This window comes from Caballeronia eucalypticola (assembly GCF_047608185.1).
In the GTDB taxonomy this organism is placed as follows: Bacteria; Pseudomonadota; Gammaproteobacteria; order Burkholderiales; family Burkholderiaceae; genus Caballeronia.
The window spans coordinates 114,590-171,477 of record NZ_JBLKRU010000003.1; the positions used below are offsets into that span (position 1 = coordinate 114,590).

Genomic DNA, 56,888 nt, shown 5'->3' on the forward strand with positions numbered 1-56,888 from the left:
GCAGTAAATTCGCGCGGTAATCCTTACAAGCATCGAAAGTGGTTCTGCGGGTGTGGTCGAACCGCTTTCGATTGCGCTTTCACCTTCCGCTGATGCTTCCGGCGTCGGCTAAGACACTGCCCACTTCAGGGCGACCATCCTCCCAGTCAAGCGTCGCTTGGCGCGCCGCTATTCCCGTCCATACCGTCTTCCAATCCCACCCCCTGATTTTTGGCGGGGTTTAATCCAGAGTCGCGTGATACCGGCACAGGCGCGAATGCGGCATTTGTCCGCCGAGTGCGGCATGTCCGCCACATTCGCCCCCAAACAGGTCATTTTGATAAACAATAATGGCACCGCACGAACTCGTGAGCCTCGAAACCAACGCCGCTGATGCCCGATCACCGTTTGCTAGCCATTACTCCCGAAACCCACCGCGTCGCGATCGACCTGGTCTACGCAACCGATCGCAACCTGACGGGCAAGCCGATCTACAAGACGGCACATTGCTTGCTCCTCGCTCCCGCCGAAGCCGCCCTGAGAAAAGCCGTTGAGCTGGCAGGCAACATTGGCATGACGCTGAAAATATTCGATGCGTATCGTCCGCCGCAAGCCCAGCAGGTGCTCTGGGACTTCCTTCCCGACCCGACCTACATAGCAGACCTTCAGCGTGGCTCGAACCATAGCCGCGGCACGGCGGTCGACTTGACACTGGTCGACGCGCAAGGCCAGGACCTCGATATGGGCACCGGTTTCGACGAGATGTCGATCGCCTCTGAACATTTCCATCCGGGATTGCCGGAGCATGTGCAACGCAACCGCACGTTGCTACTTGGCGTGATGCACGGTGCTGGTTTCACCCATATTCCCAGCGAGTGGTGGCATTACGAATTGCCGGGCTCGCGCGAACTCCCAGTGATCGACAACGCCGAGAGCGGTCCCTTACGCCTCATGTAGCCGAAGCAAACCGTCGCACGCAACATGCAGAACATCTCATCAACACCTCTCACGGAGCGAGTATGAAACGGGTATTGTGCAACGCGCTGGCAGCCATCGCGGCGGCGTCTACTCTGATGCTTGCCGGCACGCGAATCGCTGAAGCGGCCACGCCAAAGGACATGCTGGTCATGGCCACTTTACTCGACGAATTCACCACGCTCGACCCGGGCGAGATCTACGAACTGGTGCCGCAGGAATACGTCGCAAACACTTACGACCGCCTGATCCGCGTCGATCTGAAAGATCCAGCCCGCTTCAATGGCGACGTTGCTCAATCCTGGGCCGTGAGCCAGGACGGGCTCACGTTCACCTTCAAGATTCGCCCGGGCCTCAAGTTCCACTCGGGTAATCCGCTGACCGCCGACGACGTCTCCTGGTCGATCCAGCGCACCGCATTACTCGACAAAGGCGCGGCTGCTGTGCTGGCAGGTATTGGATTGACGAAGGAAAACGCGCTGCAGAACGTGAAGAAAATCGACGACAGTACAGTGTCGATCACCACCGACCAGAAGTACGCGCCCACGTTCGTGCTGAATGTGCTGGGCTCGTGGCCGGCATCGGTACTCGACAGAAAGCTACTTGAATCGCACGCGAAGGGCAACGATTTCGGCAACGAGTGGCTGAAGACAAACGAGGCGGGATCGGGTGCCTACAAACTGGTGAAGTGGACCGCGAATGACAGCATTGTGCTGCAGCGTTTCGATGGTTATCGCGTGCCGCTTGCAATGAAACGGATCGTGCTGCGGCATGTGCCGGAAGCATCGAGCCAGCGCCTGATGATCGAAAACGGCGACATAGATATCGCGCGCGACCTGAGTTCCGATGACCTCGCGACGCTGACGAAGAAGGGCACGATCCGTGTGACGTCCGTGCCGCAAGCCACGCTGATGTACCTTGGCCTGAACAACAAGAACCCGAATCTGGCGAAGCCGGATGTGCAGGAAGCCATGAAATGGCTGATCGACTACAACGGCATTCAGCAGAACATCGTGCGGACTACGTACAAGGTGCACGAGACCTTTCTGCCCGAGGGTTTTCTCGGGGCGTTGAACGTCAATCCGTACCATCAGGACGTAGCGAAGGCGAAAGCGCTGCTGGCAAAAGCGGGCGTGCCGAATGGCTTCTCGGTGAAGATGGATGTGCGCAACGACTCCCCATACGGTGAGATTGCACAGGCGGTGCAGGCGAATCTGGCGCAAGGCGGAATCAAGGTCGAGCTGATTTCAAGCGATAACAAGCAGACCCTCGGCAAGTATCGCGCGCGCCAGCATGATATTTATATTGGCGAGTGGTCGGCGGACTACATCGATCCGCATAGCAACGCGCAGGGCTTCGCGTGGAATCCGGACAACTCCGACAAATCGTCGTTCAAGATGCTCGCGTGGCGCAATGCGTGGGACATTCCGCAATTGACGAAGGAGACTCAGGCAGCACTGGAGGAATCGTCGACGGCAAAACGCGCTCAACGCTATGAGGCGATGCAGAAGGAATTTCTCGCGAACTCGCCGTTCGTGATCATGTTCCAGAAGGTCTCGCAAGTCGCGGCGCGACCGGGCGTGACGGGTCTGGAAGTTGGCCCGATCTTCGACCTCGTGTCGTATCGTGACGTGAAGAAACAGTAAGCGTGGCCGCGCAACTCACCGCGTTCCAGCGGCTGCAACTAGTGCTCACGCGCCACGCCGGCGTGCGCCGGGCTTGGTTGTTAGTACGCTGGCTGCTGATGCTCGCCGTGACCTTCATCGGGCTGCTCGGGGTGACGTTTTTCATCGGCAGGAAGATTCCGATCGATCCGTTGCTTGCGATGCTGGGCGAGCGCGCGTCGGCGCAGGCGTATGCAACGGCGCGCTTGGCGCTGGGGCTCGACAAGCCCTTGATCGTCCAGTTCCTGATCTACGTACGCGATGTTCTGCACGGCGACCTGGGCATGTCGCTGCTGACGTCGAACCCGGTCATAGACGACATCAAGCGCGTCTTCCCCGCCACGCTTGAACTCGCCACGCTCTCCACGTTCATTGGCATCGTGATTGGCGTGCCGCTGGGCGTGGCGGCTGCAGTGAGACATAACCGCTGGATCGATCACGTGGCACGTTTCGTCGGACTGGCAGGTAGCTCATTGCCGGTCTTCTGGCTCGCGCTGATGGGCTTGCTGCTGTTCTACGCCAAATTGCATTGGGTATCCGGCCCGGGCCGCATAGACCCGCTATACGACGGTCTGGTCGATACCCGCACGGGCAGCCTGCTCGTCGATTCCATTTTGGCGGGCGAATGGGACGTGTTCAAGAACGCGCTCTCTCACATTGTGTTGCCCGCGGCCATTCTCGCGTTCTATTCCATTGCTTACCTGAGCCGCATGACGCGCTCGTTCATGCTCGAACAGCTGGGTCAGGAATACATCGTGACCGCGCGAGCGATGGGCCTGAGCGAGCGCCGCGTGATCTGGCGTCATGCGTTCGGCAACATCGCTGTACCGCTACTGACGGTGATTGCACTTGCATACAGCTATCTGCTGGAAGGTTCCGTGTTGACCGAGATCGTATTCGCGTGGCCGGGCATTGGCTCCTATCTCACCGGTGCGTTACTCAACGCCGACATGAATGCGGTTTTGGGCAGTACGCTCGTGATCGGCGCCACGTTCATCACGCTCAACCTGCTGACTGACGCGCTGTATCGCGTGTTTGATCCGCGTGCCCGATGATTGCCAAAGGCTCATGACGTGCTTCCATCCACCGACAATTCCACTCACACAATGAAGCCACGGAGCAAAGAGTGGCGTGCGTGGCTTCTCACCGATACCCCCGCGTCGCGCAAGCAGGCGGCATTGGGTTTGGCGTACCGTCGCTGGCGGCGTTTCGCGAGCAACCCGCTGAGCGTATTCGGGCTGGTGATCCTGATACTGATGATCGTGTTCGCCGCGATCGGCCCGTTATTGCCGCTGCATGATCCGTTGCGGCAAGTGCTCGGCGACCGGCTGTTGCCGCCCGGTTCTCCATCGCACTGGTTCGGCACCGACCAACTCGGCCGCGACATCCTCGCGCGGCTCGTGATCGGCTCGCGTCTCACCTTGAGCATCGCAATCCTGGTCGTGGTGCTGGTCGTGCCAGTGGGTTTGCTGATCGGCACAACAGCGGGTTTCTGCGGCGGTTTCGTCGATACCGTCCTGATGCGCCTGACCGATATCGCACTCGCGTTTCCGAAGATCGTACTGGCGCTCGCGTTCGCGGCGGCGCTCGGGCCGGGCGTGATCAATGCGGTGATTGCGATCTCGATCACCGCATGGCCGCCGTATGCGCGCCTTGCGCGCGCCGAGACACTGCGGCTCGTACAGGCCGATTTCATCCACGTGGCGCGCTTGCAAGGGGCGTCGTCCATGCGGATCTTGCTGCGCTACATCGTGCCGTTGTGTTCGTCGTCGGTGATCGTGCGCGCGACGCTCGACATGGCCGGCATTATCCTGACCGTCGCGGGACTTGGTTTTCTCGGGCTCGGCGCGCAGCCGCCGAGTCCGGAGTGGGGGTTCATGGTGGCGTCCGGGCGCGGCGTGTTGCTTGACGCGTGGTGGGTGGCAACCATTCCCGGCATTGCCATCCTGCTCGTGAGCCTTGCGTTCAACCTGCTCGGCGATGGTCTGCGCGATGTATTCGATCCCCGTCAAGGAGGCTGACATGCAAGCCGATACCCTCTGTGGGATCGATAACCTGCGCATTGCATTCGAAGGCCACGACGGCACGCTGACCGAAGCGGTGCGCGGCATTTCGCTGACGCTCGCGAGGGGAGAGCGGTTGGGTATCGTGGGCGAATCCGGGTCGGGGAAATCGCTGACCGGACGCGCACTGCTCGGGTTGCTGCCCTCATCGGCACACTGGTCAGCCGACACCATGCGCCTCGATAACCACGACCTGCTCGCGATGCGCCCGAAGGAGCGGCGACGCCTTTGCGGCACGCAGATGAGCATGATCTTGCAGGACCCGAAGTATTCGCTGAACCCGGTGATGACAGTCGCGCAGCAGATGCGCGAGGCGTTCGGGCGACAGTCGCCGAAGTTCAATTCAAAGGCCATGCGCGAACGGATTGTTGCCGCGCTGGAGGCCGTGCATATTCGCGATCCTCAGCGAGTTGCCGATGCTTATCCGCACGAGTTATCGGGCGGCATGGGGCAGCGCGTGATGATTGCCATGATGGTTTCATCGGGCCCGCAGTTGCTGATCGCCGACGAACCGACCAGTGCGCTCGATGTGCTCGTTTCCATGCAGGTGTTGTCGGTGCTCGACGAGATGATCGCGAAGCACAACACCGGGTTGATCTTCATCAGCCACGACTTGCCGCTGGTGATGTCGTTTTGCGACCGCGTGCTGGTGATGGTCGGCGGACGGGTGGTCGAGACATGCGCGGCGCGCGATCTTGCCCACGCGCAGCATCCGTACACGCGTGGTTTGCTGGCGGCGAGTCCGCCACTGCGCAATCCACCAGACGAACTGCCGGTACTGCAACGCGATCCAGCATGGTTCGCCGAGGTCGCGCCATGATCGAAGTAAACGGGGTACAGGTACGCTTCAAAACGAAAACCGGTTTCGCCGATGCAGTTCGCTCAGCGACGTTTCATGTCGATGAGGGCGAGGTATTCGGGCTCGTCGGAGAATCAGGTTCCGGCAAATCCACCGTGCTGCGCGCACTGACCGGGCTCGTACCCATCGCCAATGGGTCGATGCGGATTGGCCGCCATACGCTTGGCAAACATATCGATCGCGCCTTCAGGCGCGAGGTGCAGATGGTGTTCCAGGACCCGTACGGATCACTTTATCCGCGTTTCACCGTGGACCAGACGTTGCGCGAGCCGCTTACCATCAACGGCATGGACCGCCACGATGCGCGCATTCTCGACGCATTGCGCGAAGTCGGCCTCGGCCCCGCGTTCCGGTTTCGCTATGCGCATCAATTGTCGGGCGGACAGCGCCAGCGCGTGGCGATTGCCCGGGCGTTGATCGTGGAGCCGCGCGTGCTGCTGCTCGATGAGCCAACGTCCGCGCTCGATGTATCCGTGCAGGCGGAAATCCTGAACCTGCTGCGGCGCTTGCATCGCGAACGTCATCTCACGATGATCCTCGTCAGTCACAACATGGCGGTGGTCGGATTTTTATGTCAGCGAGTCGCGGTGATGCGCGATGGCGAGATCGTTGAGCAGCTTCCTATTGAAGCCGTCCGCGAGCAGAACGTGGCGCACGAATACACACGAAGCCTGTTGCTCGCGACCGAAGGTTATCGACGCAAGGCCGTGGATCCGGCTTAAGTCCAGTTTTGTAATGTGCTCTGTCCGGCGCGAACCGTTCCCACGGCGGGCCGCCTGATAGAATAGCGACCTGGTAGTAGGCATCCCCGTAGCGCATTGCGCCGGGATCGCTCACGCGGCTTCCCACGCAGCCGGCGGCCCATTGAGTGTGAATGACGCCGCGAAGCGCAACCCTCAAAACGTGACAGTCCGGCTTGATCTCGCTGCTCGATAACGTTCTTCGTCAAACGTTCGACATGCCGGTCGCCGGCACCTAAAACGCCGATGAAACTGCTAGATGCCCTGGTTGAACAGCGAATTTCGGCCGCCGCAGCGCGCGGCGAGTTCGACAACCTGCCCGGTACGGGCGAGCCTCTCGAGTTTGACGACGACGCCCTGGTCCCCGAAGAAGTCCGCGTTGCAAACCGCATTATGAAAAATGCCGGTTTTGTGCCGCCTGCCGTCGAACATTTGCGCGCACTTCGCGATCTGCAAAGCGAAGCCTGCAGCAGCGAAGATCCGGAGACACGCCGCAAACTCCAGGCGAAAATGCTGGCGCTCGACATGGCGCTAGAATCCTTGCGTGGCAGCAGTACTGATGTGCCGCTTGAGTATCGGCGGCGTATTGCCGAGCGGTTGTCCGAGCGTCTCTCGGACAACGACAGGAGCGCCAGGTCCGAGGCGACGGAAAAGTGACTCTGCTCCCCCCAACCGATCTTGCCTTGGCAGCTGCCGCTGAACGCGACCGTCGTTTCATGGCGCTCGCGCAAGCCGCCGCGGAGCAAGCGCGTGCGCTGGGCGAAGTGCCGGTCGGCGCGGTCCTGGTGCGTGGAGAAGAGCTCATTGCAACCGGCTTCAATCATCCGATCGGCGCCCATGATCCGTCCGCGCACGCCGAAATGGCCGCGTTGCGCGCGGGGTCCCTGGCGCTCGAAAATTATCGATTGCCGGGTTGCGAACTCTACGTCACGCTCGAACCCTGCATCATGTGCGCCGGCGCGATCATGCACGCGAGGATTGCACGCGTGGTGTTCGGCGCGCACGATCCGAAGACGGGCGCGTGCGGCAGCGTTGTCGATGCCTTCGCCATCGGCAATCTGAACCACCACACAAGCGTTACCGGCGGCGTGCTCGGCGACGAATGCGCTAACGCGCTGCGCAGTTTTTTTGCCGAACGCCGGCGCGCCGTGCGTGACGCGCGCGATGCTCGCAACGCCGCGCTACCTGATTCCACCGATCCACTTTCCATTCGCTCATGATCCACCCGGCACGCACCATCGATCTCGTTGCACCTTCGGGTTATCCCGACTCTGAAGTCGCTGGGCGCGCGATAGAGCGCCTGCGCGCACAGGGGCATCGGCTGGAGAATGTGTCGGCGGCACACCGTCGTTACGAACGATTTGGCGGCACCGACGGCGAACGTGCCGCAGACCTGAACCGGCTCGCGGATCCAGCGCGGTCGTTGCCTGACATCGTGTTGGCGGTACGCGGGGGTTACGGCGCTACACGCATTCTTCATGGCCTGGATTACGAAAGTTTGCAGCGCCGCTTGCAAGACCGGCCAATCGCAATCGTCGGCCATAGCGACTTCACCGCGATCCAGATGGCGCTGTACGCGCTGGCTGGCGTGAAGACCTTCGGCGGCCCAATGCTCGCGGCTGATTTCGGCGCGGAAGAGCCAAGCGCGTTCATGCTGGAACATTTCTGGAACGCGATCACGCATGCGTCGTTCAAGGTGACGAGCCACGTGCCCCAGGTCCATTCCGTCGATGTCACCGGCATGTTGTGGGGCGGTAATCTGGCGATGATTGCGTCGCTGATCGGCACCCGGTACATGCCGCCAGTGGAGGGGGGAATTCTGTTCATCGAAGACGTGAACGAGCATCCTTATCGCGTTGAACGCATGATTTATCAATTGCATCAGGCGGGGATTCTCGCGCGCCAGCAGGCGCTGGTCCTGGGCGAATTCACGGGCGGGAAGCTCTCTGAGTACGACAACGGTTATACCTTCGAGACGATGCTCGAACACGTCAGGTCAGTGATCCGGATTCCGGTGGTGACGGGATTGCAGTTCGGGCATGTCCCCGACTTGCTGACGTTGCCGTTCGGCGCGACCGCGCACCTTGTGGCAAGGTCGCACGGTTTTGAAATGAAACTTTCCGATTATCCGTACCTTGCGTAGCGGGTTTCATGCGAAGGTTTCACGTGATTCGAACGAACGCCCGCAAGGGCGTTTTTTTCGTTCGGCGCACCGCTTTTGAGCGCGTACGCACGAATACCGTGCATTAGATTGTCAACAAAATGGCTCATCAATTTATTTATAAATGCTTAGAGAGTTCTTTTTAACCCTTATAGAACGGGTTTCTCATGATTTGACAGAGAAGGTGAGCCCATCGCGATGAAATTTTTTTTCCGAAATTGTTGACAGTTTTTATGTCCGTCATAAGATGTATCACATAGAGCGAAGACGATCATGTCCGAAACGAAACTGAAAGATTTGTCGAAGGTGAGCGTCATCGGTACTGCGGCTTCGGTCGCGGCCGCGACGGCGGAATCGATTGCGGCGAATATTCGCGACGCTATTCTCGAACACCGTCTTGCTCCGGGCGCGAAGCTGACAGAAGCACAGTTGTGCGAAGTATTCGATGTAAAGCGCGGGACCGTGCGTCTGGCGCTGGCGCAGCTTGGCGCAGAGCGCCTGGTGAATCTTGAACCGAATCGTGGCGCGTTCGTCGCAAGCCCTTCGGTGCAGGAAGTGCACGAAGTGTTCGAGATGCGGAGGATCATCGAAATGGCGGTGGTCGAGCGGATCTGCACCGGACACGGCACGCGCCGGCTCAAGTCGATCAGCGCGACGATCGGACGTGAACGCAAGGCTTATGAGAATCACGATTTCTCATCCTGGATACGGCTGTCCGGCGAGTTCCACAAGGAGCTTGCGCAGCTTACCGGCAACACTGTGCTGTGCGATTGCTTGTCGGGACTGGTGGCGCGCTCCACGCTGATATCGGCGTTGTATGAGTCGCTTGGCAAGAGCTCGTGCAGCTTTGAAGATCACGAACAGATCCTTCGCGCACTCGATGCCGGCGACGGACCGAGGGCCGCGGAACTCATGGCGCGGCACTTGCAGGAAGTCGAACTGAAGATGCTGGACCGGCCCGCACGCGGCGCGGTCGATCTGCGTGAAGTCTTTTTGAAGCCGAAGGGCAGTGAGCGCGATAAAAGCGCCTGATTATCGGGCTTGATTTATCAGTTTGATCTGCAGCAACTCCGCGCGACCATTCTCCGGGCGCGACGTAATACCCGTATCGCCAACATTATAGACATCTGAAAATCGAACGAATTTGAAGACTCCGCATTCAATTAATGCGCGGACTTTCACCATGCCTTTTCCGTGGACGCACGCGCGTTAGTGCGCGTGCTGAGTGGATGAATTGCGTCCGGTCGCGGGATTACCCGTGGCTGCCGGACGGCTTAGCCCATACCGACAAGAAAGCGCTGCGCGTTGACCACGCGACGGTGCGTATTGCTATACGCAAGCTATACGAAGTCGACTATTCGCGGCTTGATTGCCGAGCTCATTCAAGGAGAAGTCATGGTTCAGTTCAGTGCGACCCCGGGTAGTGCTGCAATACCGTCATACGGTGACGATTCAGGTAGCAATCCTGATCATCCTGCCGGATATAGTGACCGGCTCTATAACGATGACCTCGCGCCGCTCAAACATCAGACCTGGAGCGCGTACAACATCTTTGCGTTCTGGATGTCCGACGTGCATAGCGTGGGCGGTTACGTATTCGCCGGGAGCTTGTTTGCGTTGGGACTGACGAGCTGGCAGGTGCTGGTTTCATTGCTCATCGGGATCGGTATTGTGAACCTGCTGTGCAACCTTATCGCCAAGCCGAGCCAGCAGGCGGGCGTTCCGTATCCCGTTGCGTGCCGCGTGACCTTTGGTGTGTTGGGGGCGAATCTTCCGGCTGTCATCCGTGGCTTGATCGCGGTAGCTTGGTATGGAATCCAGACCTTCTTGGCATCGAGCGCGCTGGTGATCGTGGTGCTCAAATTCATGCCTCAATGGATGCCTTACGCCGATGTCCATAAATACGGTTTCGCCGGGTTGTCGGCAGTGGGCTGGGCCGGGTTCATGTTGTTGTGGGTGTTGCAGGCCGTAGTGTTCTGGCGCGGGATGGAGATGATCAAGAAGTTCATCGACTTCGCGGGTCCGGCGGTCTACGTGGTGATGTTCATCTTGGCGGGTTACATGGTGTGGCGTGCGGGCTGGCGCAACATTGGCCTGAACCTGGGCGGCGTGAAATATCACGGTCTGGAAGTCGTCCCGGTCATGATCACGGCCATCTCCCTGGTGGTCTCGTATTTCTCGGGTCCCATGTTGAATTTCGGTGACTTTTCGCGTTACTGCAAGAGTTTCAAGAGCGTAAAGCGGGGCAACTTCTGGGGCTTGCCGGTCAACTTCCTGGCGTTTTCGCTGGTCACCGTTGTGACGACCGCCGCTACGTTGCCCGTCTTTGGCCAGTTGATCACGGATCCTGTAGAAACCGTGGGGCGTATCGATCAACCGACGGCCGTGATCCTCGGTGCGTTGACGTTCACGATCGCGACCATTGGTATCAACATCGTGGCGAATTTCGTGTCGCCGGCGTTCGATTTTTCCAACGTCGCACCGCGGCTGATCAGCTGGCGGATGGGTGGGATGATGGCCGCGGTTGCATCGATCTTCATCACGCCGTGGAACCTCTTCAACAACCCTGCGGTAATCCACTATACGCTCGACGTACTCGGCAGTTTTATCGGACCGTTGTACGGCGTTCTCATCGTGGATTTCTACTTGCTGAAGCGTGGCAAGTTCAAGGTGGAGGAGTTGTATACGACGTCGGAAACCGGGCACTACTGGTATAGCAATGGTGTGAACTGGCGCGCGGTGGCGGCGTTGCTGCCCGCAGCGGCAATCGCGGTGGCTTGCGTGATGATCCCGTCGCTGGAAGGTGCCGGAAACTTCTCGTGGTTCATAGGAGCAGGGTTGGGCGCGCTGTTCTACAGGATCATCGCGGACAGGAACTCGGTATCGAATTTCGCTTAAGAAGTAATGTACGGAGACAGGCAGGCCATCGCGTCAGGCGTTCCAGGGATGCGATAGTGCCTGCGAGCAGCAATGCAAGTAAGGAATGCACGAATATTCTGTATTCCGAATGAAAATGATGCTTGCAGAAACTGAAAGAGGAATCAAATGCGCATCAAGCTGATTAACCCGAATACAACGGAACGCATGACACTGGCGATGGACCGTTGTGCCCGGGAAATAGCGTCAAAAGGGACGGAGATAATTTCCGTCAGCGCTTCGATGGGACCGCCCTCCATCGAGGGTTACTACGACGAAGCGCTCGCATCGCTAGCCTTGTTGCAGGAGATTGAGAAGGGCGAGAAAGAGGGCATGGACGGTTATGTCATAGCCTGCTTTGGTGACCCCGCGTTATATGCCGCCAGGGAATTGTCCAGAGGTCCGGTCATCGGCATAGCGGAAGCAGCGATGCATGCAGCAAGCGTCATCGCGCCGAGTTTTAGCGTAGTGACAACCTTGAAACGCACTTGCACGATGTCCTGGCACTTGGCGGAGCGATACGGCATGAAGCGTTTCTGCAAGAACGTCCGTGCAACTGACGTAGCGGTCCTGGACCTTGATATCCCCGGTTCAAGAGCGCGCTCGATCATCATCGAAGAGTGCCGAAAGGCCTTGGCGGAAGACGATGCCGAGTCGATCGTCCTGGGCTGCGCAGGCATGGCCGAGTTTTGCCACGAGATTGAAGATGCGATTGGCGCGCCGGTCATCGAAGGCGTGACAACCGCGGTGAAATGGGCGGAAGCATTGATTGCGCTTAAGCTGCGAACATCGAAACGCGGCGACTATGCCCGGCCCTTGGCGAAGCAGTATGACGGCGCGCTAGCGCCTTTTAGTCCAGGGAAACCCCAATAAAACGCCCGGACCATACACCTCGCCTGACCTGCAATATCTGCGTATGAATATGGGCGCGACGATGTGTTTTCGCTAAACTGACCCATCGTCGCGCGGGTCTTTCCTTTCTTTAACCGTGTGCGGCCCCATCGACTTCCACGCACTCATCCAGCTATGTCGAATGAATCGAAATATCCACGCGACCTGATCGGCTACGGCCGGTACCCGGTGCAACCGAATTGGCCCGGCAATGCACGCATTGCCGTGCAATTCGTGCTGAATTATGAGGAAGGCGGGGAAAACTGCGTACTTCATGGCGATCCGGCATCGGAACAGTTCCTGTCGGAGATCGTGGGCGCGGCGGCGTATCCGTCCCGTCACATGAGTATGGAATCCATCTACGAATACGGCTCGCGCGCCGGCGTCTGGCGCATCCTTCGCGAGTTCGAAAAACGGGACTTGCCGCTGACGGTATTTGGCGTCGGCATGGCGATCGAACGTCACCCGGACCTGGGCCGCGCATTCGTCGAATTAGGGCACGAGATTGCGTGTCATGGGTATCGATGGATCCATTATCAGGACATGTCGCCCGAAAAAGAAGCGGAGCATATGCGGCTTGGCATGGAGGCCATTGAACGCGTCACGGGCGTGCGGCCGCTCGGCTGGTACACAGGGCGCGACAGTCCGAACACGCACCGGCTGGTCGCGGAGCATGGCGGCTTTCTGTACGACTCGGATTATTACGGCGACGACCTGCCGTTCTGGATGGACGTGGAGGTCAGCGGTGGTGCGAAGGCGCCGCAACTCATCGTGCCTTACACCCTCGACACCAACGACATGCGTTTTGCGACGCCGCAAGGTTTCAATACGGCGGAGCAGTTTTTCGTCTATTTGCGCGACGCCTTCGACGTGCTCTACGAAGAAGGCAGCGAAGCGCCGAAAATGTTGTCCATCGGCATGCATTGCCGGTTGCTGGGCCGCCCGGGACGCTTCCGTGCGTTGCAGCGTTTCCTGGATCACATTGAACAATTTGATCGTGTGTGGGTCACGCGGCGAGTTGATATTGCGCGGCATTGGCGCGAGCATCATCCGTATGAAGGCACGGTGGGGGCGAGCAAGTCATGAGTGTCGCGCGGATCACTTTGGCTCAACTCAATGGGCTGCCTGCTGGCGCTTTTATCAGCACGCTTTCCGGTATTTTTGAACACTCTTCGTGGGTGCCGGAAGCAGCGCTTTCGAAGCGGCCATTCACGAGCATCGACCAGCTTCACGACGTCATGACGACGATCGTCGACCAGGCGGGCGAAACGCGTCAACTTGCCTTAATTAACGCTCACCCTGAGCTTGCGGGCAAGGCGGCGGTGCGGGGGGAGCTCACGGACGAATCCACGCGTGAGCAAAGCGGCGCCGGTCTCAATCTGTGCACGCAGGAAGAATTCGACAGATTGCAGACGCTTAACGCCGCGTATCGCGAGAAGTTCGGATTTCCTTTTATCTTGGCTGTACGCGGGTTTGACCGCCACGGCATTATCGCGAATTTCGAGGCCCGTTTGCATCACGGTCGCGACATCGAGTTACGCGAAAGTCTTCAACAGATTTACCGGATAGCGCGCTTCAGGCTCGACGATTTGCTTGGTTAATCGATGTTCATCAATCCACGTTGATCAAGCTTGAATATCCTGATTCCTGAACGCAGCGCATCACCTTCAAAATCCTATAAGGAAACATCATGGCCGCTCCTACACTCGATCCCAACGCGCCCGAATTCACTCGCCGTTACGTGAACCTCGCGGACCCGCGGTTGGGCGCGCAGGCGCTCGATGCCAGCGACGAATTTTTCGCACCGAAAGAGCGGATGCTTAATCCAGAGCCGGCTGTGTTTATCGTGGGCAAATACGACGATAACGGCAAGTGGATGGACGGTTGGGAAACACGACGCAAGCGGGTGAGCGGGTCCGACTGGTGTGTGGTCAAGCTGGCGCGTCCGGGTGTGATCAAAGGTTTCGATATCGATACGAGCCACTTCACGGGCAATTTTCCGCCGGCGGCGTCTATCGAGGGCGCGCACGTGGTGAATGGCGCGCCCACTCTAGCGACGCAATGGACGGAAGTCGTGCCGTCCATGACGTTGCAGGGGAACACGCATCACTACGTTGACGTTACTAGCGAACAGCCCTTCACGCATTTGCGCGTGAACATTTACCCGGATGGCGGCATTGCACGCTTGCGTGTGTATGGACAGCCGCAGCTTGACTGGAGCAGCGCTAGCCGCACTGAGCTATTCGATCTCGCCGCCATGGAAAATGGCGCGTATGTTGTTGGCGCGAACAACCAGCATTTCGGGCCGGCGTCGACTTTGCTGATGCCGGGACGCGGCGCAAATATGGGTGATGGCTGGGAGACGCGTCGCCGTCGTGAGCCGGGGAACGACTGGTGCATCGTGGCGCTTGCGCAGCCGGGCGTGATCAAGAAGATCGAAGTGGATACGGCGCATTTCAAGGGCAATTACCCGGACCGGTGCTCATTGCAGGCTGCGTATGTGAAGGGTGGCACGGACAGTTCGCTTGTCACGCAGGCGATGTTCTGGCCGGTGTTGCTGGGCGAGCAGAAGTTGCAGATGGACAAGCAGCATGTGTTCGAGTCGGAGTTGGCCGCGTTGGGTCCCGTCACGCATGTTCGATTCAACATTTATCCGGACGGCGGTGTATCGCGGTTGCGGTTGTTTGGCACGCTTGTTTGATGCGCTCGCATGACATGGGTTTTACGATGAAAAAACTGGCGATTGAACCGTTGACCCGGGCGGCCTTTGAGCCGTTCGGCGATGTCATTGAGCTTGAGGGTGCGAAGCAGATTCCGATCAACCTTGGGACGACGATTCGTTTCCACGATCTTGCCCGAATTGATGTGGAAGATGAGGGCGGCAGGGCACTTGTGAATTTGTTTCGCGGGCAACCGCGGGTGTTGCCGTTTGAGGTTTCGATGCTCGAACGGCATCCGTTGGGGAGTCAGGCGTTTTTGCCGCTTAACGACCGGCCGTATCTGGTTGTTGTGGCGCCGGCGGGGGAGCTTGATGAAGGGGCAATTCGTGGGTTTGTTACTAGCGGATGGCAAGGGGTGAATTATGCCAAGGGCGTCTGGCATCATCCGTTGATCGCACTTGGCGAAGTGAGCGACTTTATTGTTGTGGATCGTGGGGGGGATGGTTGTAATCTTAACGAGCTTCAGCTTCGTGAGTCGGTTTGGTTGATGGGTTGAGTTTTTGCTCGCGCTTGCGGATTGGTTCTGGGTGTTGGTTGGGTGCTGGATTTTTAAGGTTAGTGGTTGGGATCAGTGCCGGGTCGCACCGGTTCTGCGTTAGCGGTCGGGGTCAATGCCAGGTTGCTGCTTTCCAGGTCTTCGCGGGTTCAGTATTAGCTGATTTCTTTTGCGCTATTAGCCACTGCGCGTGGCGGCGCGTCATTTCTTGGTCCTTAGCGACAAAAAAACGAAGCAAAGAAAGCGCTTTCACCTCTCTAAAAATTAAGTGTCCACAGCGTGCAGTTCCAATTCATTGGTACCCCAAAAGCACGGTGCTCGCCAGAGCCACGGATGTGTGAACCCCCCTCTCTCCGAACACGGATACCCCACGCTTCGCCACCAGTGATTGAACCTGCCCAAGGGGCACCCCGCGCTATCCGCCTAGAACCTACCACTGAATTTGGACGTACGTCGAATCACGTCGCCAACCCACCAAGAAACGAATTCACCAAAATGTGTCAGGCCGCGACCAACGAAAATGACCGTCGGTCGCATAGCCAATTCACCAGAAACTGAAACGGTGAATACGCATCCGGCTGTGATCCGCGAATATGCCGCGCGGACCAGGCAATTAGCCCCCGAATACCGAAACAGTAAATGTGCGTGAAGTCGCACACGTCCTCGGCAAATCATGCTTACCCGAGAGCGCGGGCGGTGACGCGACTTCGTATGGGAGCGTGAGCGGAAAAGCGCGTGAGGCCGTGCCGGTTCGTGGGGCAAGGGTGCTTGCCCGAGAGCGTACGGGGCGAAGCGTGTTAATGTCAGGATTCGCGAGAAAGAGGGTTTCACACATCCGTGGCTCTTGCGAGCACCGTGCTTTTGGGGCACCCATGAATAGAAACTGCACGCTGTGGACACTTAGGGTAGAGCGGTGAAAGCGTTTTCTTTGCTTCGTTTCTTTTTCGCTTTGGAAAAAGAAATGACGCGCCGCCACGCGCAGTGGCTAATAGTGATAAAGAGAACACCTAACTGAAGCAGACCAATACCCTAAAAAGCAGCAACCCGGCATAGACCCAAAACCGCTAACCCAGAACCCTGGCATAAACCCACTTGCCAACCATTCGCACCGCCCAAAACCCAACCGCGCCAGCAGACCTCCTCGTCCACTGACGCGAGCGAAAACCTACTTCAAAGCTCCACCCTGAAACCACGCAGCAATCTTCGACCGTTCGCCATCGGTCATCTGCGTGACATTCCCCAGCGGCATCGCCTTCAACACCACGGCCTGCTGATAAACCCGCTGTGCATTTAACGAAATCGACTCCGGCGTATCCAGCAAAACACCCGCCGGCGCAGCTCCCATCATCGTGGGATGAGCTGCATGACACGTCGCGCACCGCTGCGTCAGGATCGGCTCAATATCGGCCACACGAATCGCAGGCGCCCCGGCCACCGGCGCGACCGTCGGCACCCCCTTCGGCATGGTCCACGCAAAAGCACCAAACATCAGCAACACGCCAATCACCGGCAAATACCACAACACCTGCCCACGATGACGCATCACAAAGAATTGTCGAATCAGCGCACCCGCCAACATGATGATCAGCAACACAGCCCAGTTATAAGGATGCGTATAAGTCATCGCGTAGTGATTCGACAACATCACGAACACCACCGGCAACGTGAAATACGTGTTGTGCACTGAACGCTGCTTGCCACGCTTGCCATAAATGGCATTGGGCACCTCGCCTTTGAGCATGGCAGCGACCATCTTGCGTTGACCAGGAATGATCACGAAAAATACGTTCGCCGACATGATCGTCGCCAACGTCGCGCCCGTAATCAAATACGCAGCACGCCCGGCAAACACATGGCATGCAAGCCACGCCGCGATGATCACGTAAGCGCCCACGCAAATCCCGAGCAAACCGTCGCGATTGCCCAGGAATCGGCACAGCGAGTCATACACAATCCAGCCCGCCAGCAGGAAACCCAGCGCCGATGAAACCGCAACGACAGGTCCCATATCGAGCACGTTCTTATCGATAAGATAAGTGCTCGGCGAGAACAGGTACAACACCATGAACAGGCCAAAGCCGGACATCCACGTGGTGTACGAAGGCCACTTCGACCAGTGCAGATCGTCGGGCATGTTCGGCGGCGCAACCGTGTACTTCTGCATGTTGTAAAAACCGCCGCCATGGACGTGCCACAACTCGCCAAACACACCGCGTTTGGTCGCCGCGGGATCCTTCGGCGGCTTCAGGCTGTTGTCGAGCGCCACGAAATAAAACGACTCGCCAATCCACGCAATTGCCACCACCACGTGCAGCCAGCGCAAAGCAAGATTCAGCCAGTCAACAATAAAGCCTTGCATGAAACATCTCCACTACAAATTTTGTTATCGATTCATCTGACCGACGCGAGAGGAACACGCGTCAGCCAACACACTGAGCATCGGATAAAGGATAAAACCTCAGCTACCGCGATACGTGCTGTATGCCCAAGGCGATACAAGCAGCGGCACGTGATAGTGCGATGTCGCGTCGGCAATACCAAAGCGCAACACCACCCGGTCCACGAAGCGCGGCGCAGGAAGGTCCACGCCGCACGCCGCGAAATAATCGCCGGCGTGAAACACGAGTTCGTATTCGCCGGCGACAAACGCGTCGTCTTGCAGCAACGGCGCATCGCAACGGCCATCGGAGTTGGTGTGCGTGGTGAGCAGCGCGCGCCGGGCGTCGCCGGTCAGCACGAAAAGTTCGACCTTGATACCGTCGCCGGGGCGGCCGTGCGCAGTATCAAGTACGTGGGTTGTGAGCTTGCCCATTCGCGTTGTCCTTATAGTGTGCGAGGAGCGGCTGCGCATCGAACCGTCTGAGTTCTCGTCTATGTTTCGACAATCAGCGGCGGATCGAGGCTCCACAAGCGTGGCTACATACCCGTCGGCGTGAGAGGATGCGCGCCGTGTACAGTATTGTAAAAAGTTGCGGTGATCATAACGTGCGCGATAGGCAAGATAAACGCCAGCACATATCGCCTGCCCGCTTATTGCGCTTTCGTAAAGAAAACGTCAGGGTTTCAGCCCGGGTCTCAGTCCTTTTTCACCGCTTCCCGGCGATGCTACCCGAGCCAAAATTCGCGATCATATCGAGTCTGTGAAGACAACTATGGCAGTGTCAGCATTGTCAGAGGCTTTTTGGCTACGGACAGTAGCGTCTTGCACAGCGGCCACGGCGGCCTTACACAGCGCGGGTCGCTGGGCATTCCGAAGACGGCGATCGACGCTGGGTAACCGGGTAACAGGCGCGGATTCAAGCGGTGCTTCTATGCTTTTGCGCCCTCGGTAAAACAGTGAAATAGCGGAGATCGGCATGCAACAAACACCCCGGACATTGCTGGTGAAGAACGCGCGTGTGCTCGTCACCATGGATGAGACGCGACGCGAGATTCTCAACGGCGGTTTGTTTATAGAAGGCAACCGGATCACACAGGTAGGCGCAACCAGCGACTTGCCGCAAGAAGCGGACGAGGTGCTGGACCTGTCAGGCCACTTGGTGATTCCCGGCCTGGTCAACACACATCACCACATGTACCAGAGCCTCACGCGGGCTGTTCCGGCCGCGCAGAACGCGGAGTTGTTCGGCTGGCTGACCAGCCTGTACAAAATCTGGGCGAACCTGACGCCCGAGATGATCGAGGTGTCGACGCTAACGGCCATGGCCGAATTGCTGCTCTCGGGCTGCACGACGTCGAGTGACCATCTCTACATTTATCCGAACGGCGCGCGCCTGGACGACAGCATTGCGTCGGCGCAGCAGGTCGGCATGCGTTTTCATGCGGCGCGCGGCAGCATGAGTGTCGGGCAGAAAGACGGCGGATTGCCGCCCGATTCAGTGGTCGAGAAAGAAGACGCCATCCTGAAGGACACGCAGCGCCTGATCGAAACGTATAACGACGAAGGCCGTTACGCGATGCTGCGTGTCGTCGTGGCGCCGTGCTCGCCGTTCTCGGTCAGCCGTGAACTGATGCGCGATTCAGCGCTGCTGGCGCGGGAATACGGGGTATCGATGCATACGCATCTCGCCGAGAACGTGAACGATGTCACGTACAGCCGCGAGAAGTTCGGCATGTCGCCAGCTGAGTATGCGGAGGATTTAGGCTGGGTCGGACCGGATGTCTGGCACGCGCATTGTGTGCAGCTGGACCGCGCGGGTATCGAGTTATTTGGGCGCACGGGGACAGGCGTCGCGCATTGCCCGTGTTCGAACATGCGGCTGGCGTCGGGCATTGCGCCCATCCGGGCGATGCGCGACGCGGGCGTGACGGTTGGCATTGGTGTAGACGGATCGGCATCGAACGACGGCGCGCAGATGGTGGCGGAAGTGCGGCAAGCGTTGTTGTTGCAGCGCGTGGGTTTCGGTCCCGATGCCATGAGCGCACGCGAAGCGCTCGAAATCGCGACGCTGGGAGGCGCGAAGGTGCTGGGCCGGGACGATATCGGCGCGTTGGCGCCCGGCATGGCGGCAGATTTCGTTTCCTTCGATCTAAGTCAGCACGGTTTTGCCGGCGCGCTGCACGATCCCGTCGCGGCGCTGGTGTTCTGCGCGCCATCGCAGGTATCGACGAGTGTTATCGACGGGAAGGTCGTCGTGCGCCACGGTCAGTTGACGACGGTCGATCTTGGACCGATCGTCGAACGGCACAACCGGCTGGCGGGTCAGTTGATCGCGATGGCCAACTAATTAACCAAGGCTAGGGCGTTTCGATCAGCGAGCGGGTGGCGTCGGCGACGAGGTGGCGGAGCCACCTCACTTCATCGGAGTAATGGCAGCGCTCGTGCCACAACTGGTAGTACTGCATCGGCGGGAAATCGAGCGGGGCCGGCACCACGGTCAGCGGCAAGAATTTGGCGTAGTGATCGGCGAACAAACGGGTCGTGGTGAACACGAGATCCGACTTGATCAGCACGTACGGCGCGAGATTGAAGTAGGGCAGCGTAACGACGACATGTCGCTTGAGGCGTTCGCGCGCCAGATGCACATCGATCGCGCCGCGCTGGCCCACGGAATAGGGCGTAGGCGCGAGGTGCGGCGCGTTGAGATATTGATCGAGCGTAAGCGCGCCGCGGCGGGCAAACGGGTGATTCGAACTGACGAGACAAACAATCTTGTCGACAAAAAGATTCGAGAGATGCAGTTGTTCAGGCGGCTCGGGCCAGTTGCCCACCACGATATCGAGCTTGCCTTCTTCCAGCGCGAGTTCGTAATCGAAAGCGGGGCCGAGCGAATGGAATTCGAGCGTGGCATTGGGCGCGGCTATCCGAAAGCGCTCCACCACGGTCGGCACGAACAGCACGTTCAGATAATCCGGGCAGCCAATGCGATAACACCGCACGGACGTCGAGGGCTCGAAGTTGTGCTGCTGAACCTTGATGCGTTCGATTTCGCGCAGCGCGTTTTGCGTGGGTTCGAGCAGGCGGAGGCCGTATTCGGTCGGCACCATGCCTGCTTTGCCGCGCACGAGCAGCGGATCGCCGGTGATGTCGCGCAGGCGCCTGAGCGCTGCGCTGATTGCAGGTTGTGACTGATTGAGCTTGACGGCCGCGCGCGTGACGCTGCGCTCCATCAAGAGGGTATGAAGGACGCGTAACAGGTAAGTGTCGATCGCTTCGCGTTGCTGACTCATCTTCTCTCCAATATACGGTCAGGCTGATCGACCAAGGTGCAGAACATATTGTTTTTAATATGACACATTGTTTCCGTCAAGCTGGGCATACCCGCAAGCACATTCGTTGCACGCTGTGCAACACCGTGCTGTTGCTAATTGCGCGCACTATTTTGAGCAATCGACGGCTCGCACTGTTTTGGGTATCTTTTACTCGCAGATTGCATGTTTCCGTTGCTGCCATGCCGGGCATCCCGGTTTTGCGCAATTTCCGCACTTTCTGAGTCCATATGGGCGACGCCATTTCCTCATCCATTCAGCCGGGCGGTGCGCGACCATCGCGCCTCGCGCTTCACGGCATCAGCAAGCAATATCCCGCCGTCAAGGCCAATGACGACGTGACGCTTATCGTCGAACCGGGTGAAATCCACGCGGTGCTCGGCGAGAACGGCGCGGGCAAGTCGACGCTGATGAAGATCATCTACGGCGCGGTGCGTCCGGACGAAGGCGAGATCCAGTGGAACGGCGAGACGGTCGAGATTGGCAGTCCGGCAGCGGCGCGAAAGCTGGGTATCGGCATGGTGTTCCAGCACTTTTCGCTCTTCGATACGCTGACGGTAGGCGAGAACATCGCGCTCGCTCTCGACGATAAATTCGACCTGAAGACGCTCGGCAAGCGGATCCGCGAGGTCTCGGCGGATTACGGTCTCGATGTCGATCCGCAACGCCACGTACACAGTCTCGCGGTGGGCGAACGCCAGCGCGTGGAGATCGTGCGATGCCTGCTGCAGAACCCGCGCCTGCTGATCATGGACGAACCTACGTCCGTGCTTACGCCGCAAGCGGTCAAGAAGCTCTTTACGGTGCTGCGACGGCTGGCGTCGGAGGGATGCAGCATTCTCTATATCAGCCACAAGCTCGACGAAATCCAGGCGCTGTGTCAAACCGCAACCGTCATGCGCGGCGGCAAGGTGACAGGGCGCGTCGATCCGCGCAAGGAGACACACGCATCGCTCGCACAACTGATGGTCGGTCATTCGCTGCCCGACTACACCCGTCGCGAACATACGCCGGGCGACGTGAAGCTCGCGGTGAAGAACTTATCCGTTGTCAGCCCGGATCCGTTCGGTACGTCGCTGCAGGACGTGTCGTTCTCCGTGCATGCGGGAGAAATCTTCGGCATTGCGGGGGTATCGGGGAATGGGCAGGCCGAATTACTGGCCGCGCTCTCAGGCGAGATCCGCGATAAACACGTGGCCCCCGATGCCATCACGATCATCGGCCAGTCCGCCGCGCGCTATAGCGCGGGCGGACGGCGCGCGCTCGGCTTCGCCTTCGTGCCCGAGGAACGGCTCGGGCGCGGCGCGGTGCCGGCCATGTCGCTGGCGGAAAACGCCCTGCTGACGGGGCATCGCGAACACATGGTGCACGGCGGCTGGATCAGCACGAAAGCCATGCGCGCGTTCGCCGACCGCTGCATCAGCGCGTTCGATGTCCGCTGCGGCGGCAACGGCGCGCTCGCGCAAAGTTTGTCGGGCGGCAACTTGCAGAAGTTCATCGTGGGACGGGAGATCTTGCAGGAGCCGAAGGTGCTCGTGGTCGCGCAACCGACCTGGGGCGTCGATGTCGGTGCGGCGGGTTTCATCCGGCAACAACTTTTGGATCTCGCTGCGCGGGGCGTGGCGATCCTCGTGATATCGGAGGAACTGGAAGAACTCTTCGATATCTGCGACCGCATTGCCGTTCTCGCTCGCGGCAAGCTTTCGCCGGTCCGGGAGACTGGTTTGACCAACGCAGAAGAAATCGGCCTCTTCATGGCCGGTCTCTTCGATGGCAATCGTGCCGACCCCGTCGCCCTCGACACCACGGCCCCGACACAATGAATTTTCCTTATCGACTCGAAGCGCGGCCTGCGCCGTCTCGCACCATGCAGCTTGCCGTGCCGCTGATCGCCGCGGTGCTGACGTTGATTATCGGCTTCCTGATTTTTACGCTCGTGGGCCAGGACCCGGTGCGCGCGATGCACGGGTTTTTCATCGAGCCATTGTCGAACGTGAATGGCTGGTCCGAACTTGTTCTGAAGGCGTCGCCGCTGTGCCTGATCGCATTGGGGCTGGCGGTGGGATATCGGGCGAACGTTTGGAATATCGGTGCTGAAGGGCAGATGTTATTAGGCGGGATCGTGGCGGGTGGCATAGCGATTCATGTCGGCGATGCCACCGGCTGGTGGATCCTCCCGCTGATGATGATTGGCGGCGTGATAGGCGGCATGGCGTGGGCGGCAATTCCTGCGTTGCTCAAGAGCCGCTTCAACACCAACGAGATCCTGACGAGCCTGATGCTCACGTACGTCGCGACGCAGTTGCTGATCTACCTGGTCAGCGGTCCGTGGCGCGACCCCGAAGGCATGAACTTCCCGATCTCGGCGATGTTCGGCGATTCAGCGCAATTCCCGCGTCTTTACGCCGATTGGGGCTGGGCCTGGTTGAAGGGCACGCGCATCAACGCGTCCGTGTTCCTGACGGTCATCGCAATTCCGCTTGTATGGCTCTTCATGCGCAAGAGCTTCGCGGGGTATCGGATGAACGTGGGTGGCCTGGCGCCATTAGCCGCCCGCTACGCCGGCTTCTCCGATAAAAAGGCCATCTGGACCTCACTGCTCCTGAGCGGCGGTCTGGCCGGGCTGGCAGGCATGGGCGAAGTCGCCGGGCCTATCGGGCAATTGCAGGCGAGCTGGTCGCCGGGGTACGGCTTCACGGCGATCATCGTGGTGTTTGTCGGACGCTTGCATCCGGTTGGCATCGTGCTCGCCAGTCTTTTGATGGCGTTGCTGTATCTCGGCGGCGAAGCGGTGCAGACGTCGCTGCAATTGCCGCAGGCGCTCGCCGGTGTATTCCAGGGATTGCTGCTGTTTTGCCTGTTGGGGGCAGACCTGTTCGTCAACTATCGCGTGCGGCGCCGGGTATCCGCGCACGCGCATTCGTAGATAAAAACATGGACATCAATCAGGCCAGTTCGCTTGCTTCAAGCGCCGTTGTAGCCGCCATTCCGCTGATGTTCGCCGGCGCCGGGGAGCTTGTCGCCGAGAAATCGGGGGTGTTGAACCTCGGCGTGGAAGGCATGATGCTGATGGGCGCCGTCACCGGTTACGCCGTGACCGCGATCACCGGCAATCCGTGGCTGGGCATCGTGGGCGCGATTGTCGCGGGCGTGCTCATGTCGCTTGTGTTCGCGTTCCTCACGATCACCATGCTCGCGAATCAGGTTGCCACGGGGTTATCGCTGACCATATTTGGCATTGGGTTTTCGGCGTATATCGGCAAGCCTTATACGTCGGCGGCGGTGCGCGCGACCATCGATGTGCTGCCCATTCCCGGCCTTACATCCATTCCCGTGATCGGACCCGCGTTTTTCACGCTGACGCCGCTCGGTTATCTCGCGTTCATCATGTTTGGCGTGATCAGCTGGTTTTTATATCGAACGCGCGCGGGACTGGTGTTGCGCTCGGTTGGCGAGTCGCCATCGGTGGCTCACTCCGTGGGTTTTCCGGTGATCGGTGTGCGTTATGGCGCGACGCTTTTCGGCGGCGGCATGGCGGGGATTGCGGGCGGTTATTACTCGATTGTTTATCTGCATTTGTGGCAGGAACAGTTGACGTCGGGGCGCGGCTGGATCGCTCTGGCGCTGGTCGTGTTCGCGACGTGGCGCCCGGGGCGGCTGCTGATCGGCGCGTTGCTGTTCGGCGCGGTGATGGCGCTGCAGTTCTACGCGCAGGCCATTGGCGTGCCCATCCCGACGCAGTTCCTCGCGATGCTGCCGTACGTCGCGACGATCGTCGTACTGGTGCTCATCTCGCGCAATCCGAACACGATCAAGCTGAATGCGCCAGCGTCGCTCGGCAAGCCGTTTTTTGCTGCTAGCTGACAACGAACCACGGCTCGATTTTGCGATTTTGGCCAATGAAACTGCGGCACCATTTTTACAAACATTATCGAACCATCGACAGGAGAAGCACGATGAAGAAAAGCTGGCTGAACACCTTGGGCGCGGCCGGAGCCGTGGGCACGATGCTCGCGCTATCCGCCGCGATGGTCGCCGGTCCCGCCCGGGCCGCTGATGCGCCGGGCGTTGCGTTCGTGTATCTCGGCAATCCCGGCGATGCGGGCTGGACCTTTGCCCACGATGCCGGCACGAAGGTGATGGAGGCCAAGTACGGCAGCAAGATCAAGATCACGCGGGTGGAGAACGTGCCGGAGTCGGCGGACTCGGAGCGCGTGTTCCGCGATCTGGCTGCCAAGGGCAACAAGGTCATCGTGGGCACCAGTTTTGGTTACCAGGACTTCCAGTTGAAGGTGGCGCGCGACTATCCGGACATTACGTTCCTGTCCGCGACGGGTTACAAGAAGGCGAAAAACTTCGGCGTCTACGATAACCGCATGTACCAGGGCGCCTATCTCGCTGGCGTCGCTGCCGGTTACGTCACGAAGACGAACACGCTGGGCTTTGTGGCATCGGTGCCGATTCCCGAAGTGATCCGCAACATCAACGCTTACACGATGGGCGCGCGTTCGGTGAATCCGAAAATCCACACAAAAGTGATCTGGATTAATAGCTGGTTCGATCCGGGCAAGGAAAAGCAGGCGGCGGAAACGCTGATCGGGCAGGGCGCGGATGTGTTGCTGCAGAACACCGATTCGAATGCGACGCTGGCGACGGCTGCCGAGAAGAAGGTGTACGCATTTGGATGGGATTCGAACATGAAGAAGTTCGGACCGAGCGCGCACCTGGGTTCGGTGGTGCAGCATTGGGAGGTGTATTACGACTCGATGGGCCAGCAGCTTCTGGATGGCAAGGTCAAGACCGATCCGGTCTGGCTGGGTATGCCGCAAAAGGCGGTGAATCTTGAGGACGTGAATACGGCGGTGGTGCCGGCCAAGGCGATTCAGGCAGTGGACGCCAAGCGTGAAGAGCTGCAGAGCGGCAAGTGGGACGTGTTCATGGGTCCGATCAAGGACCAGTCGGGCGCGGTCAAGATTGCGGCTGGCCAGAACCTGTCGGATCCGGAATTGCAACGTATCAACTGGTATGTGGAAGGCGTTGACGGGTCGTTGCCGAAGTAACTTGGCGCGGGGCAGTTTGCGAAGTCGCTGGCAGGGCATGCGATTTCGCAAAACTTACCTGCGGTTTGTCATCGTTTCCGTCATAGGAAAAAGAAAAGGCCGCGCTTCGATGAAGTGCGGCCTTTGTTGTCTGCGTCGCGATTAATCTTAATCGTCGATTCGCAGTCCAACTTTAAGCGTGACCTGCCAGTGCGCGACCTTGCCGTCCTCGACTTGCCCGCGGGTGCCGATGACTTCAAACCAGTGCAGGTTGCGGAGGGTTTTTGAGGCTTTTTCGAGCGCGACACGAATGGCATCGTCGCTTGATTGGGTCGATGACCCGGTGAGTTCGATTTGCTTGTAGACGTGATTGGTCATTGTGGCTCCTTTGATTTTCTGCCTGGCGGCATTGCACAGTTATGTGGCGTTCGTAGGACTTAGCAAATCATGCGCCTAGGGTGGGGTGTTCGTGGGGCGTGGTGGGTTGCCTTGTTCTGGCGTCAGTGGTCTTAGTTTATGCCGGGTTGCTGCTTTCAGTGTTCGGGGTTTACTTGGGTTAGCCATTCTCTTTATCACTATTAGCCACTGTGCGTGGCGGCACGTCATTTCTTTGTCCAAAGCGACAAAGAAACGAAGCAAAGAAAGCGCTTTTAACAGCTCTACCCTAAGTGTCCACAGCGTGCAGTTTTGATTCATGGGTGCCCCAAAAGCACGGTGCTCGCAAGAGCTTAGGATGTTTGAACCCCTCCTTCTCGCGAATCCTGACAGTAAAACGCTTCGCCCCGTACGCTCTCGGGCAAGCACCCTTGCCGTAGAACCTATACGGCCTCACGCGTACGCATGGGCGCGCGCTCCTATACGAGTATGCGTCGCCGCCCGCGCTCTCGGGTAAGCATGATTTACCAAGGACGTGCGCGACTTCACGCACATTTAGTATTTAGGTATTCGTGGGCTAACTGCCTAGTCCGCGCGGCATATTCGTGGATCACAGCCTGATGCGTATTCACGGTTTCGGTTTCTAGTGAATTGGCTACGCAATCCAGAGTAATTTTCGTCGGTCACGGCCTGACACAGTTTGGTGAGTTCGTTTCTTGGTGGGTTGGCGACGTGGTTCGACGTGCGTACAAATTCGGTGGGTGGTTTACGCGGATAGCGCGGGGTGCTCCTCGGGCAGGTTCAGTCACTGGTGGCGAAGCGTGGGGTATCTGTGTTCGGAGAAAGAGGGGTTCACACATCCGTGGCTCTGGCGAGCACCGTGCTTTTGGGGCACCCATGAAATGGAACTGCACGCTGTGGACACTTAGGGTAGAGCGGTGAAAGCGTTTTCTTTGCTTCGTTTCTTTGTCGCTTTGGACAAAGAAATGACGCGCTGCCACGCGCAGTGGCTAATAGTGATAAAGAGAAAATCCGAGTCAGGCAGACCAAAAACCTGGAAAGCCCCAACCCGGCAATAACTCAGACCGCTAACGCAAGAACCTGGCATAACCCAGAACAGCAACCCCAAGACCCACCAAAACCCCGTCCACCGGTGCGAACAAACTACCTACCGTAGTGGCCTTGAAGCCGCATCCCCCGCATCCTGCCGCCGCGCGCCGCGCCTGCTCCTCGCACTCGCCGATGCTCCAAACTCGCTCAAAATCTGCGTCCGGACCCGGCTGGCAAACACCAGAAACCCGAACCCGTTGGCTTCATACCAATACCCGCCATTCTCAAGCCCATCGAGCGGCTGCTCCAGCGCGTTCGTAATACATTCGATACACCGCCGATGCAACTCCTCCACCGCTGGATACGGCGGTTGCGCGCCACGAACGCTGCAAAGAAGAACATCGAGACCGGGCAGGACATGCGCATACAACACCGGCTCATCCTGTGCGCGGGCGCGTGCAATCTTGGTATCGAGTTGGCCGAACGGCTTGAAATGCCTAAGCACGGCGAGGAAAGACTCGTCACCGTCGACCTTTGCGCGTCTACGCTTTTTCGGGAAGGACATAAAAATTCGCCTGAAAAAGAATTGCAAAAAACGCAGCGTCCTCATGCGGCCACTCCCGTCTGGCGGGCCGCTCGTTTGTCTGGACACATCGATCTTTTATAGCACATCGAAGTGGTGGCTTCACGGCGATTCAGTTTAGGACACCGCCAAGCCGGTCATGCTCAACCGGCCCTCTCGGTGGCGCACAAATCATGCCGATAATCCTGCTGCGGCTCGCATGTTTCTGTCTCAATAATAGACCTACGAAACCCCGCTGCGATGAAAATTCGCCAGAAAATTCAAACGCGTGTCATGAATGCCACCAACTCCCCGATTGCATCCAAAAAACGAAAAAACCCGCGACGACGCCGTCACGGGCTTTCCTGGAACACTGCCTGTCTTGAAGACTCAAGGCAGACGCTTGCCTCACACACACCTAGGTCAAACCCGCGGTGACGTCTTCAGCGAATCACGGATCTCACGAAGCAACAGCACGTCTTCCGGCGTCGCAGCAGGCGGCGGCGCGGGTTCTTCGGCCCGGCGCAGCTTGTTAATGAACTTGACCATCAGGAAAATGATGAACGCCAAGATGAGGAAGTTGATCAGCACGGTAATGAACGAGCCATAACCGAACACGGCGACACCCGCCGTCTGCAAGTCTTTGTACGAATCGGGATTGCCCTTGAAAGTGGGCGGAATGTCGCCGAGCTTGATGAACATGTTGGAAAAATCAAGTCCGCCCGTGACCAGCCCCACGACTGGCATGATCAGATCCTTGACGATCGAATTGACGATGGTCGAAAACGCGCCGCCGATAATCACACCGACCGCCAGATCCATCACGTTGCCCTTGAGGGCGAAGCTCTTGAACTCCTGAATCATGCTCATGCGTTGCTTTCTCCATTAAAGATCATAAGAATCGGCAGCAAAGGATGTGCCATTCGACGACGTCTGCGTTTCCTCTCGCAGGTTGCATTTCAGCCGCCGTCCCGGCATTGCGTAACTGTTCAGGCTTTCACCGTTTTTTAAACGAATGACGACAATGATAGCGAATCGGTCGCATTTGCGTCCCGGGTTTTTCGACTCATCGGCGGATTGGACAGGGTTTGGCGGATGGATGCTGCTCGCTCGTCTCCTCATTTCCCCATCGCACTGCTACGCTTTCTCTGGTGGCGCCGCTATCACCCGGCCCTGCGCAATTGCCGCGACGAACGAGGCGTGGTCGACGACCGTCTGCGCGCCGTACCCTTCCGCCCATCGTGCATAAGCTGCATCCAGACGGTCTGAGTTACCGCAATAACCGGCGATCAGGGCGGCGTCGCCGGTGCGCGCATGAGCGCGTGCGAGCAGCAAGCCGAGACACCACGCGTAGAAGTCGAAGGTCGCGCCATGCAGCCAGTCGACTGGAATCGAGCCACGCATATTCTTCATCTGCCGCACGTAAAAATCGCGGCCTGAAATAGTCGTCCAGCCGAGCAACGGGTCAGAGGAGCTTTGCAGCAAGCGCTGGCCGTGTACCACGCGCCGACCCTGGTGGCTGAACGGCTCAGAGAGCGCGGGCACGAAGGGCGCGGCGGCCGGCACGATGCCTTCCTTGACCTGCATGAAGAGCGGATCGGCATGAGCCCGCCCGAGCAGCAACAGCAAATACGCGCGTGTCCCGACACTGCCTACACCCACCACGCGATGCGCGACATCGACGACGTCGTAGCGCTCGAGCATCGTGCGCCACTCGCCTGCGATGGTCTGCAAATACCCGCGCAGCCCTTCGGTCACGTGGTTTTTCTCTGCGGCATCGAGACGGGTCAGGATTGGCGGCTCGTCGCGAAAACGCCAGCTTTTGCCGTCCGGCTCTGCGACGCGGGCCAGCATGGTCGCGTGACTTCGCTTGGTCGCGCGCTCGACAGCCTTCGCAATGGTCGCCTTCTCGGGCGAATCGAGCGTAACCGGCGCTTCGATATGCAACACGCTCGCGTACGAGCGCATCTGCCACAACTCGTACGCGGGAACTTGTGCCAGCGTGGACATCGTGGTGCGGTAGGCAGCGCAGGCGGTGCGTACAGCGCGCTCGCGGCCGGCTGCGTCGACGCTGTTTTCGCGCGCCGCCACATTAATGCTGGCGGTGAGCCGCTTCAAATCCCATTCCCACGGGGCGACCAGCGTTTCATCGAAGTCGTTCAGATCGAAAACAACGTCTTGCCGGGGCGTGCGGAACAGGCCGAAATTGTTCAGATGGGCATCGCCATCAATCATCACGTGATGCCCGATGGACGGCGTGTGCGCGAGATCCCACGCCATCACGGTTGCGGCGCCGCGCAGGAACGCAAACGGCGACGCAGCCATGCGCGACATGCGCAGAGGGATCAGCCGCTCCTGCCGGCCCGCGTTGTTGGCGAGCACGCGTGCCACGGGGTCCGGGCGGCCACGTTCCGGCTGCCAGTTTGCGTGCGCGTCGAAGGGGATCGAGTCGCGCAGCGAGCGGCCAAGAGCACGGCTTTCCTCAGCGTTGCCAGTGGCCGTGCCGGATAAGCTGACGGGTGGACTTGCGGTTTTCGTAGGCTGAGTGGGCAAGACGGGTTTCCTCGGATTGATCGATATCGTAGGGTGCGCGCGATTCTAATGACGGGGTGATGACTGCGGCGCTTCGCCCGACACGATGGCCAGAAACAAAGATCCACGAGCACAATGCGCGCCCATAGCGTTTCCGTACAGACCCGTGCGCCCAAAACGAAGGCTGGCGGTTTCTTTTTCCGCTTCGAAACGAGCAAAGCCATTCCGCGCGCAATATCAAACCTGCAGACCCACTACCAATAGCTGTCCGAAAAGGACCCTCTGCAATAGGCACGAAACCTGCTGTTCTTTCCTGCCTCTGGGCTCGGGATGACGTTGCAAGACGCACGCGGTAATCCATCCCCATCCCGGCGAAAACACGCTAATCACACACGGTGCGGCGGGTTGAACCGCTACCAGCAGCACCGATTGAAGCACCGATCACATATCGACTGAAGCATCCAACACCTGGACACACGCATACATGGCACACGATATCCGCATTGCCGAAGGCTCGCCGTTTCCCCTGGGCGCAACCTGGGACGGCGAGGGCGTCAACTTCGCCTTGTTCACCGCGCACGCCACGAAAGTCGAACTGTGCCTCTTCGACGAAACCGGCGAGAAAGAACTCGAACGCATCGAATTGCCTGAATATACCGATGAAGTTTTCCACGTCTATCTATTCGGTTTGAAACCGGGCGCGGTCTATGGGTATCGCGTGCATGGTCCTTATGAGCCCGAGAACGGGCATCGTTTCAATCCGAACAAGCTGTTGCTCGACCCGTACGCGAAGGCGCACGTGGGCGAGTTGACGTGGGACCCGGCGGTGTTCGGCTACACGCTGAATGCAGACGGCGATGACCTCACGTTCGATGAACGCGACAGCGCGCCGTTCGTGCAAAAGTGCCAGGTGGTCGACCAGAGCTTTTCGTGGGTCCACCCGACGCGCGTTCGCGTGCCTTGGGAACAGACCATCTTCTACGAAACCCATGTGCGCGGTTACACGAAACGTCACCCCGCCGTGCCCGAGAATTTGCGCGGCACATTCGAGGGATTGGGCACGAAGGAAGTGATCGAACACATCAAGAGCCTGGGGGTGACATCGGTTGAACTGCTGCCCATCCAGGCGTTCGTGAACGACAGTCATCTCACCGACAAAGGCCTCACCAACTACTGGGGCTACAACACGATTGGCTTTTTCGCCGCCGATCCGCGCTTCTTCGCGCAAGGCCCGGGGGCTGTTGCGGAACTCAAGCAGATGATCGACCGCTTCCACGAAGCGGGTCTCGAGATCATTCTCGACGTGGTGTACAACCACACCGCCGAAGGCAACGAACGGGGCCCGACGCTGTCGTTCAAGGGTATCGACAATGCTTCGTACTATCGGCTGCCTGAAGACAAGCGTTATTACATCAACGATACCGGCACGGGCAACACGCTTAACCTGTCGCATCCGCGCGTGCTGCAGATGGTCACCGACAGCTTGCGCTACTGGGTCACCGAGATGAATGTGGACGGTTTCCGTTTCGATCTCGCGACCATCCTCGGCCGCGAGACCTACGGTTTCGACGAAGGCGGCGGATTCCTCGACAGTTGCCGCCAGGACCCGATTCTCTCCAGCGTGAAGCTGATCGCCGAGCCTTGGGATTGCGGCCCGGGCGGTTATCAAGTGGGTGGTTTCCCGCCGGGCTGGGCGGAATGGAACGACAAATACCGCGATACGGTGCGTGAGTTCTGGAAGGGCGAAGAGGGCGTGGCGGCAGAGTTGGCCACGCGCATCACAGGTTCCGGCGATAAATTCAATCATCGCGGCCGCCGTCCTTGGGCGAGCGTGAACTTCATCACCGCGCACGACGGTTTCACGCTGAATGACCTCGTCTCGTATAACGAGAAGCACAACGAGGCAAACGGCGAGGACAACAACGACGGCAGCTCGGACAATCGCTCATGGAATTGCGGCGCGGAAGGCCCGACAGACGACCCTGAAATCCGCGCGCTGCGTGAACGCCAGAAACGCAACATGCTGGCAACGCTGCTGTTCTCGCAAGGCACGCCGATGATCCTTGCCGGCGACGAATTCGGCCGCACGCAACAGGGCAACAACAATGCGTATTGCCAGGACGACGACATCAGCTGGGTCAACTGGGACATCGACGACGACGGCCGCGCATTGAACGACTTCGTGCGCAAGCTGACGACCTTGCGGCACACGTTGCCGGTGCTGCGTCGTGGACGTTTCCTGACGGGCGAATTCCATGAAGACCTGCAACTTTCCGATGTCAAATGGCTGAGCCCTTCGGGCGAGGAACTGACGCCGGAACAGTGGGACGATCCGTCGATGCGCTGCTTCGCGCTTGTTATCGATGGACGCGCTCAGGCAACGGGCATTCGCCGTCCTGCATCGGATGCCACGCTGCTGCTCGTGATCAACGCGCACCATGACGTGGTGGACCTGACGCTGCCCGAGATTCCAGGCAGCGACCAGTGGAGTTGCCTGATCGATACCAATGCGCCGATCCGCGAAGAACTCGAAGACTTCGATTCGGGCGCGATCTATCAGGTGACCGGACGGTCGCTGCTCTTGTTCGCGTTGCATGCGCGCGGCGCGACGAAGCGGATTTTCAAGCGCCTGGAAGAAGCGCTCACCGATGAAGTCGATCCGGAGGCGGGTAACGCAACGTAAGACGGCGTTATCGACGACCGCGGGTTCGTAACGGCTATCATGCGGGTCATGAACCTTGACCCGCTGTTTTGCTTACCTTGCCGCCCGTGGTTTCCGTCCGCATCGCCGTCTTCCGTGCAGTGCACCCAGTCGATATGATCCTCGACGCAATCATGCGTGTCGCGAACTGGGATCAACTCGAGCGCATCTGGGAATTTATCGTGGGATTCTTCAAATTCCTCTGGGCGTTGCTGCGCTTTCTCGGGGGCGGATGAAGTCTCGCCTCGTGTCAAATTCACGCGCCAAATAAAAAAGCTCCGGATGAATCCATCAGATTCGTCCGGAGCTTTTTAACATTCAGCCGACGCTCGAAACTCGACGCTCAGCTCAGGAGTTGTCCCAGTTGCCGGAATCATTGCTGCCCAGGTCGACGCCGCCACCGTTGTCGCTCCAGTCGTTCGAGCCGTTGCCGAAGTCGAGGCCGCCGCCGTTGTTGCCGTCGTTACCGCGGCGACGGCGCAATTCGTCGTCATCAACCGGCACTTCGCGTTCGATCACACGCTCGCGATTGCCGCCGGACATTGCCTCACCCAGCAGCACGCCCGTCAGCAATCCACCCATGCCGCCACCAAAACCGCCGCCTTGCTGCACGATGACCGGCGGCTGCTGTTGCGGATAAGGCGAATAGGGCGGCTGACCTTGTTGCGGGTTGCGGCCGAATCGCTCAGCTTCCTGCGCATAAACCGACTGTCCATCTGCGCTTGCTGGTGCAGCGGTTGCGCGCGGATCGGGCCGGCCTTCTGAACGCGCCCGCACGCTGTCGATCTGGTTCGACAGATCCTCGATCGCGTACGGCGGCACGGGGTTTTTCGAATTCGACAACGCTTCGACCATCTGGCGCAATTGCGTTTCGATACCTTCGACTTCCTGAAGCATCGCTTCATGCCCCGGTTGCGTCGATAAACGCACGTCGAGCTTCAGCGAGCGGATGTCGTTGAGCAATTCGGTCGCGCGCTTGAGTTGCGTGCGGCGATCGGCATCGGCCTGGCCGTCATCGTTCGAACGCGCGCGTTTCAGGCCCCAGCGCAACACGAGTGCAATTCCGACGAACAGGACCGCAAGCAACACCCACATGCCCATTGAAGGCCCATGTTTTTCGGGAGCTGCGACGGCGCCTTGATTGAACGGATTGCGCGTGACCGCGGTGGAGGTCGAGTTAGACGAGTTGGACGTAGTAGCCGACGAATTCACCCGGTTCGCGTCCGAACGGATACGCGCTTCCATCGCGTTAAAGCGCGACGGATCGGTGAATTTGATGGCTGGGTCGAGCGCGCGCGCTTGTTGAACCTGGGCGAGCGCGTCGGAAGAGCGACCTTCGCGATCCAGCACTTGCGCGTACAAATAATGCGCCTTGGCGTTGTTCGGATGCGCCTGCAGCACTTCTTGCAACTGAGCGTCGGCCTGACTCCAGTTGCCTTGCGTCATCGACTGTTCGATCTGACCGGCGGTCGGCACGGCGGCGAAGGCCGTTGCCGAAACCAGCATCAGCGATGCAATTACGGCCATCACATATTTTTTCATTAGCGGACCGGGGCGTTTCGCACCCGTCTCCATTCCATGCGACATTTCGATGCAATTCCCCAATGCTGCCCGCAGCGAACCGCGCTACCGCGCCGTTCGCTGCGCCTTTGACCGCGCACAGACTTGAGGTTGCCCTCATTAGTGCTTCACGCGGTCAGGCGTTCGCCCCAAAAAGGGCGCAAGCCTTGGTCCTGCTCTATTCTCAAGATGGCAAAAAGCCTTAGTGCCAGCCCGAGGGCCGGCACTTTACTGCGCCGGCGTGTTTATTTGCTTCTTGAGCGCTTCCAGGCGATCTTCGACAGACGGGCCGCGCGTGAGCGCAGCGAGTTTGTCTTCGAGCGCCTTGCCGCTCTTCTGATCGGCCGAGTTCAACCGGGCATCCGAGCGTGCGTTCGATAGCTGCACCTTGTCTTCCAGCTTTTGAAAGTCTTCCGACAGGTTCTTGCCGCCAATACCGCCCAGCGCCGTTGCCGCGACATCCTTGGCCGTTGCAATCTGCTGCTTCGCTTGAAGAATGTTCGAGCGCGAATTGAGCTCGTTGCGCCGCTGGCGCATGTCGTTGATCTGCTGCTTCAGGTGATCAACCGACGGCACCAGCGTCACCAGCTCAGCAGCCAGCGCGTCGCGTTCTGTTTCGGCGTTCGCCTGTGCACCCAGAGCTTCGCGTGCAAGCGCTTCGTCGCCGCTTTGCAGTGCGCGCTTGGCGCCGTCTTCGTACTTCTTCGCCTTCTCGGCGGCAACGTCACGCTTGCTTTGTTGCGTGGCGACCTGCGCCTCGATTTCGATCAGCGAATTTTCGGCCTTCGCGATACTGTCGTCGAGTTCGCGCACAATCTGGCGAGCGTCCCGCGACGGGTCCTGCACGGTGTCGGCGGCGTCGTTCAACAGGCCCTTGACGGTGCGCGAGATGGAATCCAAAAGCGACATGAGTTTCCTCCTGGAAATGAAGTCGGCTGCCAGACAGCAACGTTCGATGAAACTTCCATGAACGTTTGCTGCTGTTTGATTAAGCGCGGCGCCCGAGGCGTCACGCGTCGGATAAATCGGGCCGGGCGCACGGATTGCAAGCTCGCCAATGCACATTTGTTGCGAAGCTGGAATCCGCGCAGTGCCGGCTGGTTCAGCCGACTGGCCCTGATCGTAGGCCAATGTGACAACCCGGGCGCGGCATCTGATTTTTGCCGGGCTATTAAACCACGCGACGGCTTAAACCGGGCTTAATCGCATTCTCTTAACGGTACACCATGCGCTTGATTTAGCGAGTACCGACGCGGAAATTGAAGCTTTTCAACGAAATAAGAACGGATTCTTCATGTCAAAAATGATCGTCGTTGCATTCGCCGTCACAGCGGTGGTTTTCCTGGTTCTCGATGCGATCTGGCTTGGCGTGATTTCGCGAAGTTTGTATCAACGGGAGATTGGCGGATTGTTATTGGCAAAGCCCAATTTCGTCGCGGCGGCGGTTTTTTACGTCATTTACATCGCGGGAATGGTGTATTTTTGTGTCGTGCCGGGCGTAGTCGAGCAGAGCGCCCTGCGAGGATTGATGAACGGGGCAATATTCGGCATCGTCGCGTATGCCACGTACGACCTCACCAACCTCGCCACGCTGAAAGGCTGGAGCACGACCCTCGTTTTCGTCGACGTGGCATGGGGCGCCGTGGCGAGCGCAGCCGCATCGGCAGTTGCGGTCGCGATCACACCGCGCGTGGTCCCGCTCGACTGAGCCGGCTGGCTTGCCGGGCAACTTTTCAAGAACGTTCGGGAAACGATGCGTCTTCGTCCGATTCATCCGGCGTACGGAAGTTTTCCCCGGAATCGCAGGTCTGCGGAAGGACGTCGTCCGTGTCCGGTTCAAGCGCGGGTAATGGCTTCGGCCCTTCGGCGGCCAACGTGCGTTTGCTGGCTACCCTGGCAACCTGTGCCGCTTCCCGCGCCTCGCGGGCGGCTGCCCGTTCGGCGACTTGCCGCAGCGCGACGTTCAACGGGTCGGGGGTTTTCGGCGCACGCAGTCGGTCTACGAGACTGGCGGCTTTCACCTGTTCGCTGGTCGCATTGAAGCTCAATACGGCGCGCCGCATGAGTTCGCTGACGCTGACGCCAAGGACGTCCGCAGTGCTGGTGATCGCAAGTTTCTGCGCGGGAGTAACAAAAACAACGATGCGTTCGCTGGGTTTGGTAGTCATGAGCGCCTCGCTAAGCAGGGCTGGCAAGTCAGAACGGCTAAAAATCCAACACGGGCAACGCCATTTGATGCGCTTTCGGCGTACGCGGCGGTACGGCAAACCACGCAACCAACGTGTCCATCATATCGTTTTGCCAACCTCTCGTCGCGCGGGCGCACATCGCCGAGCCACGCTTCGGACGCGGCCCGCATCATCCACTTGCAATATTGAGATGGCGGTGTTAACACCGCCTCCGCGATAGCTTGAAGAGCATCGGTTTTGACGGGCAAACTTGCCACGACGGCCCGTTACACGGGATTTACTTACAAAAAAATCGTGCCACTGCCGGTGCTGGGCGCTCGAATTCTTTAAAATGCGCTGTTATTCTCCGCGGGGCCGTGAGTGTTGCAGTTTTTCTTACAATCCGATAACGGCTAAACGCGGCGGCCAAACGCGGGAACGCGCAGCCAGTCCGGGGGCAACGGCACGCGACGCAGCAGTCTGGACAGATTTTCATGGAGGCGCCTGCTCGGTTTGAGTTGAGTGCTTCCAGGTATCGATCAGGCTGCAGCGCTACACATCGGCTACACGGCGAAGCTGGCCACGGCTTTTCCTCACCCCAATATTTATCGTTACGCGGTTTCATGGCGTTGCGCACCGGGCGCCTTAAGGGCGCACCGTTCAATCCAAGTCATGCCAATCATCAAACGACCGAATTCCTCGAACGCTCCACGCGATGACCGGGATCAAGATGGTCCCAATCGTTACCGTCAACCCACCACCAAGTCTTCAGCCGGACCCTCGATCGCGGTGCGCATCGTATTGTGGTTCGTCGGGCTTATTGCCGTCGCGGCGATAGTCGGCGCGCTGATCATTGGCTATGCGCTGGTCGTGATGGGGCCGAACCTACCGTCGCTTGAAGCGCTGACCGACTATCAGCCGAAAGTGCCGCTGCGCGTCTATACCGCGGATCACGTGCTGATCGGCGAGTTCGGCGAAGAGCGGCGGCGGATCGCGCGCTTCGACGAGATTCCCGACCAGATGAAAAAGGCCGTCCTCGCGATCGAGGATTATCGTTTCTATGAGCACGGCGGCGTGGATTTCATCGGCATTGCGCGAGCGGGCTTGAGCGATATCACGCATGGCGGCGCGTCCCAGGGCGCCAGCACGATCACCATGCAGGTCGCGCGTAACTTCTTCCTCTCGAGCGAGAAGACCTACACGCGCAAGGTCTACGAAATGCTGCTCGCGTACAAGATCGAGCGCGCGCTGACAAAGGACCAGATTCTCGAGCTGTACATGAACCAGATTTATCTGGGCGAGCGGGCGTACGGGTTTGCATCGGCGGCGCGGGTGTATTTCGGCAAGGACCTCAAAGACCTGACGCTTGCCGAATGCGCGATGCTCGCAGGTTTGCCGAAGGCGCCGTCGGCGTATAACCCGGTCGTCAATCCGAAGCGCGCGAAGGTGCGTCAGCAATACATCCTGAAGCGCATGCTCGACTTGAAGTACATCACGCAAGCGCAATTCGACCAGGCCAGCGCCGAGGAAATTCACGCGCGCGTGTCCGGGACGGAGTACAGCGTGCATGCGGAATATGTTGCGGAAATGGTGCGGCAGATGATGTACGCGCAGTATCGCGACGATACCTACACGCGTGGCTTTTCGGTGACCACGACCATCGATTCCGCCGATCAGGAAGCGGCGTATAACGCCGTGCGCAAGGGCGTGATGGATTACGAGCGGCGCCATGGGTATCGCGGGCCGGAAGGGTTCGTCAATCTGCCGACGAACCAGGACGACCGCGACGAAGCCATCGATGACGCGCTCGCCGATCACCCCGATAACGGGGACCTGATCGCGGGCGTGGCGACGTCGGTGAATGCGAAGCAGGTGGTCGTGACGTTCGTCAACGCTGACCCGGCGACCATCACCGGCGACGGTTTGCGTTTCGCGGCTGCCGGCTTGCGCAGCAATGCGTCGGCGGCGGTGCGGATCAAGCCGGGTTCCATCGTGCGCGTGGTGCAGGACGCGAAGGGCAACTGGAGCATCACGCAGTTGCCGCAGGTCGAGGGCGCGCTGGTCTCGCTCGTGCCCCAGGACGGGGCGATTCGCGCGCTGGTCGGCGGCTTCGACTACAACAAGAACAAGTTCAATCACGTCACGCAGGCGTGGCGCCAGCCGGGCTCGAGCTTCAAGCCGTTTATCTATTCGGCATCGCTGGAAAAGGGTCTTGGACCGGCAACCATCATCAATGACGCGCCGTTGTATTTCCCGCCAACCTCGCCAGGTGGTGACGCATGGGAGCCGAAGGACGACGACCAGCCTGATGGTCCCATGTCCATGCGCACGGCGTTGATGAAGTCGAAGAACCTGGTGTCGATCCGCATCCTTTCTTACATCGGCACGAAGTACGCGCAGGATTACGTCACGCAGAAGTTCGGTTTCGATGTCGACAAAACTCCGCCGTATCTGCCGCTCGCACTTGGCGCCGGTCTTGTCACGCCGCTGCAACTGGCCGGTGGATATTCGGTGTTCGCCAACGGCGGTTCGCGGATCAATCCGTACCTGATTGGCGAAGTAGCTGATGCACGCGGCACGGTAATTTCGCGCGCCAATCCGCTGATTGCCGGCAGCAACGCGCCGCAAACGCTCGAACCGCGCAACGCATACGTCATGAACAGCTTGCTGCATTCGGTTGCGACCGGCGGCACGGGCGCTGGCACCAACGTGCTCAAGCGCAACGATCTGCAGGGCAAGACGGGTACGACCAATGACGCGAAGGACGGCTGGTTCGCGGGTTACCAGCATCAACTCGTGGCGATCGCGTGGATGGGTTACGACCAGCCGAAGTCGCTCGGCGGCCGCGAGTTCGGTGCACAGTTGGCGTTGCCAATCTGGGTGGAGTTCATGCAACGGGCGCTTGCCAATGTTCCGCAACAGCAAATGGCGATGCCTGAAGGCCTGACGACCGTCGACGGCGAGTTGTTCTTCGCCGATAAAACCCCGGGCAATGGTTTTGTTGCGAGCATCGGTGTGGATTCAGCGAATCCGGTCGAAGCGGCAAGCGATGCAGTGGGCGGTGTCGGCCCTGCCGGACTGACGCCTCCGAGCGTACCGCCGCCCAGCGTGAATCCGACCGAGCGGAAAGAGATCATGGATCTCTTCAAGGGGCATTGACAGAGGGTTGTTTCAGCATAAAAAAGCGCGCTGCAATTTGATTGCAGCGCGCTTTTTTTGTCGCGGCTCGAGTGACAGGTTGCGCCGTTATTTACCCAGCGTAGACGCCGGCTTGACCACGCAGGTTGTATCGATGCTCGACTGATCCGCAAACGTCAGCTTCAACGGAACCGATGATCCGACCTTCACCGGCTTGGGCGCGTCTTCCAGCATCAGGTGATAACCGCTGGGCGCAAACGCGAGCGTGCCGTGCGCGGGCACCTCGGCGGACTCCACCATCGACATGGTTGATGTGCTGCCGTTACTCGTCGATTTATGCAGCATCGCCATGCCGTACGCAGGCGTTTCAGCGGCGGTGAGGGTCGCGGGTTTATCGCCGTTATTCGATACCACGAAGTAGCCCGACGATGGTAATTTAGCCGGCATCGAACGGATCCAGCAATCGTGGACATCGAGCGTGGCGGCTTGCGCGCCGGACGCCGCGAAGGCGCATAGAGAAAGCAAGCCGGCGTGCATCAGTGTGTTGGTTTTCATAGTCAGCTCACTTTACGTTGAACAGGTAATGGCCTTGCGTGCGATGGCCGTCGTCGGCCACGGCCGTCCATTCCACTTGATACGTGCCCGGCTTCAGATCACCGAGCGCGACGCTCATATGTTTCTTGTTTTTTGTATCGACGGCCGATTTCGCGCTGTTGACCTGCTTGCCCGCTGTATCGACCACGGTCAGCGTGCTGAATGCCGGCTCAAGACCTTCCGTGAAATCGATGGCTACTTCATGCGGCGCTTCGACCGTCGCGTCCGGTGCAGGCGTTTGCTGCGTGGGATGCGCATGGGCAAAAGCGAGCTGTGCGGTGGCGAGAAGCAAGGCGGCCAAGCCACCCCGCTTGATCATGATTGCGAGAGACGTGTTCATGCTGATCCTGTTTGATCTCGTTCGATCCGAGCGACGCGAATGATGAGTACCGGCCATTCAGCCGGCGGCAGTGCGAGGAAGAATCAGATGAAGACCGGCGGTGCACGAGGCTGTGCTGCAAAGACCTTCGCATATGGCGGGAAGGGTTGGGCAGCGGTGTTATCGGGTAGAGATCCCGGCGTGATACGCGCTTGATAAACACTTGCGCAAGGCGCGACCCCAGGTGAATGCGCCGCGAGGTTGCAGTAACCGCATGCTTGCCAATGACCGGCGGCAGAGTGCGGCGAACGAATGGATTTGCCAGTATTGGACAGTGGCGTCCGCGGCGTTTGGGCTCCTGCCGAGCAAAACGCACTCAGGATTGTCACGGATTGCGTGCGGGAGGCCAGCGCTTGCGATACGGCCGGAGCGAGCGCGGTCATCAGGATCGCAAGCAATCCGATGAGGCTTCCGAACTTGCGTACAAGGCGACGGCGCATGAGGCTGACGATGGCTTCCAAAAGCGGGTTTAGCCTTTGATTATGCCACGCGTGGATGCGCGAGTTTGTGCGGGTCAGGGCGACCGTTCAGCGCAGCATAGGACCATGAGCACTTGGTATTCGCGCTATGCAACCCCGTAGAGAGACCCCAACAACTCCAATGGCCCCAGCATCCAACCAATGCCGCTGAAATGAAAAAAGCCCGGAGAACCGGGCTTTTGACTTTTAATCCTTGGTTGCGGGGATAGGATTTGAACCTATGACCTTCGGGTTATGAGCCCGACGAGCTGCCAGACTGCTCCACCCCGCGAAAAAGATTATAGGGCAACGGTGTTTGCAGTGCAACATGTTTCACTGCTTTGATAACTTGGTCTGAAACAGCAGTGGCTGATGAGGAACGTCGAGTGCTGTTCGTGCTCAAGTTCTTCAAGACGCGACCGGTTAAGCGCAAGCCACTGCTTCACATGTGAAGGCGCATATGAAAACACGGACGCAAACCTCACTGAAGAGGTCTGCGGCCATGTTTGCTAACTTTGCATCCAAGCGGTTGAAACGTTGCTTAGAAGCCAAACGCGAAACCTGCGCCTCCGGTGCTTTCTTCGCCGGTCGTCGAACCGCCGACCGTGATGACCATGTTGGTGCCAAAGCGCTTTTGGAAGCCGATCGCAATAGCGGCCTTGTTGCGATACACACCCGTGCCCGCTGCGAAGCGGTTGTCCTTGTCGGCCACCGCTGCCGCGCTGCCTGCCATCATCGCCATCGCGCTGCTCATTGCACCGACGCTGTTGATGTGGTTGTTGGCAAGCGACAGGCCGCTGTCCATGTCGGAGCGAAGGGCGTCGGTGTAACCCTTCGCCGACTTCACGCCCGTGTTCACCGACTGTTGCATCTGGTTCACGTTGACGGCGTCCGTACCGTCTGTGCCCGCGGCGACGTTCGTGACCTGACGCTGACCGCCGGCCGCTGTGGTTCCCACCGATACCGCGTTGGCACGATCCGCAACTGAGCCTGAGCCGAGTGCAACCGCGTTGTTCGCCGTAGCCGATGCATTCGCACCGACGGCAACCGCATTGTTCGCCGTAGCCGATGTATTCGAGCCGACCGCGATCGAATTGGTGCCGCTAGCCACTGACGTCGCGCCAGACGCTACCGAGTTCGCGCCTGATGCCATGGCATTCGCGCCCGATGCCACCGAGTGCGTGCCGCTCGACGTAGCGATTTCCGTGTCGCGATTGCCATCGGCGGTGAAGAGCGGGTTGTATGCGCCATTCGCGAGGTTGGTGACCTGGCCCATCATGTCGTTCAACTGACCCAGGTTGACCGCGTCCATGTTGCCGGTGCCTGCAGCGACGTTATGCAGCGCCGTGCCCGTGGCGTTGCCGAGCGTTGCATTGGCATAGTCCGGCGTGCCGTCGGCGTTGGTGTCGTACTTGATCGCGCTGGCGCCAAGTGACGTCACGCTATTCGATACAGCGTTGAGTTGCCCGACGTTGACCGCGTCGGTGGACGCCGTACCGGCCGCCACGTTGGTGACCTGGCGCTCGCTACCTGCTGCGCCGACCGACACCGTATTGTCCCGATCAGCAACGGAGTTCGACCCGAGCGCGACGGAATTCTTGCCCGACGACACAGCCGCGCCGCCGATCGCCACCGAATCCGCGCCAGTTGCCGACGAATCGGCAAGCGTGGAGTTGGAGTGGAAATACTTGATGCCGCCGCCGTTGTTGACGTTGTTCGTAAAGTCCTGAAGCGCTGCCACGTTCTGATTGGTTGCGTACAGTTGCGACCCGTTCACGGCGTCGGTGCTGTCATCCGTCAATTTGCCGCTGGCGACATTCGTCAGCAACGTGGGCTTCGTGGCACCCGCACCGCCCAGCGTGATCTGCTCGTAGTTCGGCGTGCCGTCCGTGTTCGTGTCGTACTTGACCGCAAGGCTGCCAAGCGTGTCGACGTTATTCGATACGGCGGTCAGCTGGCCGACATTGACCGCGTCGGTGGACGCCGTGCCTGCCTCGACGTTGGTGATCTGGCGTTCCTTGCCGGCTGCACCGACGGACACCGAGTTGACACGATCAGCAACCGAGTTCGATCCAAGCGCAACTGAGTTGTTCGGCGATGCTACCGCTGCGCCGCCGATTGCCACCGAATCCGCGCCAGTCGCCGATGAATCGGCAAGCGTTGAATTCGTGTGGAAGTACTTGATGCCGCCGCCATTGTTGATGTTGCCTTCGAACGTTTCGAGCGATCCGACGCGCTGATTGGTCGAGTACAACTGCGAGCCGTTGATGGCATCAGTACTGGTCGAGGACAGGTCGCCAATTTGCAGGTTGGAAATCGTGACAAGCTTCGACGTACCGGCGCCTCCCAGCGTGATATGCGCCTGGTCGGCGGCATCGTAGGCGACCTTGTTGCTCAGCTCGGTATCGACCTTGGTGATCGCATCGCCAACGGTGCCAAACGATGCGCCGGCAACGGTGTATGCGGGCGCCTGAATCGTGCCGTCGGCGTTGACCTTCGCTCCGCCGCCGAGCAAGGTCGTTACGTTCTGAAGCTGGGTCACGTTGACGCCGTCATAGGCTTGCGTGCCGGCAGCTACGTTCACGATCTGGCGTTTGGTCGTGGCGTTGCCGACCGAGACGGTGCCTTGGCGGTCGGCAACGGAGAGCGTACCGAGGGCAACGGTGTCCAAAGCGGATGCGGTTGCGCCCGGGCCGAGAGCAGTCGCTTTCGTGCTCGCGCGTGAGTCAGAGCCAATGGCGAGGGCTGCGTTCGAACCACCGGTGCTGTCCGCGACGGCGTTTCCACCAATCGCAATGCTGCCGATGCCGATGGCCGACGCGCCGTTGCTATTGGTGGCAGCGTCGTTTGCTGACAGGTACTTGCTGCCGGCACCCGCTGCCTCCAAGGCGTCATTGACGTTATTGAATGATTTGCCTGCGACCGTGAAGGTCGGGCCAGAGATCGAACCATCCTCGTTAAGGGCAGCACCGCCGCCAAGTGCGCTGACGAGAGGCGTGATCTGCCCCACGTTGACTGCGTCAGTCGCTTGCGTGCCGCGTGCGACTTGCACGAGCTGTCGTTGCGTCGTAGAGCTACCGATAGAAACTGTATTGGTGCGATCAGCAACGGCGCCACTACCCAATGCTACTGACGAAGCGGCCACTGCCGACGCTGATGCGCCGATCGACACAGCCTGTTGACCGTTCGACACCGCGGCATATCCGAGCGCAACTGCGTTAGTTACAGCAAGGCTGGTCGCGTCTCCAATAGCGGAGTTTTGACCGATGGCAATGCTTCCAGGACCTACCGACCGAGCGTTGTAGCCAACGGCAATGGTTCCAGAAATAACGCCGGGAGGGGGCGTACTGCCGATTACGCCGTCAGTGTAGGAGTTCATCCCGATTGCGATCGTGCCCGTGTCTTGTGATTGCGCATTAGGTCCGACCGCGACTCCTGTCGCGCTTTCCACAGTTCCGCCGTCCGTCGCTCCCGCGACGGCAGTCCCTGCTGCACCAAGTGTTACGACAGATGCAACAACCGCTTTTGTTAATCGCCCGTTGCGCTTACCACGCGCCGCAGCAGTTTCCGACACCGCGACCCATGCGCCGATGGATTCATTCCAGACTGACTTATAAACCTTGTTCATTTTGCATTCCTGCGTAGAGTTGACTCGGATCCACGACGCGAGCACGCAGCGGGACAGGTGTCATCCGCGTGTCGAGTCCGCGCCGATATCGAATCCGAAGGGACTCGTCGATGGCTGCGTGGACAAGGCTCGAACTCTACTGACCGAGGCAAAATGCCTTAATGAGAAAGCTCCTAATTAATCGGTCAGTGCAATATAAACAACGTATTGGCTGCCCGAATCGATTGGATTTATCGAGTGAGTTGAGTCGGAATAAGAATTGTTAGGGCGAAGGCTTATGAGTAAGCCGATCGTCCCAAAACAGGCGAGTCGCCACAGAGCACTTAAATGACGCGCGCGCGCAAACCCTGCTTCCCCTGTCATGTCACAATTTGTGCAATCGCCTTGTGTGCGGACCAACTTATGTTCGGGCCGCTCTGCTCTTGTCACTCGTCAGGAAATCATCGCTTATGAACATTGCCAAAGACCTTCAGACCATCGTCCACCAGGAACAGACGCTCGTCTTTCCGCAATTTGATTCGGACCGTGCATGGCAGCTCGGCTCGCAACTGCGTGAGATGGCCGTGGCGCGCGGTGCGGCGGTCGCCATGGAAGTCCGGACTTTCGGCCAGCCGTTGTTCTTCGCCGCGCTCGATGGCACCACGCCCGACAACGTCCGCTGGGTGCAACGCAAGGCGCGAACGGTCGAGCACTTTCGTGTGAGTTCTTATGCCATCGGCCTGGGGCTGCAGCAGGCAGGCGCCACCCTTGCCGACAAATACAGTCTCCCCGCCGCCGAGTTCGCCTCGCACGGCGGCGCGTTCCCGCTGACGGTCAAGGGCGCGGGCGTGATTGGCGTGGTGACGGTGTCGGGCCTGCCGCAACGCCGGGACCACGAGTTCGTAGTCGAAGCGCTGTGCGCGGTCCTCGGCCACGACGCAAGCGCGCTTGCGTTTGCATCGGACAAGGCATAACCCATGCGCTCATCCGCTTATATGCTGCTCGCAGTCGCTATCGTTGCTGAAGTCGTGGCGACATCGGCTTTGCGGGCATCGGAAGGATTCTCGCGGCTGGTGCCGTCCGTCATTGTGGTGATCGGCTATGGCATCTCGTTCTATCTGCTCTCGCTGACGCTGAAGTCGCTGCCGGTAGGCATTGTCTATGCCGTGTGGTCCGGTGCCGGCATCGTGCTGATCACGATCGCGGCGGCATTATTATTCAAGCAGATCCCCGACCTGCCCGCCGTACTTGGGATGGGCCTGATCGTAGCGGGCGTAGTCGTGCTGAACGTGTTTTCGAAGGTCAGCCCGCATTAACACCGGCCGCGCCACGCGCAGCCGGTGGCATGTCAGTTACACCGTACGACCATCGAGCGGTTTTTAACATTCGCCGATACCACGTTCGTGATGCTGCCGCCCGACGGTCCGCCTTCCTCATTGTCCTTCGATACGATCGTGTAGCCCGTCGCGCCGCATTTATCCCCGGCCATGACATAGCAGCTCGCCCATGTCGTGCTCGCATCGGCACCGCTGCAGTTGATGGCATAACCGCTCTGGCCGTCGGGAAGATGAATCAGCGATGCATCGGTTGACGATGCACATCCGCCAAGGCTTAAGACACCCGCGACTGCCACGGTGAGACCGGCGGCTTGTAAAACCCGCGCCATGCGAAGCGGGGAGGGAAGCGGCAAGCGCTGGGCAAATTTATTCATTGTGTTCCTCGGTGGCAGACACCGGATAACGTCGTAGAAGATCGAGCAGAACGCACGGACCTCGCTCTCGAACCCGCCTCTCCAACCTACGTCTCCAACGTGTTTCCAAATATGTTTGTGCACGTATTTTCCCACACGCCGGTGAGCGCGCGAAAAAGTCGGCTTTTTGATCCAGATCAACCCACCGCGATAAATGCTCCGCAGCCCGGCCTCTGGCGCGCGGCTTGCACTACATTTTCAAGCGAACCGCTTTGGGACCGGCCGCGCCGCCCAAGCCCGGGAAGAAATGCAACAGGTTGCAACCGCTGAGAACTAATTGCCGGCGTTCAACCCTTACAGAAGCGTGGGCAACACACGAACACTTATAAAACATTTGAGAGGAAGACATGGCAGAACGCGTTAGCGGCCCGTATCGCGGGTATTACATCAGCGCGGCAGCGCGCCTTACCCAAGCTCCGGATCAGGCTGATGGAGCGTCGAACGCACCCATCTACGTGGGTACCGTGAGTGTTGCGGAGGGCAGTCCGGACAACGTCCGCCGCTTTGAGGCATTGGTCGATGTCGGCGCTCAACAGCGCTTTTCGACCGAGGACGACGCGCTCGTCAATGTGGAGCAGGCGGCGCGCGCCTATATCGACAGATTGTTGCAAAATAGCTGATGCGCACGCTCAACATCCGCCACCCGGCAATGCGTTGCGTAGCGGAGGCGCTGCTCGATTTGTTCCCAAGCGGCGCGGATATCAGCGAGATTGGCACGGATCTGAAACCGTGCCTGTTCGTGAGTTGGCGCACGAGCGGCATGGCGAGTCATCCGGGCAATATTGCGTGGGGCGTGCACTACCGGTTCGAGGCGGAAGCGTTGAGTCTTTTCGATGTGGTCACCGAGCCGGCGCAGCAGCAATTTTGCGAACGGGTAAGGGACATGAGCCGGCATCTGAAGTTCGATTACGCCGATCCTGACGCGGTGTCGCTGCTGATTGTCGACGTGTCCGCTGCGCTGGTTCGGCTCAGCATGGAAGAAGCCGGGTAGACCGGAACGAGGCGTCGCGAGTAGGATCGTGCGTTACCCCTATTTCCTTGCCATTCGAGGCCGCCATGAACATTCTTTTTCCCGCCGATGCGCCGGCGTATCGCGACGCGAATCTCACGGTCGTATTCGCTGCGCTGGTCGATGGCGAGCGCGTTCCGTGCGCGATCTCGGTTGAAGCCCTGGAGGATCACTTTGGCGCGCAGAGTTGCGACAGCATCGGGTGGATACGTGCATTCGATGCTGCACGCCCGAGGATTGAAGCGGTTGCGAGGGAGCATCTGCATATCAATAACGGTGAGCCCGTGCTTTTGAAGAGCGGCCATTTTCCACCGGGAATGGCGAACTGATAGCGGGTATTTGAAGAGGCGGCTGCCTTCATCGCTACTCAGTTTTACATTGACTTGGCCGGTGTCATCCGGAAAATGCGCGGGATGGCAGGCTCAAAACAACATCTTTCAAATCAGCCCTTACTGCGCATCCAAATCCTCGATGCGGCGCGCGTGATAGTCGTGCGTGACGGTTTCGACGCGTTGTCGATGCGCAAGATCGCAGGGGTCGTCGGATATTCGCCCGCTTCGCTTTACCTGCATTTCGCAAGCCGCGATGCCATCGCTCACGCGCTTTGCGCCGAGGCCCACGCGCAGTTGCTCGAGTCCCTGCACGCGCTTGATGGCGTGATCGAACCGGTGGAGCGCCTGAAGGCCATGGCGCATGCGTACGTCACGTTCGGGCTGACACATCCTGAAGTGTATCGGCTGATTTTCATGCAGAATCCCGCTTATACCGGTGCCGCGTTTAACGATGTGACATCGGCCGGCGAAACGGTGCTTTCCCTGCTGACCGGGACGTTGGCGTTGGTTGATAAGCCTGCGGCTCGCGCCGAGACATTGTGGGCCGCGTTGCACGGTATCGTGTCGTTGAGCATGATGGCCTCGACAGTTTTCACTGTGCCGACGGATACGCTTATCGATGAAATGCTGGATGTATATTTGCCTGGCAAGAACAAGAAGCCTGCTCGTCGACGGCCGTCAGCAAGTGCTGGTTGACGGGCTTTCCCGATGGGCTTTCTGGTTCCATTTTCAGCTTCATTTTCACTCACACGAATAGAAACTCGCATTGCATATGACTGAATCCATCGATGAAATTCGTATCGAACGCGCGCAGGGTATAGGCTTCATCGCGCTGAACCGTCCGAAGGCGTTGAACGCGTTGTCCACGCCCATGCTGCACGCCATTCATCGCGCGCTGAACGCCTGGCGTGACGACGCTTCGGTGCACGCGGTGGTCGTCTATAGCCCGCATCCGCGTGCGTTCTGCGCGGGCGGCGATATCCGGTTTTTATATCAATCGGCGAAGGCGGGCGAGCACGCGGTCATCGAAGAATTTTTCACCGATGAATACCGCTTGAATCACGCGATTTTCACGTATCCGAAGCCGTATATCGCATTGCTGAACGGCGTGGTGATGGGCGGTGGAATGGGGATTTCGCAGGGCGCGCGGCATACGGGCGGTGTGCGCGTGGTCACCGGTTCGACGAAGATGGCGATGCCCGAAACGCGTATCGGTTTGTTTCCGGATGTGGGCGTGAGCTGGTTCCTCGCGCGCACGCCGGGCGCGATCGGGCGTTATCTCGCGGCGACGGGCGCGACTATCGATGCCGCCGATGCACTTTACACCGGCCTCGCCGATGCTTATATGAACGACGAAGCGCTGCCGGCTCTTATCAATACGCTGAAGGAGAAACCGTTCGCGAGCGGCGCGGAGGTGGTGCGGTTTATCGAAGCGCAGGCGCGTTCCGATGCAGGGAAGCCGAGCGAGCTTGCAAAGGAGCGTGGTTTTATCGACAAGCATTTTGCGTCGGGCAACGGCGCGGCCTGTCTGAAGTCATTGGAAAGCGTGACGAGCGGGGACGTCGAGGAAAGCGATTGGGCTACGCGCACGGCGGCTGAGTTGCGTGAGCGTTCGCCGTTATCCGTCGATGTATCGCTGGAATTGATCGACCGCGCCACGACGTCGAGCATGGCCGAGACGTTGAGGCGCGACCTCGGGCTCACGCGCGCGACGTTCGATCATGGCGATGTGATGGAAGGCATCCGGGCGCGCATTGTCGATAAGGACAATCAGCCGGTGTGGAAGGTGTCGCGCATGGAAGACGTGACGCGTGATGCGGTCTTGCGGATGTACGACAGTCCGTGGTCTGAGCGCGACCATCCGCTGGCCGCGCTGACGGATTAGTCGGCGTCGTTGCCGGCCATGAAGGCGCGCATGAAGACGAGCGCGCCCCAGCCCCACATTGCATTCGATGCAAATCCCAGTGCCAGCCGCGGCAGCATGTTGCCGCTCGGCCAGATGCCGCGCAGCGGATCGACCACGAACACGCTCGCGGCGGTCAGCACGATGCCGCCGAACACCAGCGCGCCGATCCACGGCGCGGTGCGGTCGGGTGCGACGCGCAGCAGCCACGCCATCAAGATGCCGAAGAATGCGCTCCATAGCGCATTGACGATGAATTCGGGAATGCCTAGCGGCAGGAATGGAGCGGTGGAATAGCCGGCTGGATCGACCACGCCGGCCGCATGCAACATCGCGATGGTCGCTTCACGGAAAAACAGTGCGGCGAGAAAGCCCGCGACGAACGGAAGAATGACTTTTTGCATTAAAAACCACCGCTTGAGACGCGAGCCGTGGCTGCGCCTGTATTTTAAGGTGGCGTCATTATAGGGTCGGGCATGTCGCGTTTTGGTGCAATCGGACGCGGCTTTGCGGTCGATGCAACGGGTTCTGGCGAATGCGCTAATCAGGTTGCAGTTTCGCAGCGATATTGCTTTGGATCGGGTTCGCGGCAGTTGATGAGTCGCCTGAGCGGAGCCATGGCGCGCTTGGCGTGTGGATGCGGAAGTTTTTCGCTTTTGGTTGGATCGAATCAGCGGCCAGTTGCTCGATGCATTCGGGAGCCGCGGCCGAATATTGCCGGCGATGCCGCCCTGCGGCCGCTTGATTCGCTGCGGTCGTCATCGTTTTCATGCGGCCAATGCGATCCTCGGCCGTCCTATTTCGCGATTGCGTCGCTGGCCGGGTTGTTGTGCAGCATGCGATCGCTGTTGGGAGGCAGGGCGGGGCGCTTCGTCGGCATGTTGTCCGGGTTATCCGCACGCGGGCCGGCCGCGTTTGGGGCGCTGGGTGTGACCGGCGGTTTAACCATCGACGCAGTGTCGTCGGCGTTCGCGGTCTGGGCCTGCACGCTCGTTTCCATTCCGATGCCCAGCGCGGCGATCACGACGGCAAAGGCGGCGACGATACAAGAAGGCGTTTTATTCGGACGGGATTTCATGAGTTTCTCCGGATCGTCGGCGCTTTTCGAATAAATCCGGCAAAGCGCTGGCATTTGATTTTTGAGACACCGGAGCGTGCGGAAGATTCGTTTTTTCGATGACTGCGGCGCCGTGGCCGGGGAGCATACGATTTTCATGCCGACCGATCTTGGCCGCGACGCAAAAAATACCGTACAGCAATCGATTCTCCGCGCAGGCTGTTGATTTCACGGTAAATCTGATTGTTAACGTCGAGTTCGTGGCGTTTCGAGCGTTACGGTAAAATCACGGATTCAGCGCCGGAAAGGCGCCCAACGCCTACAATCAGCAGTTCCCATGTCAACAGCTTTAAAACCGAGCCCGCGCCGCGTCAGCGTTGCCCCGATGATGGATTGGACTGACCGCCATTGCCGGTCGTTCCACCGCATCCTGACGAAGCACACGTGGCTCTATACAGAGATGGTCACGACCGGCGCGCTGCTGCACGGCGACGTCGCGCGGCATCTCGCGTTCACGCCAGGCGAAGCGCCCGTTGCGCTGCAGCTCGGCGGCAGCGAGCCAGCGGATCTAGCCCGCAGTGCGAAGCTCGGCGAGCAATGGGGTTACGACGAAATCAACCTGAATTGCGGCTGCCCGTCCGAGCGCGTGCAACGCGGCGCATTCGGCGCGTGCCTGATGAACGAGCCGCAACTGGTCGCGGATTGCGTGAAAGCCATGCGCGACGTGGTGTCCATTCCGGTCACGGTCAAGCATCGGATAGGTGTGGACGCGGTTGAGGACTATGCCTACGTGCGCGACTTCGTCGGCACCGTCGCCGATGCCGGCTGCGAAGTGTTTATCGTCCACGCGCGGAATGCTATCCTGAAGGGTTTGAGCCCGAAGGAGAATCGCGAGATTCCGCCTCTGAAGTATGAATATGCGTATCAGTTGAAGCGCGATTTTCCGCATCTGGAAATATCGATCAACGGTGGCATCAAGACGCTCGATGAAGTGGAAGAGCATCTGAAGCATGTCGATGGCGTGATGCTCGGCCGCGAGGCCTATCACAACCCCTACGTGCTCGCGGGCGTCGATTCACGTTTTTACGGCGCGGATACGCCCTTGTTGTCGCGCGAGGAGGCTGAGGCGAGCTTGATCGACTATGCGCGTCAGGAAGTGGCGCGCGGGGCGTTCCTCGGCGGCATTACGCGGCATGCGCTGGGTTTGTATCGAGGCGTGGCGGGTGCGCGTGGCTGGCGCCGCGTTCTCTCGGATAGCCGCCGTCTCGCCACCGGCGATATGACTATTTTCGATGAAGCGCGCACTCATCTGCGTGAACCTGTCGAATTGATCGAATAAGGGACTAGGCAAAGCGAATCTTTGTTCGTATAATCTTGTTTCTCGATTCAGCAAGCCTGTTCTTGGCGAGCTAAAGAGGCAGCAAGAAGTAAGACAGTGGTGGCTGTAGCTCAGTTGGTAGAGTCCAGGATTGTGATTCCTGTTGTCGTGGGTTCGAGCCCCATCAGCCACCCCAAAAGATTCAAGTAAAAAGCCCGACTTTCGCGAGTTGGGCTTTTTGCTTTCTGGAATCCATGTGACTCTTGATTAAGCCGAATTGGACAAGATCAACCGATATACAAACGGCTAGATCGCAGGCTTTACTCAAAGCTGGGTGTTGAAGAGCGTGAGCAGAGCATTAATAAAGTACGGGGATCGATCACGCCAATTCACTGATAGGGTCTCCCGAACAGCGCCCACCGTGGCTCCGCCCGACACGTTAGGCCGTTAAAAATCGAGAGGCTTAATTCTCATGCGTTTGGCATTGCGGGCCAGGACGCCATCGAGTGTTGCCATGGTCTTTACTTTGGCATCCATCGCAGCAGCAAGGTGCAACGCGTCGCCAGCGCGCAGTCCGGTTGTGGCGTCCAAAGTCAGCACGGCCGCGCGGTGAAACGTAGACGGCTCGACCGGCAGCAACTGCAAATCGCTTGCGCAAAGGCGCTCGAACGCCTGCCATGCGGACGCACCTTGCACGGCGGATATTTGCGCTGTCCGTTGCTTGATTCCGAGGGCGCTTGCAAACTCAGTGACGCACCATGCAGCGGAGGTCAATTCGTCGGTACACGCTGCATACCATCGTGCAACAACAGCGCTCATGGGTTCATTTACGCACAGCGCCACCAGCACGGACGTGTCTACATAAGTCGACATCAATAGCGCGCTCCGCGCCGTAGCTCGTCTATGACGGGCTCAGATATTGGCATCGTCTCACGGGTTGTTTCAAGCTCCCGGGCGAACGCGCTGCGGTCCCATTTAGAGGCGCGAATACTAAGACCGCCGTCGATGGTCAAGTCAACCTGCACGTGGTCGCCTTCCTTCACGCCAATGCGGCGCACGTACTCGGCGGGAATTCGAAGCGCGAGGCTATTGCCCCATTTTGCAATTTGCAGATTCATCTTATACGGTTCCAATTGATATACGAATACGTATATACATCATAGCACCGTCTTGACTGCACGCAAACGGCTCGACCTGCCTCACCCCTTCCTCCCGTGCCCGCTAACCTGCGCGCCCGCATCGCGATGCAAGCTAAACAGGTCCGCTACTCCCACCAATCCCACCGCCCCCACGATCAAGAACGCGATGCTGAAATCGGCTGGCACGACGGTCTGCGCATCGTGACCATGCAGCCATTCGGCCAGCCTCAAAGCGATCGCCCCGAGCGCGACGCCAATCCCCATCGTCAACTGGAACAGCGTGCTCGACAAAGCCGACGCGCCGCTCATCTGCGCCTTCGGGACATCGGCGAAACTGAGTGTGTTCAGCGCCGTGAACTGCAGCGAGCGCGACAGTCCGCTCGCAAACAACACCGCGACGATGATCCAGGTCGGTGTAGCAGGCGATATCAAGCTCATCAACGCCAGCGACGCAGCCGCCACGATCCCGTTCACGATCAGCACCGGACGGAAGCCGAAGCGCCGCATGACCGGCGTGGTGACGAGTTTCATCGATAAATTGCCGGCGAAGACCGACAACGTCAGCAACCCGGATGCAAACGCGTTCAGCCCGAAGCCGACCTGAAACATCAGCGGCAGCAGGAACGGCGCCGCGCTGATGGCAACGCGAAACAACGAGCCGCCGCCCATCGCCACCCTGAAAGTCTTGATCTGCAGCGCGTTGAGATCCAGCACCGGTTCGCTCGCGCGCCGCACATGCCACCACGCGAGCACGCCCGCGAGTACGCCGACGGCGGTCAGCGCGCTGGCGAATGCCCAGGGCGTGTCGTTGCGGCCGATGAGTTCCATCGCGTAGAGCAGGGTCGTGCAGGCAAGGCCGCACAGCACGAAACCCAGGAAATCAAAGCGGCGGCTGGCGTGCTCGCGGGTGTTATCGAGGTAACGAAGCGCCACGACCAGGCCAATCAAACCGAGCGGCAGGTTCAGGTAAAAGATCCAGCGCCACGACGAATACGTGGTGATGAACCCGCCCAGCGGCGGCCCGATCACGGGCGCGACAAGGCCGGGCCAGGTGATGATCGAGATAGCGCGCATCAAGCCTTCCTTGGGCGTCGCGCGCAATACCGCGAGCCGCCCGACCGGCACCATCATCGCACCGCCGATACCCTGAAGCACCCGTGCTGCCGTGAACGTGGGCAGCGTCGACGTCATGCCGCACAGCACGGACGCCACCGTGAACAACGCGATCGCGCTGCCGAACACGGTGCGCAGGCCGAAGCGGTCCGCCGCCCAGCCGCTGATAGGGATGAAGACGGCGAGCGTCAACAGATACGACGTAATGCCGAGGCTCAGGTCGACGGGGTGAAGACCAAACGAGCGCGCCATTTGCGGCAATGCCGTGGCGATGATCGTGCCGTCGAGGTTCTCCATGAAGAAGGTCGCCGCGACCAGCATCACGATGACGGATGAACCGCGCGGGTTCGCCGCGCCGGACGTGGTGCGGGTGAGGTCGGGGGCCTGCATCTAAGAGTCTCTCTTGTTCTGATCCGAATGAACGCAGCACGCTTGAAAAGCTAATGAAAGCCAATCACGCCGCATGCCGTTAGCTTACCGGGCGCGGAGCGCGCCGTGGCGATGGGCACCCCTGCAGCAAGGCCCGCGCTATGGTAGCGTCGACACTCGGCTAGCGCCTTTGAAACCTGAAAACGAACATGGGGAAGCACGCGATGGAGTACCGGAAACTCGGTGGAACGGATGTCAATGTCAGCCTGATCGGACTGGGCACCATGACCTGGGGCGAGCAGAACACGGAAGCCGATGCGCACGCGCAACTCAATGCCGCGCTCGATGCCGGCATCAACCTGATCGACGCCGCCGAGATGTATCCGGTGCCCCCGCGTCCCGAGACGCAAGGGCGCACGGAGGCATATATCGGCACGTGGCTGGCAGCGAACCCGGGTGCACGCAAGAAAATCGTGCTCGCGACCAAGATCGCGGGGCCGGCGCGCCAGCCGCACAATCCGCGGCATATTCGCGGCGAGGCGAATCAATTCGACCGCAAGAACCTGACCGAAGCCGTCAATACCAGCCTCGCGCGGCTGCAGACGGATTACATCGATTTGTACCAATTGCACTGGCCCGACCGCAGCACGATGACCTTCGGCCGTGCGAATTATCCGTGGATCAAGGACGAATACACGGTGCCTATCGAAGAGACGCTGACGGTGCTCGGCGATCTCGTGAAGGCAGGGAAGATCCGTTACGTCGGGGTATCGAATGAGACGCCCTGGGGTGTCGCCCAATTCCTCCAGGCCGCCGACAAACTCGGCTTGCCGCGAATCGTAAGCATCCAGAATCCGTACAGCCTGGTGAATCGGACATTCGAAGCCGGCCTCTCCGAGTTCACGCACAAAGAAGATGTCGGCCTGCTGGCGTATTCGCCGCTGGCATTCGGCTGGTTGTCCGGCAAGTACGAGGGCGGTGCGCGTCCGGAAGGTGCCCGCATTACGCTGTTCGAGCGGTTTGCACGCTACAGTAAGCCGCATACGATCAAGGCCATCAGCGGCTACGTGGAGCTCGCACGGCGTCACGGCCTGAGCCCGGCGCAACTCGCGCTCGCGTTCGTGAACAGCCAGCCGTTCACGACCAGCACGCTCATCGGCGCGACGTCGCTCGAGCAATTGCACGAGGACATCGGCAGCGTGGACGTTAAATTGTCCGACGAGATCCTCGCTGAAATCGATGCGCTTCACGAAGCGCAGCCGAATCCGGCGCCGTGAGCTGGCGCAATGAGTTGGCTCCGTGAGTTGACTCCATGAGCCGACTCGCTGATCGTTTGCTGAAAATGTCACGCGCCAACGTTACGATGATCAAAACGACCACGATTTTTTACCCATTACGTTCGTTTTTTGCATTGTTTCAAGCGTAAAGTTGTTGTCTCGTTGATGTCGTAATCGTCTGTCATAAGCCGCGCCAAGCCGTTCGTGGCGCGCGCTTCGTTGTTCTTTGGTGACGCGCCAGTTGTCATGGCACTACACTTGCTCGAAGGTCCCGGTTGCCCGCTG

54 protein-coding genes, 2 tRNA genes and 1 pseudogene (1 of these 57 cut by a window edge) are annotated in these 56,888 nt (G+C 59.3%); 35 read left to right on the forward strand and 22 right to left on the reverse strand.

From position 1 onward, the window contains the following. The 17 genes from ACMX25_RS04860 to ACMX25_RS04940 all read left to right on the forward strand — a co-directional run. Positions 1-7: the end of a pentapeptide MXKDX repeat protein gene (locus tag ACMX25_RS04860; RefSeq protein ID WP_414948406.1), read on the forward strand. 242 nt of this gene lie to the left of the window's left edge; only the last 7 of its 249 coding nucleotides appear in the window; its start codon lies beyond the left edge, outside the window; its stop codon occupies positions 5-7. Between the two features lie 365 nt (positions 8-372). Continuing rightward, positions 373-936 carry a D-alanyl-D-alanine dipeptidase gene (ddpX, locus tag ACMX25_RS04865; RefSeq protein WP_414948407.1) on the forward strand — a complete coding sequence of 188 codons (564 nt, stop codon included), beginning with the start codon at positions 373-375 and terminating at the stop codon, positions 934-936. 62 nt (positions 937-998) lie between these two features. Next, a complete protein-coding gene (locus tag ACMX25_RS04870) occupies positions 999-2,600 on the forward strand; it encodes an ABC transporter substrate-binding protein (protein WP_414948408.1) in 1,602 nt (533 codons plus the stop codon). Between the two features lie 32 nt (positions 2,601-2,632). Next, complete coding sequence (locus tag ACMX25_RS04875; RefSeq protein WP_414948679.1) at positions 2,633-3,673, forward strand: ABC transporter permease; 1,041 nt, start codon at positions 2,633-2,635, stop codon at positions 3,671-3,673. A 51-nt stretch (positions 3,674-3,724) separates the two neighbouring features. Next, on the forward strand, positions 3,725-4,639 hold the full coding sequence (locus ACMX25_RS04880; protein WP_414948409.1) for an ABC transporter permease: 915 nt from the start codon (positions 3,725-3,727) through the stop codon (positions 4,637-4,639). 1 nt (position 4,640) lies between these two features. Next, positions 4,641-5,501 (forward strand): ABC transporter ATP-binding protein, encoded by an 861-nt coding sequence (locus ACMX25_RS04885; protein ID WP_414948410.1) that lies wholly within the window; start codon positions 4,641-4,643, stop codon positions 5,499-5,501. Further along, the gene (locus ACMX25_RS04890) at positions 5,498-6,262 is read left to right on the forward strand and encodes an ABC transporter ATP-binding protein (protein ID WP_414948411.1); all 765 of its coding nucleotides are present in this window, start codon (positions 5,498-5,500) and stop codon (positions 6,260-6,262) included. The genes ACMX25_RS04885 and ACMX25_RS04890 overlap by 4 nt, the downstream gene beginning before the upstream one ends. A 264-nt stretch (positions 6,263-6,526) precedes the next feature. Next, positions 6,527-6,937, forward strand: a complete 411-nt coding sequence (locus ACMX25_RS04895; protein ID WP_414948412.1) for a DnaJ family domain-containing protein — start codon at positions 6,527-6,529, stop codon at positions 6,935-6,937. A 2-nt stretch (positions 6,938-6,939) separates the two neighbouring features. Further along, positions 6,940-7,500, forward strand: coding sequence for a tRNA adenosine(34) deaminase TadA (gene tadA, locus ACMX25_RS04900; protein ID WP_414948680.1), 561 nt, complete (start codon positions 6,940-6,942; stop codon positions 7,498-7,500). Next, the gene (gene ldcA / locus ACMX25_RS04905; RefSeq protein WP_414948413.1) at positions 7,497-8,423 is read left to right on the forward strand and encodes a muramoyltetrapeptide carboxypeptidase; all 927 of its coding nucleotides are present in this window, start codon (positions 7,497-7,499) and stop codon (positions 8,421-8,423) included. Before tadA ends, ldcA begins: the two co-directional genes overlap by 4 nt. A gap of 291 nt (positions 8,424-8,714) precedes the next feature. After that, on the forward strand, positions 8,715-9,473 hold the full coding sequence (locus ACMX25_RS04910; protein ID WP_414948414.1) for a GntR family transcriptional regulator: 759 nt from the start codon (positions 8,715-8,717) through the stop codon (positions 9,471-9,473). 363 nt (positions 9,474-9,836) lie between these two features. Continuing rightward, entirely contained in the window at positions 9,837-11,339 is a 1,503-nt protein-coding gene (locus ACMX25_RS04915) for an NCS1 family nucleobase:cation symporter-1 (RefSeq protein ID WP_414948415.1), read from the forward strand. A 147-nt stretch (positions 11,340-11,486) separates the two neighbouring features. After that, a complete protein-coding gene (locus ACMX25_RS04920; protein ID WP_414948416.1) occupies positions 11,487-12,230 on the forward strand; it encodes an aspartate/glutamate racemase family protein in 744 nt (247 codons plus the stop codon). A gap of 153 nt (positions 12,231-12,383) precedes the next feature. Continuing rightward, positions 12,384-13,334, forward strand: coding sequence for an allantoinase PuuE (puuE, locus tag ACMX25_RS04925; RefSeq protein ID WP_414948417.1), 951 nt, complete (start codon positions 12,384-12,386; stop codon positions 13,332-13,334). Then, entirely contained in the window at positions 13,331-13,849 is a 519-nt protein-coding gene (gene uraD, locus ACMX25_RS04930) for a 2-oxo-4-hydroxy-4-carboxy-5-ureidoimidazoline decarboxylase (protein WP_414948418.1), read from the forward strand. The genes puuE and uraD overlap by 4 nt, the downstream gene beginning before the upstream one ends. Positions 13,850-13,938: 89 nt before the next feature. After that, positions 13,939-14,949: an allantoicase gene (gene alc / locus ACMX25_RS04935; RefSeq protein ID WP_414948419.1), complete on the forward strand. Its 1,011-nt coding sequence runs from the start codon at positions 13,939-13,941 to the stop codon at positions 14,947-14,949. Positions 14,950-14,975: 26 nt separating this feature from the next. Next, positions 14,976-15,464 (forward strand): ureidoglycolate lyase, encoded by a 489-nt coding sequence (locus ACMX25_RS04940; RefSeq protein WP_414948420.1) that lies wholly within the window; start codon positions 14,976-14,978, stop codon positions 15,462-15,464. 1,165 nt (positions 15,465-16,629) lie between these two features. Here ACMX25_RS04940 and ACMX25_RS04945 read toward each other — a convergent pair. Together ACMX25_RS04945 and uraH are read right to left on the reverse strand one after the other, a co-directional pair. Further along, the gene (locus ACMX25_RS04945) at positions 16,630-17,823 is read right to left on the reverse strand and encodes a urate hydroxylase PuuD (protein WP_414948421.1); all 1,194 of its coding nucleotides are present in this window, start codon (positions 17,821-17,823) and stop codon (positions 16,630-16,632) included. Positions 17,824-17,922: 99 nt separating this feature from the next. After that, positions 17,923-18,276, reverse strand: coding sequence for a hydroxyisourate hydrolase (gene uraH, locus ACMX25_RS04950; protein ID WP_414948422.1), 354 nt, complete (start codon positions 18,274-18,276; stop codon positions 17,923-17,925). A gap of 544 nt (positions 18,277-18,820) precedes the next feature. On the opposite strand from uraH, the gene ACMX25_RS04955 reads away from it, so the two are divergent. Continuing rightward, positions 18,821-20,191 (forward strand): 8-oxoguanine deaminase, encoded by a 1,371-nt coding sequence (locus ACMX25_RS04955; protein ID WP_414948423.1) that lies wholly within the window; start codon positions 18,821-18,823, stop codon positions 20,189-20,191. A gap of 10 nt (positions 20,192-20,201) precedes the next feature. Here the strand turns inward: ACMX25_RS04955 and ACMX25_RS04960 are convergent, their stop codons facing one another. Continuing rightward, positions 20,202-21,134 carry a LysR substrate-binding domain-containing protein gene (locus ACMX25_RS04960; RefSeq protein ID WP_414948424.1) on the reverse strand — a complete coding sequence of 311 codons (933 nt, stop codon included), beginning with the start codon at positions 21,132-21,134 and terminating at the stop codon, positions 20,202-20,204. Between the two features lie 269 nt (positions 21,135-21,403). Between ACMX25_RS04960 and ACMX25_RS04965 the strand changes: the two genes are divergently transcribed. The 4 genes from ACMX25_RS04965 to ACMX25_RS04980 all read left to right on the forward strand — a co-directional run bounded on the left by ACMX25_RS04965 (position 21,404) and on the right by ACMX25_RS04980 (position 26,233). Further along, positions 21,404-22,996 carry an ABC transporter ATP-binding protein gene (locus ACMX25_RS04965; RefSeq protein WP_414948425.1) on the forward strand — a complete coding sequence of 531 codons (1,593 nt, stop codon included), beginning with the start codon at positions 21,404-21,406 and terminating at the stop codon, positions 22,994-22,996. Continuing rightward, entirely contained in the window at positions 22,993-24,099 is a 1,107-nt protein-coding gene (locus ACMX25_RS04970; protein WP_414948426.1) for an ABC transporter permease, read from the forward strand. The genes ACMX25_RS04965 and ACMX25_RS04970 overlap by 4 nt, the downstream gene beginning before the upstream one ends. Positions 24,100-24,107: 8 nt before the next feature. After that, positions 24,108-25,037, forward strand: coding sequence for an ABC transporter permease (locus ACMX25_RS04975; protein WP_414948427.1), 930 nt, complete (start codon positions 24,108-24,110; stop codon positions 25,035-25,037). A 92-nt stretch (positions 25,038-25,129) separates the two neighbouring features. Beyond that, positions 25,130-26,233, forward strand: coding sequence for a BMP family ABC transporter substrate-binding protein (locus ACMX25_RS04980; RefSeq protein ID WP_414948428.1), 1,104 nt, complete (start codon positions 25,130-25,132; stop codon positions 26,231-26,233). A gap of 147 nt (positions 26,234-26,380) precedes the next feature. Here ACMX25_RS04980 and ACMX25_RS04985 read toward each other — a convergent pair whose 3' ends face one another. From ACMX25_RS04985 to ACMX25_RS05000, 4 genes are all read right to left on the reverse strand, one after another. After that, positions 26,381-26,590 carry a dodecin gene (locus tag ACMX25_RS04985; RefSeq protein WP_097262386.1) on the reverse strand — a complete coding sequence of 70 codons (210 nt, stop codon included), beginning with the start codon at positions 26,588-26,590 and terminating at the stop codon, positions 26,381-26,383. A gap of 1,165 nt (positions 26,591-27,755) precedes the next feature. Further along, positions 27,756-28,247, reverse strand: coding sequence for a hypothetical protein (locus ACMX25_RS04990; protein WP_299712521.1), 492 nt, complete (start codon positions 28,245-28,247; stop codon positions 27,756-27,758). A 375-nt stretch (positions 28,248-28,622) separates the two neighbouring features. After that, entirely contained in the window at positions 28,623-29,069 is a 447-nt protein-coding gene (gene mscL / locus ACMX25_RS04995; RefSeq protein ID WP_414948429.1) for a large conductance mechanosensitive channel protein MscL, read from the reverse strand. 267 nt (positions 29,070-29,336) lie between these two features. After that, entirely contained in the window at positions 29,337-30,752 is a 1,416-nt protein-coding gene (locus tag ACMX25_RS05000; protein ID WP_414948430.1) for a DUF2252 domain-containing protein, read from the reverse strand. Positions 30,753-31,215: 463 nt separating this feature from the next. On the opposite strand from ACMX25_RS05000, the gene glgX reads away from it, so the two are divergent. Next, on the forward strand, positions 31,216-33,414 hold the full coding sequence (glgX, locus tag ACMX25_RS05005; protein ID WP_414948431.1) for a glycogen debranching protein GlgX: 2,199 nt from the start codon (positions 31,216-31,218) through the stop codon (positions 33,412-33,414). A gap of 366 nt (positions 33,415-33,780) precedes the next feature. Here the strand turns inward: glgX and ACMX25_RS05010 are convergent, their stop codons facing one another. Next, entirely contained in the window at positions 33,781-34,974 is a 1,194-nt protein-coding gene (locus ACMX25_RS05010) for a tetratricopeptide repeat protein (protein ID WP_414948681.1), read from the reverse strand. A 246-nt stretch (positions 34,975-35,220) separates the two neighbouring features. Then, a complete protein-coding gene (locus ACMX25_RS05015; protein WP_414948432.1) occupies positions 35,221-35,901 on the reverse strand; it encodes a PspA/IM30 family protein in 681 nt (226 codons plus the stop codon). 385 nt (positions 35,902-36,286) lie between these two features. On the opposite strand from ACMX25_RS05015, the gene ACMX25_RS05020 reads away from it, so the two are divergent. Next, positions 36,287-36,700 carry a DUF2177 family protein gene (locus tag ACMX25_RS05020; protein WP_414948433.1) on the forward strand — a complete coding sequence of 138 codons (414 nt, stop codon included), beginning with the start codon at positions 36,287-36,289 and terminating at the stop codon, positions 36,698-36,700. Positions 36,701-36,887: 187 nt separating this feature from the next. On the opposite strand, the pseudogene ACMX25_RS05025 reads toward ACMX25_RS05020, so the two are convergent. After that, positions 36,888-37,160 (reverse strand): annotated as a pseudogene (locus ACMX25_RS05025) (plasmid mobilization protein); the annotation flags it as partial. A 672-nt stretch (positions 37,161-37,832) separates the two neighbouring features. Between ACMX25_RS05025 and ACMX25_RS05030 the strand changes: the two are divergent. After that, entirely contained in the window at positions 37,833-40,319 is a 2,487-nt protein-coding gene (locus tag ACMX25_RS05030) for a penicillin-binding protein 1A (protein WP_414948434.1), read from the forward strand. 87 nt (positions 40,320-40,406) lie between these two features. On the opposite strand, the gene ACMX25_RS05035 is transcribed toward ACMX25_RS05030, so the two are convergent. The 5 genes from ACMX25_RS05035 to ACMX25_RS05055 all read right to left on the reverse strand — a co-directional run bounded on the left by ACMX25_RS05035 (position 40,407) and on the right by ACMX25_RS05055 (position 45,357). Further along, a complete protein-coding gene (locus ACMX25_RS05035; RefSeq protein WP_414948435.1) occupies positions 40,407-40,853 on the reverse strand; it encodes a copper chaperone PCu(A)C in 447 nt (148 codons plus the stop codon). 7 nt (positions 40,854-40,860) lie between these two features. Continuing rightward, positions 40,861-41,232 (reverse strand): copper homeostasis periplasmic binding protein CopC, encoded by a 372-nt coding sequence (gene copC, locus ACMX25_RS05040; RefSeq protein WP_414948436.1) that lies wholly within the window; start codon positions 41,230-41,232, stop codon positions 40,861-40,863. Positions 41,233-41,315: 83 nt separating this feature from the next. Beyond that, positions 41,316-41,711, reverse strand: coding sequence for a DUF2946 domain-containing protein (locus ACMX25_RS05045; protein WP_414948682.1), 396 nt, complete (start codon positions 41,709-41,711; stop codon positions 41,316-41,318). Between the two features lie 233 nt (positions 41,712-41,944). After that, positions 41,945-42,021 (reverse strand) — tRNA-Met (locus ACMX25_RS05050). 249 nt (positions 42,022-42,270) lie between these two features. Next, positions 42,271-45,357 carry an ESPR-type extended signal peptide-containing protein gene (locus ACMX25_RS05055; RefSeq protein WP_414948437.1) on the reverse strand — a complete coding sequence of 1,029 codons (3,087 nt, stop codon included), beginning with the start codon at positions 45,355-45,357 and terminating at the stop codon, positions 42,271-42,273. Between the two features lie 449 nt (positions 45,358-45,806). On the opposite strand from ACMX25_RS05055, the gene ACMX25_RS05060 reads away from it, so the two are divergent. Together ACMX25_RS05060 and ACMX25_RS05065 are read left to right on the forward strand one after the other, a co-directional pair. Next, positions 45,807-46,310: a heme-degrading domain-containing protein gene (locus ACMX25_RS05060; RefSeq protein WP_414948438.1), complete on the forward strand. Its 504-nt coding sequence runs from the start codon at positions 45,807-45,809 to the stop codon at positions 46,308-46,310. A gap of 3 nt (positions 46,311-46,313) precedes the next feature. Beyond that, positions 46,314-46,652, forward strand: coding sequence for a DMT family transporter (locus tag ACMX25_RS05065; protein WP_414948439.1), 339 nt, complete (start codon positions 46,314-46,316; stop codon positions 46,650-46,652). A gap of 32 nt (positions 46,653-46,684) precedes the next feature. Here the strand turns inward: ACMX25_RS05065 and ACMX25_RS05070 are convergent, their stop codons facing one another. Then, entirely contained in the window at positions 46,685-47,002 is a 318-nt protein-coding gene (locus tag ACMX25_RS05070) for a hypothetical protein (RefSeq protein WP_414948683.1), read from the reverse strand. Between the two features lie 431 nt (positions 47,003-47,433). Here ACMX25_RS05070 and ACMX25_RS05075 point away from each other — a divergent pair, with 431 nt between their 5' ends. The 5 genes from ACMX25_RS05075 (at position 47,434) to ACMX25_RS05095 (ending at position 50,312) form a co-directional block, all read left to right on the forward strand. Continuing rightward, entirely contained in the window at positions 47,434-47,706 is a 273-nt protein-coding gene (locus tag ACMX25_RS05075; protein WP_414948440.1) for a hypothetical protein, read from the forward strand. Next, on the forward strand, positions 47,706-48,077 hold the full coding sequence (locus ACMX25_RS05080) for a hypothetical protein (protein WP_414948441.1): 372 nt from the start codon (positions 47,706-47,708) through the stop codon (positions 48,075-48,077). Before ACMX25_RS05075 ends, ACMX25_RS05080 begins: the two co-directional genes overlap by 1 nt. Before the next feature lie 65 nt (positions 48,078-48,142). After that, positions 48,143-48,424, forward strand: coding sequence for a DUF1488 family protein (locus ACMX25_RS05085; protein WP_414948442.1), 282 nt, complete (start codon positions 48,143-48,145; stop codon positions 48,422-48,424). A gap of 84 nt (positions 48,425-48,508) precedes the next feature. Then, a complete protein-coding gene (locus ACMX25_RS05090; protein ID WP_414948443.1) occupies positions 48,509-49,123 on the forward strand; it encodes a TetR/AcrR family transcriptional regulator in 615 nt (204 codons plus the stop codon). A 76-nt stretch (positions 49,124-49,199) separates the two neighbouring features. Next, positions 49,200-50,312, forward strand: a complete 1,113-nt coding sequence (locus ACMX25_RS05095) for an enoyl-CoA hydratase/isomerase family protein (protein WP_414948444.1) — start codon at positions 49,200-49,202, stop codon at positions 50,310-50,312. On the opposite strand, the gene ACMX25_RS05100 is transcribed toward ACMX25_RS05095, so the two are convergent. The 3 genes from ACMX25_RS05100 to ACMX25_RS05110 form a co-directional block, all read right to left on the reverse strand. Next, positions 50,309-50,734, reverse strand: a complete 426-nt coding sequence (locus ACMX25_RS05100) for a hypothetical protein (RefSeq protein ID WP_414948445.1) — start codon at positions 50,732-50,734, stop codon at positions 50,309-50,311. The genes ACMX25_RS05095 and ACMX25_RS05100 overlap by 4 nt on opposite strands. A 392-nt stretch (positions 50,735-51,126) precedes the next feature. Beyond that, positions 51,127-51,408: a hypothetical protein gene (locus tag ACMX25_RS05105; RefSeq protein ID WP_414948446.1), complete on the reverse strand. Its 282-nt coding sequence runs from the start codon at positions 51,406-51,408 to the stop codon at positions 51,127-51,129. Continuing rightward, on the reverse strand, positions 51,389-51,619 hold the full coding sequence (locus ACMX25_RS05110) for a hypothetical protein (RefSeq protein WP_414948447.1): 231 nt from the start codon (positions 51,617-51,619) through the stop codon (positions 51,389-51,391). The genes ACMX25_RS05105 and ACMX25_RS05110 overlap by 20 nt, the downstream gene beginning before the upstream one ends. A gap of 105 nt (positions 51,620-51,724) precedes the next feature. On the opposite strand from ACMX25_RS05110, the gene dusA reads away from it, so the two are divergent. Continuing rightward, complete coding sequence (dusA, locus tag ACMX25_RS05115; RefSeq protein WP_414948448.1) at positions 51,725-52,726, forward strand: tRNA dihydrouridine(20/20a) synthase DusA; 1,002 nt, start codon at positions 51,725-51,727, stop codon at positions 52,724-52,726. A gap of 99 nt (positions 52,727-52,825) precedes the next feature. Beyond that, positions 52,826-52,901, forward strand: a tRNA-His gene (locus ACMX25_RS05120). Between the two features lie 251 nt (positions 52,902-53,152). Here the strand turns inward: ACMX25_RS05120 and ACMX25_RS05125 are convergent. From ACMX25_RS05125 to ACMX25_RS05135, 3 genes are all read right to left on the reverse strand, one after another. Continuing rightward, positions 53,153-53,578 (reverse strand): type II toxin-antitoxin system VapC family toxin, encoded by a 426-nt coding sequence (locus tag ACMX25_RS05125; RefSeq protein ID WP_414948449.1) that lies wholly within the window; start codon positions 53,576-53,578, stop codon positions 53,153-53,155. Next, positions 53,578-53,823 (reverse strand): AbrB/MazE/SpoVT family DNA-binding domain-containing protein, encoded by a 246-nt coding sequence (locus tag ACMX25_RS05130; RefSeq protein ID WP_436228244.1) that lies wholly within the window; start codon positions 53,821-53,823, stop codon positions 53,578-53,580. The genes ACMX25_RS05125 and ACMX25_RS05130 overlap by 1 nt, the downstream gene beginning before the upstream one ends. Before the next feature lie 81 nt (positions 53,824-53,904). Continuing rightward, positions 53,905-55,347, reverse strand: coding sequence for a DHA2 family efflux MFS transporter permease subunit (locus ACMX25_RS05135; RefSeq protein WP_414948450.1), 1,443 nt, complete (start codon positions 55,345-55,347; stop codon positions 53,905-53,907). A gap of 203 nt (positions 55,348-55,550) precedes the next feature. On the opposite strand from ACMX25_RS05135, the gene ACMX25_RS05140 reads away from it, so the two are divergent. Further along, positions 55,551-56,603, forward strand: a complete 1,053-nt coding sequence (locus ACMX25_RS05140) for an NADP(H)-dependent aldo-keto reductase (protein ID WP_414948685.1) — start codon at positions 55,551-55,553, stop codon at positions 56,601-56,603. The last annotated feature ends 285 nt before the right edge of the window (positions 56,604-56,888 follow it).

Excerpts from the sequence above, each read along its gene's own strand:
- ACMX25_RS05020 (WP_414948433.1), top strand. The coding sequence starts at position 36,287 with ATGTCAAAAATGATCGTCGTTGCATTCGCCGTCACAGCGGTGGTTTTC.
- ACMX25_RS04885 (WP_414948410.1), top strand. The coding sequence starts at position 4,641 with ATGCAAGCCGATACCCTCTGTGGGATCGATAACCTGCGCATTGCATTC.
- ACMX25_RS05030 (WP_414948434.1), top strand. The coding sequence starts at position 37,833 with ATGCCAATCATCAAACGACCGAATTCCTCGAACGCTCCACGCGATGAC.
- ACMX25_RS04915 (WP_414948415.1), top strand. The coding sequence starts at position 9,837 with ATGGTTCAGTTCAGTGCGACCCCGGGTAGTGCTGCAATACCGTCATAC.
- ACMX25_RS05105 (WP_414948446.1), bottom strand. The coding sequence starts at position 51,408 with ATGAAATCCCGTCCGAATAAAACGCCTTCTTGTATCGTCGCCGCCTTT.
- ACMX25_RS05015 (WP_414948432.1), bottom strand. The coding sequence starts at position 35,901 with ATGTCGCTTTTGGATTCCATCTCGCGCACCGTCAAGGGCCTGTTGAAC.
- ACMX25_RS04945 (WP_414948421.1), bottom strand. The coding sequence starts at position 17,823 with ATGCAAGGCTTTATTGTTGACTGGCTGAATCTTGCTTTGCGCTGGCTG.
- ACMX25_RS05130 (WP_436228244.1), bottom strand. The coding sequence starts at position 53,823 with ATGAATCTGCAAATTGCAAAATGGGGCAATAGCCTCGCGCTTCGAATT.
- ACMX25_RS05090 (WP_414948443.1), top strand. The coding sequence starts at position 48,509 with ATGGCAGGCTCAAAACAACATCTTTCAAATCAGCCCTTACTGCGCATC.
- ACMX25_RS05010 (WP_414948681.1), bottom strand. The coding sequence starts at position 34,974 with ATGAAAAAATATGTGATGGCCGTAATTGCATCGCTGATGCTGGTTTCG.
- ACMX25_RS04955 (WP_414948423.1), top strand. The coding sequence starts at position 18,821 with ATGCAACAAACACCCCGGACATTGCTGGTGAAGAACGCGCGTGTGCTC.
- uraH (WP_414948422.1), bottom strand. The coding sequence starts at position 18,276 with ATGGGCAAGCTCACAACCCACGTACTTGATACTGCGCACGGCCGCCCC.
- ACMX25_RS05095 (WP_414948444.1), top strand. The coding sequence starts at position 49,200 with ATGACTGAATCCATCGATGAAATTCGTATCGAACGCGCGCAGGGTATA.
- ACMX25_RS05075 (WP_414948440.1), top strand. The coding sequence starts at position 47,434 with ATGGCAGAACGCGTTAGCGGCCCGTATCGCGGGTATTACATCAGCGCG.
- ACMX25_RS05080 (WP_414948441.1), top strand. The coding sequence starts at position 47,706 with ATGCGCACGCTCAACATCCGCCACCCGGCAATGCGTTGCGTAGCGGAG.
- ddpX (WP_414948407.1), top strand. The coding sequence starts at position 373 with ATGCCCGATCACCGTTTGCTAGCCATTACTCCCGAAACCCACCGCGTC.
- ldcA (WP_414948413.1), top strand. The coding sequence starts at position 7,497 with ATGATCCACCCGGCACGCACCATCGATCTCGTTGCACCTTCGGGTTAT.
- ACMX25_RS05100 (WP_414948445.1), bottom strand. The coding sequence starts at position 50,734 with ATGCAAAAAGTCATTCTTCCGTTCGTCGCGGGCTTTCTCGCCGCACTG.
- ACMX25_RS05070 (WP_414948683.1), bottom strand. The coding sequence starts at position 47,002 with ATGGCGCGGGTTTTACAAGCCGCCGGTCTCACCGTGGCAGTCGCGGGT.
- copC (WP_414948436.1), bottom strand. The coding sequence starts at position 41,232 with ATGAACACGTCTCTCGCAATCATGATCAAGCGGGGTGGCTTGGCCGCC.
- ACMX25_RS04890 (WP_414948411.1), top strand. The coding sequence starts at position 5,498 with ATGATCGAAGTAAACGGGGTACAGGTACGCTTCAAAACGAAAACCGGT.
- ACMX25_RS04870 (WP_414948408.1), top strand. The coding sequence starts at position 999 with ATGAAACGGGTATTGTGCAACGCGCTGGCAGCCATCGCGGCGGCGTCT.
- ACMX25_RS04920 (WP_414948416.1), top strand. The coding sequence starts at position 11,487 with ATGCGCATCAAGCTGATTAACCCGAATACAACGGAACGCATGACACTG.
- ACMX25_RS05125 (WP_414948449.1), bottom strand. The coding sequence starts at position 53,578 with ATGTCGACTTATGTAGACACGTCCGTGCTGGTGGCGCTGTGCGTAAAT.
- puuE (WP_414948417.1), top strand. The coding sequence starts at position 12,384 with ATGTCGAATGAATCGAAATATCCACGCGACCTGATCGGCTACGGCCGG.
- mscL (WP_414948429.1), bottom strand. The coding sequence starts at position 29,069 with ATGAGCATGATTCAGGAGTTCAAGAGCTTCGCCCTCAAGGGCAACGTG.
- ACMX25_RS04985 (WP_097262386.1), bottom strand. The coding sequence starts at position 26,590 with ATGACCAATCACGTCTACAAGCAAATCGAACTCACCGGGTCATCGACC.
- ACMX25_RS04960 (WP_414948424.1), bottom strand. The coding sequence starts at position 21,134 with ATGAGTCAGCAACGCGAAGCGATCGACACTTACCTGTTACGCGTCCTT.
- ACMX25_RS04880 (WP_414948409.1), top strand. The coding sequence starts at position 3,725 with ATGAAGCCACGGAGCAAAGAGTGGCGTGCGTGGCTTCTCACCGATACC.
- ACMX25_RS04895 (WP_414948412.1), top strand. The coding sequence starts at position 6,527 with ATGAAACTGCTAGATGCCCTGGTTGAACAGCGAATTTCGGCCGCCGCA.
- ACMX25_RS05035 (WP_414948435.1), bottom strand. The coding sequence starts at position 40,853 with ATGAAAACCAACACACTGATGCACGCCGGCTTGCTTTCTCTATGCGCC.
- ACMX25_RS04990 (WP_299712521.1), bottom strand. The coding sequence starts at position 28,247 with ATGAGGACGCTGCGTTTTTTGCAATTCTTTTTCAGGCGAATTTTTATG.
- uraD (WP_414948418.1), top strand. The coding sequence starts at position 13,331 with ATGAGTGTCGCGCGGATCACTTTGGCTCAACTCAATGGGCTGCCTGCT.
- dusA (WP_414948448.1), top strand. The coding sequence starts at position 51,725 with ATGTCAACAGCTTTAAAACCGAGCCCGCGCCGCGTCAGCGTTGCCCCG.
- ACMX25_RS05135 (WP_414948450.1), bottom strand. The coding sequence starts at position 55,347 with ATGCAGGCCCCCGACCTCACCCGCACCACGTCCGGCGCGGCGAACCCG.
- ACMX25_RS04975 (WP_414948427.1), top strand. The coding sequence starts at position 24,108 with ATGGACATCAATCAGGCCAGTTCGCTTGCTTCAAGCGCCGTTGTAGCC.
- ACMX25_RS05065 (WP_414948439.1), top strand. The coding sequence starts at position 46,314 with ATGCGCTCATCCGCTTATATGCTGCTCGCAGTCGCTATCGTTGCTGAA.
- glgX (WP_414948431.1), top strand. The coding sequence starts at position 31,216 with ATGGCACACGATATCCGCATTGCCGAAGGCTCGCCGTTTCCCCTGGGC.
- ACMX25_RS05055 (WP_414948437.1), bottom strand. The coding sequence starts at position 45,357 with ATGAACAAGGTTTATAAGTCAGTCTGGAATGAATCCATCGGCGCATGG.
- ACMX25_RS05140 (WP_414948685.1), top strand. The coding sequence starts at position 55,551 with ATGGAGTACCGGAAACTCGGTGGAACGGATGTCAATGTCAGCCTGATC.
- ACMX25_RS04910 (WP_414948414.1), top strand. The coding sequence starts at position 8,715 with ATGTCCGAAACGAAACTGAAAGATTTGTCGAAGGTGAGCGTCATCGGT.
- ACMX25_RS05085 (WP_414948442.1), top strand. The coding sequence starts at position 48,143 with ATGAACATTCTTTTTCCCGCCGATGCGCCGGCGTATCGCGACGCGAAT.
- alc (WP_414948419.1), top strand. The coding sequence starts at position 13,939 with ATGGCCGCTCCTACACTCGATCCCAACGCGCCCGAATTCACTCGCCGT.
- ACMX25_RS04965 (WP_414948425.1), top strand. The coding sequence starts at position 21,404 with ATGGGCGACGCCATTTCCTCATCCATTCAGCCGGGCGGTGCGCGACCA.
- ACMX25_RS04940 (WP_414948420.1), top strand. The coding sequence starts at position 14,976 with ATGAAAAAACTGGCGATTGAACCGTTGACCCGGGCGGCCTTTGAGCCG.
- ACMX25_RS05060 (WP_414948438.1), top strand. The coding sequence starts at position 45,807 with ATGAACATTGCCAAAGACCTTCAGACCATCGTCCACCAGGAACAGACG.
- ACMX25_RS04970 (WP_414948426.1), top strand. The coding sequence starts at position 22,993 with ATGAATTTTCCTTATCGACTCGAAGCGCGGCCTGCGCCGTCTCGCACC.
- ACMX25_RS05045 (WP_414948682.1), bottom strand. The coding sequence starts at position 41,711 with ATGCGCCGTCGCCTTGTACGCAAGTTCGGAAGCCTCATCGGATTGCTT.
- ACMX25_RS04980 (WP_414948428.1), top strand. The coding sequence starts at position 25,130 with ATGAAGAAAAGCTGGCTGAACACCTTGGGCGCGGCCGGAGCCGTGGGC.